The following is a 55233-nucleotide window of genomic DNA, read 5'->3' on the forward strand; positions in this document are numbered from 1 at the left end:
TTTCCGAGCGTATCGACTATTGGAGCAACTGTTGCTTCTATGATTGGTGCTGGATTATCAGTGCTTTTCGTATTTACGTTAGCTGCTACTTCAAAAGGTAGAACGACACCTGTTAAATTAGCACTTGCTGGTATAGCGGTAGGAATGTTTTTGAGCTCATTGACCTCAACTGTGGCGCTGCATTTTGATGTGTCAAAAGAGATGAGCTTTTGGTATGCTGGTGGGTTAGCTAACACAAACTGGAATGATCTTAAAATACTTAGTTTTGTTGGATTAATGGGGATTCCAATCGTCTTTGTAATTGCTCATACTTTAACGTTACTCAATCTTAGTGAGGAAGTAACGCAAGGACTAGGAATTAATGTAAGTCTAGTCAAAGCCCTTAGTGTTACCGCAGTTTTGCTATTAACTGGAAGTTCAGTTTCTGTAGCTGGATCAATTGGTTTCGTTGGACTAGTTGTACCTCATATTAGCCGAATGTTAGTTGGACCAGATTATCGCTTTTTGCTCCCAGTTTCAGCAGTATTGGGTAGCTTACTGCTTGTTTTAGCGGATGTCGGAGCAAGAATGATTAATCCTCCTTTTGAAACACCTATTGGAGTAGTCACAGCAGCAATTGGAGTGCCCTTTTTCTTATATTTAGTTCGAAATGAAGGGAGTAGATTAGTATGAACAGCATCTCTATTAAGTTTAAATGGACGATGTTGGTATTACTAGTACTCCTTTTCTTAGCTTGTTTAATAAGTTTGAATCTTGGTGTCGTACCCATTTCACCAGATGAAGTGCTCAAAACATTTATTGGTAATGGGACGAAACAACAACAGTTGATCTTGTTTGAGATTCGTCTACCCGCAATTGTATTAGCTCTCCTCGTTGGTGCAGGTATGGCTGTTTCCGGTACAATTTTACAAAGCATAACACGCAATGAATTGGCTGACCCTGGTATTTTGGGCATTAATGCGGGTGCGGGGGTAGCTGTCGTCATTTATATTACTTTTTTCAAAACAGTAACAGGAAGCCTTAGTACGTTCAGTACTTTTGCTTTACCTCTCTTTTCTTTTTTGGGAGCTTTATTGACAGCAGGTTTGATTATTAGTCTTGCTTGGAAACGCGGATTTCATTCTATTCGCCTAATCTTAGTTGGAATCGGAATCAATGCAGGTTTTAGTGCTATATTGATTGCACTTCAATTAAGAATGACACCAAACGATTTTATGCAAGCAATGGTTTGGTTATCTGGAGATTTATGGGCAACGCAGTGGAAGTTTGTATGGGCTTTATTGCCTTGGTTTATCGTACTAATTCCATACTCATTGTATAAAACACATATACTTAATATCTTGAATTTAGGGAGTCGAGTGGCAACGGGTCTTGGAATACATACAGATCGTGAACGTCTGCTTCTCCTTATATTAGCGGTGGGTTTAGCTGGTCTTGGAGTAGCTGCGGGCGGTGGAATTGCTTTTTTAGGTTTGATTGCACCACATATTGCTCGACGTCTTATTGGACCAAATCATCATTTGTTACTTCCAATAGCTGCAATTCTAGGATCGCTCATTTTAATGTTAGCTGATACGATCGGAACAAATTTAATGCCACCTACAGAGATTCCGGCTGGGCTTGTCGTGTCAATTGTTAGTGCTCCATATTTTATTTATTTATTAATGAAAAAGTAATAAGAAGGGATAGCTATGACAACTCTATCAGCAGAAAAATTAACCATTGGTTACGAGGAACGAATAATTGTTCAAGACCTAAACTTAGAAATTCAACCGAATCAAATCACTGCAATTATTGGTCCAAACGGTTGTGGCAAATCGACTATTTTAAAGACAATGGCACGACTGCATCCATCATTATCTGGTGTTATTTATTTAGATGGAAAAATCATTCATAAGACACCGACAAAAGAAGTTGCTAAAAAGCTGGCAATTCTACCTCAGTCACCAGAAGCACCAAGTGGATTGACAGTGTATGAATTAATTTCATATGGACGGACACCTTATCAAACAGGATTTTCACGACTAAGTAAACATGATCGCCAAATGATTGATTGGGCGCTTGACGTTACTGGATTAACCAATCTCCGAGACCAGTCCGTTGATACTTTATCAGGTGGACAAAGACAACGAGCTTGGATTGCGATGGCTATTGCTCAAGAAACCGATTTATTACTTTTAGACGAACCAACAACGTATCTAGATTTGGCTCATCAATTAGAAGTTTTACAACTCCTAGAGAAATTAAATCAAGAAGATGGACGGACAATTGTTATGGTGATTCATGATTTGAACCATGCTGCTCGTTTTGCTCATCACATGATTGCGCTCAAGAATGGAAAGATTGTTAAACAGGGAACTCCAGAAAAAGTAATGACTACAGATGTACTTAAGCAAGTGTTTAATATCGATACAGTGATTGTTACTGATCCTAGAACAGCTAAACCAGCAATGATTTCTTATGATTTAGTGACATCCTCTCTCCACTAAAGTGAAGAGCTTCCCTGTAGAAGTTCGGGGGCGAGTTGCTCCAGCAGAGATAGTGTCTCTCGACAAGGCCCGTTGTTTTATTTCCGACCTACTTTTTACGCAGATGTGCCACGGCGATCCTCCTGCCACGATTCTACCTGACAGGTACAAAGTGACAGATAGAGCACTAAAAATAGAAACAACTAAGAGAAAGTCCTAATTACTAGGGCTTTCTCTTTCACTGAAAAGACCATTCTATATACGTATATAAATCTTACTTAAGAAATCAACATCTGCTCGTGGAATTTGCGTCATTTGTGATATTGTCAAGGCCGGCTATAACTTCCCCAAAATCGCCGTTTTAAAATTCCCCAGAAGGGCTCCTCACGAACCCTTCTGTTTTCGTGATGCAGCCTTCTTTTCCCGTAATCTGTAGCTTTCACCTTTCATGTTAAAGATACGAGAATGATGCAGAAGTCGATCCAACATCGCTGTCGCAATAACTGGATCTCCCAATACTTCTCCCCATTCACCAAATGACTTGTTGGAGGTCATGATGATAGAACCACGTTCATAGCGGCGAGAGATGACTTGAAAAAGATAGTGGGCACTTCCGTGCTCTAGATGCATATAACCCATCTCATCCACAATGAGTAAACTTGGCTTTACGAATGTGCGAAGCTTTTTCTCCAACTTTCCTTCTTGGTCCGCTTTTCGTAACTGGGAGATTAGCTCCTGTGCTGTAATGAAATATACCTTATGCCCTTGTCCAATTGCCTCAAGAGCGATGGAAACGGCAAGATGTGTTTTCCCAATGCCGGGAGGACCAAGAAAGATGAGGTTCTCTTTGTGTTTCAAGAATGAAAGGGTCATCAATTCTCGAATACGCCGTTCATCTACAGAAGTCTGCACAGAGAAGTCAAACTCGTCCAACGTTTTGCGAAACGGTAGTTTCGCCAACTTGAGTAACGTTTCCGTTGTACGTTGATGCTTCTGCGCAATTTCTGCTTCTAGAAGGCTGAATAAAAACGCAGAGTATGGTACATTATTCTTGGCAGCTTGTTCTGCTGCTTCCGACCACATATCGCATATGGTCGGTAAATTTAATCTTTGACAGTACTCTTCGATTTTCTCCATCATGACATCTCACCTCCGGTGAGCTCGTCATATTCAGAAAGCGAACGAGTATGTACCTCAAAATGAGAAGCGGGTTGAGAGCGGCCAACTCCAATGTCCTGTTTCTCATTTTGCTTTTGCGGAAGGAAAATCACGTTCTCGTGAAGCTGTTTGCACGAGATGCGCACTCCTTGATAGTAGGCTGTCACTTGTCCATCTAGGGACTCTTTGACCAGTATCTCTTTTTGTGAGTACTCTGGATCCACAATCCATTTCACGCCACGATAGGAGAACGTCCCGTCGAAATGCGTCTTGCGATAGGAACGATAACTTGTGTCATAGTCCGCTTTCTGGAGAATCGGCTGAAGCTTTTCTTCTGCCCAACGCTCTTGCGGAGAAACCCCTGTCGTATCGTTTTTCTTGCGGTTTCCAACGCGATCCAGCCATCGAAGAAGCTGTTGGTTCAGATCCTCTACCGAATCGTAAGATGTCCCTACATAGAATGAATTCATAATGTACTGAATGGCTCGCTCTACTTTGCCCTTTGTTTGAGCCCTGTAGGGCTTACAAGCCTTCGGAGTGAAGGAGTAGTAAGAGGCAAACTCCGCAAATCGTTCATTCCACTTCACCACACCTTGTTCCCGTCCATCTGTCACAGTCTTCATGTTGTCAAACAAGATATGTTGCGGAACACCGCCAAAATACTTGAAACTATGAATGAGACACTGCATCAAGTGCTCCTGGTCTTGAGACGTTGTCACTTCTGCATACTTCATTCTGGAGTATCCTAATACGGCAACGAACATTGTCAGCTTGACTGGTTCGCCATGTAGGATCACGGTGCCAATTTCTTTCCAGTCTACCTGCATCTGTTCTCCAGGCAACGTTTCATACCGTACGGTATACTTCGCTCTATGCGTATCCCGAAAGGGCTTGATGTAGTCTTTCAGGATCGTTCTTCCCCCTGTATAACCAAGGCTCTGGATTTCTCCATACAGTTTCTCGCTGTTAAACACACCATCTTCTATCATGCGTTTATGCAAGTAGTCTTTATAGCGGTCTAGTTTACTTCCTCGGCTCGTTCGTTTCTTTTTCAAAGGCGGGGAGTTTTCCCCAAGATACTTACGAACTGTTTTTCGATCAATCCCCAACTGCCGGGCAATGTCAGAGATAGACATTCCTTTCCGGTATAACTCCTTGATCATAAAAAATTCCCCTCTCGTAATCATGAACCATAGCTCCTCTCAGATGTCTATGGTTCTTATTGTAGGTTGGGGAATTTTATTCCGGCTATATTGGGGATTTTATCATCGGCTTTAACAATATGGTTCACCGTGGTGATTTAAGAGGCAAAAAATGAGCATTGGGATTTTCTTCCCAATGCTTTACTTAATTAATAACAAGCTACCATATATTAGGTGGTAATTATATTATTACTTAAGTGAAGCTTGAATACCGGTGTCGGGGTTGAATTAACGTCAAAATACTGAATTAATAAGGTTTTATGAAACCCATGTGTAAAATTTGTGTAAATAGATTAACCAAATTAAACCAGAGTTTATTTACCATTCTTTCCAACCAAATTCAATAAGTTCTTCTTTCAATTTTTCTGTTAGCTTATCCTTGTGAATCCCTATCGCAACTAAATGAGTAGGTCTACTAAATGCTACATATGCCAACTTTAAAGCATTTTTAGTTTCTCTTTTTAATTGAAGATCAGAGATGTTTTCTAAATCTATATAATGACCTATTAAATAATTATTTAATAACTCTAATATTTCATAGCTATATGTTCCATGCCAATCAGAAAATACTGTATTTAATACTAATAGTGTTGACCGATGGGTTTCACCTTTAACTGAATGAACTGTTCCAATATAAAACTCTTCTTTTTCCTGTTCTACTATAGCATTTTTCCTTGAAATTTCCATTCCATTCTTGAAACTATTTAATTGCTCTTTAATTTTTTCTTTTTTAGAAGGTTCAATAATATCATTTTTAATTTTTTCTATCTCAAGAATAATACTTGAAATTGTACTTTCAATATTATCTTTTGTAATCAAATCCTTAATAAGCTTAGCTATTATCTTTTTATTCTCTAACAAAGAATTTAATTTTTCTTCCGTCTGTTGCAAATTTAAATCGATTTCTTTAGAAATTATGCGTAAAATTAAAGAATAAATTTGTTTAACTACACTATCTGATTTTTTTACTTTCGAATTAGATATTATATACTCTTCAAATAAAGACATTAAATCATCATGTTTTGCTGAAAGTATAGCGTCCTTTTTATTAGAACTTTTGTATTCTGAAGATTGTTCTTCCAATGCGGATATTAATTCTTTGTATTTTAACTTTAACTCCAGTCCATCATCATATGTAATAAAATAGGGTTGAAATGAATTTACAGAACTAACAGACCTAAAACTATCATATTTTTCTATACAAACATTTCTAACTAAGTTAGCAATATTTTCGTTAAACCTAGATGTTTCAGTAATTTCAATTTTATTTATATAACTGGCTTCTTCAGATGGAATCCAAGCATCTTCTTTTGTATCAAAAATACTATATAATGCTTGATAAGGATCTCCAAAACGTTGAAATTTTATATTATCTAAAAATAATCTATTTAATAGTTCATATTGAAATTTATTTGTATCTTGAGCCTCGTCTAATAATACATATTCAAATCTGTTAGAAAGCGCTTCTCTGATCTTTGATAAATGTTTTTCAATATACCAAGCTGACAACTCTAAGCACTGTTTATTTGTAAAAATCCCAGATTTTAACAATTTTTTTATACTACCATTAAAAGCTTCTCTATACGTACTATTGGCATCACTAATAACATCATAAGTTAAATCTTGATTAATAATTAATTGAGGGTTTTTACTTTTTACATTTGGATTATTATAAGTATACCCATTTGGTTTTAATCTATCAAAAAAATGATCAAATTTTTCTCTATATTCTTCATCATCCATTATTCTAATGTTTTTATCTCCAAAAATAATATGAAAAGCTTTCCTTCCAAAGAAATAATAAAAAAACTCTTGTATTGTACCTAAAAAATTGGGATATTCGATATTGTTAAATCCAATTTTACTTAATCCACTCTTTATCTCATCTACAGCTACATTCGTATGTGTAATTAAACATATTCCCTTGGAATTACCGATATTTTCTTTTAATAACATAGCACATTTAGCTATTAAAACTGTAGTTTTTCCAGATCCAGGACCCGCTACTATATTTGCAGTATTATTGTGTAATAATACCGACTTTTGCTGTTCTGAAAATGTAGCTCCTTTAGGTAATAATTTTGTTTCTATTTCTTTTAAAAAAAGAACTTCTGTAGAAATCATTGGAATACCCCTACTTTTTCTTCAAATTCTTCTTTAAATTCTTCTTCAGATTTTTCCACAACATTTACTGTTGAAACATGTTGAATTGCTTCAATAAGATATTTCAAGTAATCATCCTGCATTATTTTATTTTGTATTTTTTCTAATTCTTCTTTATTATCTTTTTTTCGTTCAAATAAATCTTTTAAGTATACACTAAGTTCTTGAGCGACTTCAGCTTTGGATACTAATTTTTTATCAATAGGTTTAAATATCTCGTATGCAATTTCATCTGAAAAATCATTGTCTTCTTTTATGATCTGTTTGAATTCTTCAAATTGTTTTAAGCGTTTACCTTCAAAAGCATTTTTATATCTAAATGTATGAATAACTTTATATAACATTTCTCTAAGGCAACTTTTTGATAAACTGTATTCTAAAGTCCATTCTGGTGCTGTAAATATTTTAAAATTACAGTTATAACTTCTATATTTCTCTTCAATATCTTGTAGCTTTTTATCCTTAGATTCTTCAATATATTTTTCACTTATGTCTAGTTTAAGAGCATGAACTAACTCGTTTTCATTCTCATTATTAACTTCAAATTTAAAATCCTTAGCAAGTTTCTTTAATGTTGAATATTCCTTTCCAATAAACTCAGTATTTAAATCTTCCTCTTTTTTATTTATTATCTTTAATATACCTTGTAAATGTGTATTATTTTGAATGCTATATATTGACTTAAAACCTTCTTTTTCATAATAAATATACGGTTTTATATCAATGTCAGTAATTATAGAAATAGGAATATTCAATTTTGGGTAATTTAATTCTTCAATCCAATGCTCAGACCTGGAAAATAATTTTAGATAACGTTCAAATGAAGTTCCATGAACATTTATTACTGAAACACCACTCTTATGCAAAGGTAACCCAATTAATTCTGCTAATGCAGGAATTAAAAACATTTCTGATTCTCCTTCGACAAGGATGATTCCCTTTGCAAAAAACAAATTACATTTAGTAGCATCTAAAAATCGTTCTAAAAATTTATAGTCATTCTCGTTTAATAATGTATAGTCCTTATTCATTGGATAACAAAAATCATTATGAATCATAATTATATTACAAGGATTAATAGATGAAACTAAATTCGAGCTATGTGTTGTTAAAATAAATTGACTTGAATAGTTACTTTTCTCAAGTTCAGATTCTAAAAACTTAATTAATCTTATCTGAGCTTGTGTATGTAAATGCGCTTCTATTTCTTCTATAAGAGTTATATTAGGACCTATAGATTCGGATTCATTCAAAAAATTATTTAATAACAACATTTCAGTTGCTATAAAAAGCAAATTTTGATTTCCTAACCCTAAATTTATCTCTTCTGTATTTAAGCTTAACCTTCTCAAAATCGAAGTTAGATCGTTCTTTGAAACGTTAAACTTTGCTTTAGACTTTTTTAAATCAGTATTGTCATAAAAATCACTCAAAACATTTTCTATATCTTTTATCAATGAGTGACCCTTAGTATATTCTTTTTGGAAAAATTTTTCTATTTTTGTATTTGCTTCTTTCATAACTTGCACTAATTCATTTGATTCACCACTTTGAAATATTGGATGAGCTTTCAAAATATTTACTAACCTTGATCTAAATCCAGGCTTCAATTCTGAATTAGCATCTCTTAGTGGTTTTAGATAAGTTGTTTTTAATAAATCTCGTGCTTGGCTATTTAATCTTAGTTCACAATTTACTTCACCAGCCAATATTTTTTTATCTATATACTCTTTGCCGTTTTCATTTGTTTTTCTTTCCGCTTTTAATATAACTCTTAACTGATATTCATTATCTGCATCAAATGAAAGCCACTCTAAAAAAATACCTGCTTCCTTTTCATTTAAATCGGTAAAAATCCCTTCTATAATAAATGATTTTGCGAATTCATCTTTATTTATACAGTAAAAGTCCTCCATAGTAATCTTCTCATAATCATCACTTAAACTTCCCAATAAATATCTTATTGCATCAATAATAGCTGTTTTGCCTGAATCATTCTCACCAACTATTAAGTTTAGATTTTTATTAAAATGTACTGTTAAACCAGGACTAGAATCTTCCCGCTCTGCAAATTTCCTAAAATTATATAAGCTTAGTGTTTTTAAATACATAATTCTCTCTCCTAAATAAGTAAGTAACTAGACTTGCCCAAAATTTGATACAAAATTTACCATGTAGAAAGAACCGAAGGTTCTCCTAGGCAGCTTGTAACTGATTTTTTATCAAATCCAGCTGCGTTCCTGCCTTTGCTTCATAGTAAACAAATTCGATCTAACTCTCTGTCTTTTTGTTTTGCCAACTTCGTAGTCCTGTTAAGATATCACCGTGTCCTGTTACACTGCAGAACATGGCTGTAAAAGAAAGCAATGTCCAAAACCGCTTAATTGCAACGGTACTACGTATTTGATAACCGTTAAAGGAAAAGTTGCTTTTCATGGTACGAAAATAAGTCTCAATCGCCCAACGTTTACTGTAGTACGTTAGAATTTGCTCACTAGATAAGGAAACGTCTGTACTTAAGAATGCCCGCATAGTTTGGAGAGTCATTGGCTGGGTCGCATCCCAACACAGTAGTACCACAGCATTTTCAATGAAATTTAGCTTGCCTTCATAACGATAGACGTGATAAGAAGCGTGACCGACGGTCACAAGGTCGGTATCTTCTTTATGGATGTGCGAGGCAAATTCCTTTATTGACTGCCGAATACCATATGGATAAATAATACGATTGGTTTTTATACCGCTAATGACGTGAAATCCAGATAAAGCGCAGGTTTCGAGTACAGATTGAGCAGGATACCATGTATCCATAAGAACATAAGTAGAAAAAGAACTTTTTGGCACCATAGAAAGCAGTTCACATGCAATATCAATTTTGCTGTTTTGCTCTGATTCGTATCGGCTAAACGCATAAGGGAATGCTTTTTCACCACATCGAATGAATTCCTGAACTACTGCATGCCCCCATACTGACTTACCTTCGGTATGGGAATAGTGAAAATCTGTTCCTTGCATAGGGGACAATGCCTGTGACGAGGGCTTTGTCTTTCTACAGACCGTATCATCGATAATAACGAAAATCGGCTCTTGTGTATGTTTCGCTTCCCTCTTGATGCTCTCCCATGATTGTTGCTGAATTATACGCATCAAATGCTGCTCATTCCACTTCCCATGAGTAAGAAAATGGCTCAGTGTCCGTCGGTCTTGTGAATGGCAGCTTTCACGATGGATATCGGTTAACGTTCCAGAAAAACCTCTGGTCATCACACCATCGAGAAAATGAACCATATGGTTCATTACCGGCTTAGAAAAATAAAGTGGGAAACGCCAGGTACGTAAAATATTGTTGATTTCCTGTTGATGTGCTACCCTATACGTAAGAGGCATATAGTCTTCTCCTTTGCGTAAAAGTGGTTGGTGGTACTTCTATTTTTACACAGGGTGAAGAGATATGTCTCTTTTCTATTCAATTGTAAATTTGTGTAAGTGTTTTTGGGCAACTACAGTAAGTAATTTATTATTACCATATAAAGAAGTTCCTTAGTTATAGGGTTTCCGTTGTTATTTAAGAAGAAATCATATTTCTCAGTACTTTTAAATTATTCGTACATAATTAAAAAATCATTATGAGTATCATGAAACTAATTACAGAAATTACTCTAATAACTTTTTAAAATTTTCTTTCAGAAATACATATGTACATCAAATTAAAAGTTATACACTAATCTCCAAAACATTATTAATTCTTTCCCCCTAATATATAAGTCTGCAAACTTCTACACTTCATCTTCGATGATATCTTTAAGTATTCCTATTAAAAAATCAAAGTCTATAAAATCTAATTCTGTTTCACTATCTTTCCACATTTGTTTTCCCTCCTATGTTTTGAGCCTTTATTACCTTCAAGGCTCACTACTCTACTTCACTGTCTAGCATCCAAACTCTTTTAATAGGAATCTCTTTTTTAATTTCATCACTTAATTTTTCATAGTTCTCAAAAATTTGTTGTATAATTGTTTTGGAGTCCCAAAGACGAACTTTGAAAAATTGCTTAGGAATTTCCTTAGTGACAGAAGATTTAAAGCCGCTCCACGATACTAATAAGCCAAAATCTGCACTATAATTGCTCATTGTACCTATCAACTGATCTAATGTCGGTCTATCAAGAGGAGTATCAGAAGTCTTGACTTGGACACAAATTTTTGGATTTCCAAAACCTAACGTATCTGAAGCTGCTAATATATCCACACCGTGATCTGCACCTTCTGGACTTCTGTAAGTAGTAAAGCCTTTTGCTTTCAAAATTTCTTCAATTAAAATTTCCATCTTATGTCCTTTAAAACGCTGTATAATTCTTTCAGAAATTTGATCGTATATATATTCTTCTAAATCTATTGAAACTGTTTCTTCATTTTCCTCTACTAGTTCCTTTACATTTTTATTTTTTGGTACATGCCAATTATTTTTACGCATTTCTCTAATACGCTCTTCAGCATTATTTCTGTGTATTTTACAGACCGTCATAAAGGCTCCTAACGAATACAATATATCCTGATCAAATCGATCCCTTGGTATATCTTTAGCAATCCAATTTACATTCCGGTAATGATAATACGGACTGCCAAGTGACTCATCATATACATAGTCACCGATAACTTCCCCTATATGTATGGTGCGATTAAATTTTGAAGGCAAGACTACTAAATCTCCTTGCTCCATTGCATGTGCAATTGGCCAAATTTGAGAAGCCCAGTTGATCGCTGTTTTTTCTTTATCTAAATCATAGTGTTCGATTAGTCGTTTATATAAATCCTCTTTGGAAGTAATCTCTTTTAGATTAATATTTAAATCATCCCAAGTAAGATATACCCTTCCATCTTCTAAAAATTTGTTTTCGAACTCCCCTTGTTTTCCTGCACGAAATAACCAAACAGTCATTATGTAACTCCTTTCTTTGACGTAGCATAATAATTTTCTTGATAATAAAAGAAAACGTCAGTCACCTCTAAAAAAATTTCTAGAAATGACTGACACTTGATGTTTTATAACCTATATTCACTTTTAGACTCCGCAGCCTGCAGCGTATTCCAATCTCTTACTTCAGTATGCTCCGCCATTAACTCTGCTTGTCGCATAACTGTGTCCAATGCTTTTTTCGCTTGTTCTGGTGGGTAATCGTACTTCTTCAATAGTCGCTTAATAATTCTCCTCATTCCTGCACGGGCGCTTTTTCGGACATGCCAGTCAATGGTCATGTTCCGTCTAATTGATTGAGTCAGTTCATTGGCGATTTTGCGTAAGACTTCATCTTCCATTAACTCTTTAACTATAGACTCAGATGTTAAAGCATCGTAAAAGGCAATTTCATCTTCATTTAAACCGAGATCTTTTTCTTCTTCTCGTTCTTTTTTCATGTCCTTTGCCATTTGAATTAGTTCTTCCATTACTTCGGCATTCGTAATGAATTGGTTTTTATATTTGTTTAGGGATTGTTTTAGCTTCTCTGAGTATTTTTGTGATTTAACAAGATTACGTCTTTCCATTGTTTTGATGTTGCCTTCAAGTAATTTTTTTAGCATTTCAAAGGCTAAATTTTTATATTCATATGAACGTACTTCTTCGAGAAATTCTTCTGATAATATGGATACATCCGGATGTTTCAATCCCATTACTTCAAATACATCAACTACTTCTTCTGAAATAATGGAACGTTCGAGTAATTGATTAACGCGTGCTTCGATTTCTTTTTTCGTCTTCCGCTTCGGCTGTTTTTCTTGAAGTTTATTAAGGCTTGCCTTAACTGCTTTAAAATAACTGACTTCAAGAGCTGCTGCTTTTCCTTCATCCGTCGCTGCACAAAGTGAATGCGCCTTCGCTAGCTCGGTTGCCGTCTTTTTGAATTCTTTTTGTTCTTTTTCACTCTTACCAAAAATGACATTCATTCCGCCAGTGATGGCTCGAATACGAGCTGCTTGGGATGAACCCATATAAGCAGAGTAATCAAACCCATGCATCATATCTTGCAGGATTTCAAGTTTCTCTTTCATCACAGCAATTGCAGCCGATGTATCGATACCCGTTGTTTTCTTATCACTTTCGGTATATTGATTTAAAGCTTTCTTTAAGCTTTCTAAAATCCCAATATAATCTACAACTACTCCACCTGATTTATCTTTAAATACACGGTTTACCCGTGCGATTGCCTGCATGAGGTTATGACCCTTCATCGGTTTATCGATGTACATCGTATGCATCGAAGGTACGTCAAATCCAGTCAGCCACATATCACGTACAATGACGATTTTTAGTTCATCATTATTATCTTTCATTCTTTTTGCCAATAAATCCCGCCGTTTTTTTCCACCAATATGTGGCTGTAAGAAATCATCATCCCCAGCACTGCCTGTCATGACGACTTTAATTTTACCTTTATCGTCATTATCGGAATGCCAATCTGGACGTAATTTGACAATTTCGTTATAAAGTGCGACACAAATACGGCGACTCATACAAACAATCATTGCTTTTCCGTCAATTGCTTTTGCCTTTTCTTCGTAATGATTAACAATATCTTTGGCTAATTGTTTGATCCGGTTAGGTGAACCGACGATGGCTTCGAGCCTAGACCATTTGGATTTGTATTTTTCACGTACTGATTCTTCCTGATCTTCGGTAATCTCTTCAAATTCTTCATCGATCTTAGCTAATTCTTCTTCATTGGCTTCCAAGCGGATAATACGGTTTTCATAATAAATTTTAACCGTTGCTTTATCTTCAACTGCTCGCGTCATATCATAAATGTCAATATAATTACCGAAAACAGCGGGCGTTGACTTATCTTCCAGCTCAATCGGTGTTCCTGTAAAACCGATAAAGGAAGCATTCGGAAGTGCATCACGAAGATATTTTGCATATCCATATTTCACTTCGCCTGTTTTCGTATCTGTCTTTGCAGAAAAACCATATTGACTGCGATGAGCTTCATCCGCAATAACAATCACATTTTTACGATCGGTTAAAACCGGCATTTCGCCTTCTTCCGGTTTAAATTTTTGAATCGTTGTAAAAATAATACCGCCCGATTCTCGATCATTGAGAAGATCATATAATCCGTTTATCTCTTTGGATTTTTCATTTGCCTGTTGTTTTTTCTGTTCTTCATTCAATTTGCGGACATCTGCTTGTTTCGGTGTTTGTCTTAAGATATCCTTTGATTTTAAAAACGTCGAAAATAGCTGGTCATCTAAATCGTTGCGGTCGGTAATCACCACAATGGTTGGATTATTTAGCTGCTTGACAAGCTGTGCTGTATAAAAAACCATCGAAAAACTTTTACCCGAACCTTGTGTATGCCATATAACACCGATTTTACGGTCTCCATTCTCACTGGTCGCTATTTTTGTCTTTTCCACCGCTTTTTTTACTGCAAAATATTGGTGATAGGCTGCGAGAATTTTCGCAATCGTTTTTCTTTCGCCGATTTTCTTCCCATTTTCATCTCGTTCTTCTTCTTTCGATTCCTGAAAAAGAATAAAGTTTTGAATAATATCGATCAGCCGGTCTTTTGCCAGCATCCCTCTTAACAACACTTCATATTGCGGCACTTCAAGTGGTTCAATGTTTTCCCCATCCACCGTCCGCCAATTCATAAAACGTTCTTGACTTGCGGTAATCGTTCCCACTTTCGCATTAATCCCATCGGATAAAATACAAAACGCATTATAATAAAATAAAGATGGAATATCACGTTTATACGTTTGAATTTGTGCATAGGCATTATCGATACTCACATTTTCATCAGATGCTGATTTTAATTCGATAACGACGAATGGGATGCCATTTATAAAAATAACTAAATCCGGGCGGCGTTCTTCTTTTTCAACGACCGTAAACTGATTTACTACCAAAAAATCATTATTAGCTGGTTCTTCAAAATCAATTAAGAATGCCTTCATCGAACGGCTATGACCATCTTGATGAAACGACACATCAATGCCTTCAGTGATTAATTTGTGAAAATGACGGTTGTTTTCTTCTAAGCTTGGACTATTAAAAGCTATAATTTGCCGAAATGCTTCTTCTATTGCTTCCTGTGGCAAATGGCGATTATGTTTAAACAAAGCATCTTTTACACGGTCTTCTAAAATAACTGTACGATAATCTTTTCGTTCCGGTCTTTCCCCATCACAACTAATATCCGGACCAAAGACATAGTCATACCCAAGCTCCTGAAGAATTTCTATAGCTGCTTCTTCCAGCTTATCTTCCGTAAAATTTTCTAACAAATTCATCCCTCTCTCCCCTTTCACAATCGGGATTTTATTCTATTCTTTAACTTTGTCCTGACAAAACTTCATCATCCAACGGTACACGAATTTCTCCGGACATTAATTTTGGTAAAAGGGTGTCACGAATAGCTTTTAACCTTTTATTTTCCTTCTCCAAATACTTGTTCTTTCTGATTAAAGGCCTAATTAACTCAGTAAATTTTTCTATTAAACAATTACTAGGTATCGCTAACTTATAGGCTTTCAAATCCCTCATTCGTACTCCTTTTTGTACACTTCCACTTGCTAGTTGCTGTGCATACCCTTGTAATTGTTCACTCAAAAGTAGCAGGTATAGTATCTCAGAAGTAATTAATTTTGATGACCTTAATGTAAAAATCGATTCACTTATATTCCAATTTTCGGGTGTTTCATCTATTAAATATACTCTTCCAATAGTACCAATTCCTGAAAATAATAAATCACCTTTTTTCAAATCTGATCTTTTATTAATTTTTTTAATTGCATCATTATCAATCTTGTCACACTTGTCGTCTAAATAAATTTGATTATTCCCCATATTTTTTATTGTGACATAATAATTTTCACCTTTACCTAAAACAAAATTTTTCCTAGGATTTAACCCTGTAGTGAATTTACTTGTCAAATCTTCTAAAGTAACAATTTTCCACCCCTTAGGTATCATCCCCAGCTCACTGTCAACCATTTCGCCGCCACTTGATTTATATGGCTCGCCATTTTCATTCGGAAACTTAAAGTCAACAAACCAATGTTTAAACAATGCTTGTGCCATTTCTTCAAGCTTTTCATTGATTTGATTGTTCGTTTCAATTTTTTCGTCTAAGGTTGAAAGAATGTTGGCTATGGCTTTTTGTTCTCTTAATGGTGGAATCAATAATTTCGTCTGTTCTAAGACATCCATTTGCACTCGTTGGCGACCAGATGTACCAGTCATTGATTTTATTGCAATATTTCTAAAATCATCTGAAATTGCTAAATAATAAATAAAGTCATTATCTGAAATACCACTAATTTCACGCATTACAATGAATTCAGTTGAACCAAATCCTATTTCATTATCATCTAATATATCAACTTGTGCTGTTTTCCCATTTTCAAGACATGGAGTTATTCTAGCTAATAAAGTGTCACCATTTTTAAACTTTGTACCACTTTTAAATTCAGCATATTCAAATCCAGTTATTTTTTTTTGGTAAGGAGCTAACTTATCCATGCTGATTTTTTTAGCCATGGTACCTTTTTTTATGCTTTCTCGTGGATTAAATAAAATAACATCTTTGAGCTGAACTTCTTTCCAATCGTTAGATGTCATACCCAATCCCCCCTAGATTCTTTTTAATCTCTTCTTCCAATCGGTGGGATTTTTCAAATAGTTCTCTTAATTCACTGGTGAGGGTTTCCATTTTTTCTTCAAATGGTATACCATCATCCTCGACATCACTTATTCCAACATAGCGTCCGGGAGTTAATACATAGTCATTTTGACGGACATCTTCTAAAGTCGCTGATTTACAGAATCCCTTGATGTCTTCATATTTCCCATCTGGTTTACGCCAGTTTCGGTATGTTCCTGCAATTTTTTGAATATCTTCTTCCGTTAATTCACGCAGGCGACGGTCAACCATTTGACCCATGTTTCGTGCATCGATAAATAGAATTTCATGTTCACGGCTTCGGTATTTAGGATGATTTTTCTTATTACGGTTTAAAATCCATAAACAAACTGGAATACCTGTTGAATAGAATAATTTGTCAGGCAAAGCAACAATGGCATCGACTAAATCCGCTTCGAGTATGTTTTTACGAATTTCCCCTTCATTCGATGTATTGGAACTTAGCGAACCATTGGCTAATACAATACCAGCAGCGCCATTTGGTGCTAGGTGATAGATTATATGCTGTAACCATGCATAGTTGGCATTGCTCGCTGGTGGTGTACCGAATTTCCAACGAACATCATCAACTAATTCATTTCCGCCCCAGTCACTCACATTGAATGGAGGATTGGCAAGGATGAAATCTGCTTTCAGCGTTTTATGTAAATCATTATGGAACGTATCCGCATGATGATCGCCGATATTCCCCTCAATTCCACGGATAGCAAGATTCATTTTACAAAGCTTCCAAGTAGTTGAATTGAGTTCCTGACCATAAATAGAGAGATTATCAATTTTTCCTTGATGGCGTTCAACAAACTTTTCACTTTGAACAAACATGCCACCGCTGCCACAACAAGGGTCATAAATTCGCCCTTCGTACGGTTCAATCATTTCAACCAATGTTTTGACAACACTTTGTGGCGTATAGAACTCGCCACCGCCTTTTCCTTCTGCACTGGCAAACTTACCTAAAAAATATTCATAAACACGACCAAGTAAGTCTTTTTCTTGTTTGCTGTGCAATTTAATGGTTGAAATGAGGTCTATCAGTTCTCCTAAACGGCGTTTATCAATCTCAGGGCGGGCATAACGTTTATCTAACACACCTCTAAGTGACGGGTTTTCTTTTTCAATTTCAATCATCGCTTCATCAATATATTGACCGATTTTCGGGTCTTTCGCATGATCCTTAATAAATTCCCATCGTGACTTCTTCGGAACCCAGAAAATGTTTTCTGCAATATATTCATCGCGGTCTTCTTCAAAGCCTTCTCCTTCTTCAACTAATTCGTTATACTTCATTTCAAACTTATCAGAAATGTATTTTAAGAAAATCAATCCTAAGACTACGTGTTTATATTCGGATGCATCCATGCTTCCACGTAATTTGTCAGCGGCTTTCCAAAGTGTTTCCTCAAAACCAATCTTTGCTGTTTCCATCATCGCATCTCCTTTTAAATCTAGTAATTATAATCATCGAATACTTCGAATAATTCACTTTCAAATTCATCTTGTTCAGGACCTGTTGACACCCAATCTGGTAACACTTCTAAATAATGGGCTAAAGCTTCTATTGTTTTATGGAAGACCGGTTCATGCTGTGCTTTATCTAAAAGTTCAAGAACCAATTTAAATGTGTCTAAATAAGGTTGATGTTCAGCACGATTAAGCATGTTCCGAAATTTTTCAATTAGCTTGGCTTTTTCAATATCGTGTTCTATTTGATTCAATTCCTCTTTGTCATAAACCGGCACTTCAACAAGATCATTTTCTTCCCCAATGAGGAACTGTTCTTCATATTTCGTGATAATAGGCTGTAAATCCCGCTTTAATTTTTCTTTTTGAATCTCCAGTTTATCTAAATCAGTTAATTCTTTTGAAAAGTATTTAGCGTCTATGCCAAAAATTTGTTCCAACGTAGGTAAATGTTTTTTAGAGATCTTTTGCTTTCTTTTAATCCAAAGATTAATATTTTGCTTTTTAATTCCAAGCTTTTCGGCCAGTTCAATTTGCTGCATACCATAAAGTTCAAGGATGTATTCTAAACCTATCAATTGATCACCTACCAAAATATTGTCCGAGTCAATATAGTTATATTGTAATAGGTAAATAGTTTCCAGTCAATCAAACATTTACTATTATTGTGTTTTATGGGGCAAAACTGAGATGACAATACGATTTGTTAAAAACGGCCGCATAAATAGATGTGTTATAAGAAAAAATAAATTAGAAACATAAAAGGAACGCATAAAAAATAAACATATACTTCCAATTAGGATATAATATAATTACTTTATTTATAACCTGTGGTGCTAGTTGAATGTCACAATCCTGTTACTTTCAAGTGTTTTCCGTATTTGCCGTGCAATCACAACATATAGAAAATACATGATCAATTATCGTCCATCGTCATCTAGCACCATGAGTTTTATTTATAATAATTAATCGATTAATCTAAGCATTAAATTCCCAAGGTCTAATGTTTAATAAATTAAGAAAGGAGCATTCCTGTAATGAATGAAAATGCGCTTGGATAAAAAAGTACCTCCTGTTAACATACAGAGTGTCACCGGCCGTGACCTCGAAATAGCAGAGGAGGTACTCAATTATAGCCAAAACCAACGCATTTCTCAAATTACAGAATCGACCTTGATTGTAGGCGTAGATATCGCGAAGCACAAACACGTAGCACGCGCACAAAATGACCGTGGGCTTATGTACGGGAAAGCTTTTTCCTTTTTAAGCACGCGCCAGGGATTTGAAGCATTTTGTCACTGGATGAAAAGCTTGATGACAGAACACGAAAAAACAGAGGTCATTGTGGGAATGGAGCCAACGGGACATTATTGGATGACCTTAGCGGCTTTCTTACGAAGCCGCAGGATTCCGGTTGTGGTCGTCAATCCGATGCATGTGAAAAAGTCAAAAGAGCTGGATGATAATTCACCGACCAAGAACGATCCAAAAGATGCACGCGTGATTGCACAGCTCGTCAAAGATGGACGGTACTCTGCACCTTATTTCCCGACCGGTGTCTATGCCGAGCTACGGGAAGCTGTCAAAATACGAGACCACCTCTCAAACGAGCTTCAACGTATTCAAGCCAAGGTGCATAACTGGCTGGATCGCTATTTTCCAGAATTCTTAACGGTGTTTACAAGCTGGGAAGGCAAAGCGGCATTGGAGACGCTCAAACGTTTTCCACTGCCTCAAGATATCATCCAGATAGGCACATCCGGCATTTTGACCACATGGCAGGAAAGCATCGCAAGAGGCTTACGCCCGAGACGAGCCCACGAGCTTGTAGAACAGGCGAGACATTCTGTTGGCCTGCGTGAAGGCACAAAGATGGCAAGGCTCGAACTGCGAACATTGCTTACAACCTACGAAGTAACGCAACAACAGCTTGAACAAGTGATGAAGGAAATCGAAGATTTACTAAACGACATTCCCGGTGTACAGCACATTCTTACGATTCCGGGTATGGGAATCGCCACGGTTGCCGGCTTTTTCGCAGAGGTTGGCGACTTGTCCAGATACCAGCACCCTCGTCAACTTCAAAAGCTGGCTGGTCTGAACCTTAAAGAAAACCGCTCAGGAAAGCACCGAGGGAAAACCCGAATTACCAAACGAGGACGACCACAGCTTCGCGCACTTCTCTACAAAGTGATCCGACCCTTGGTCGCCAAAAACCAGGCATTCAAGGCGCTGCATGTGTATGATACGACCCGACAGCAGAATCCGCTCCGCAAGCAGCAGTCGTTGATTGCCCTGTGCTGTCGTCTGCTTCGGATTATGTTTGTGCTGGCACGTAAAGAAGTCGATTTTGACATGAACAAGATGATGAAAGCTACGCCTTTATGTAGTCAGATCTTGCCTCTCACTGCATAAATCTTTTAGTTGTTTCTTTTTGGCATACGTTCTTATTCAATACCTTGATTAAAAACGAAGCACGGAGAAGCCGGAATGATTTTTACCATGCGGGCACTGACCCTGAAAAGGAGCATCTCTGGCCTCCACCTCATGGACAGGTTGAACGAAGGAAAGTAGGGACAGCAGATCCTGAGAGACATGGGAGGGTACACCACCATGAGTCTTGTGGAGATCCAATGTGCAACCATATTTTTCAAAAAGGCGATAGATCTCTGATAGGCTACGTCCTCCACTTCCAACATTTTTAAAAGTTTCAAATGTCTAACTGAGACTTCGTTTATAAAAATCAAGATATCATGAGAATACGTGAGTATTCGTAAGAAAAACTTTAATTCATAGAGGGAGGTTAAGAGATGGAAATTAAAAAAGTAGCCATATATGCCCGTGTTAGTACAGAAGAGCAGGCTAAAGAAGGGTACAGTATAACCGCTCAACTTCAAACACTTCGACAATATGCTCAACTTTACAACTGGGAAGTTGTTGAAGAATATGTAGACGAGGGGATTAGTGGAAAATCGATAAAAGGCAGGCCAGCAATGAAAAGGCTTATTGATGATGTGGAAATCAACAAATTTGATGCCGTTCTAGTATGGAAAATATCCCGGCTTTCAAGAAATATGTTGGATACTCTAGTCATTTTGGATAAGTTTGAAAAATACGATGTAAAATTTATATCCTACTCGGAAAACTTTGATACCGGAAGCCCTATTGGCCGTTTAGTTCTACAGATAATGGCTTCTATTGCGGAAATGGAAAGAAATACGTTATCGGAAAATGTAAAACTTGGTATGAAACAAAGGGCATTAGAGGGACAATGGAATGGTGGTTCTGTATTTGGTTACGATACTGTTGAAAAACAACTTGTCATCAATCATAAAGAAGCAGAGATCGTAAAAATGATCTTTGAAATGTATGCAAGCGGAAAGGGGTTAAAGGCAATTGCAAACTACTTAAATAAATTAGGATATCGAACGAAAAAAGGCCGTTATTTTTCTATAAATGGGATTGCAACAATCTTAGACAATGTCATCTATAATGGTAAAATCAGCTGGTTAAAGGTTGAAAATTGGGACACTAAGAGAAGAAAAGGAAAGAATCCTGACCCTATCATTGTTGAGGGGCAGCATGAAGCCATCATTTCAGATGATTTATGGAGTTTAGTTCAAGCAAGAAGAAAAAGCAAATCATTTAAACAGCGCCAATCGAATGAACCTTTTTTACTTAGCAGTCTTTTGCGTTGCCCTGATTGCGGTCAAGGAATGGTCCCTTCCATTACAACATCTACACGAAAGGATGGGACGAAACGAAAACATCGATATTATGTGTGTAGTAATTTCCATAATAAAGGATCTGCAGCATGTAAAGCGAATTCCATAAAAGCAGATGAAGCAGAGGACGAGGTTATTAATAGAATTGAAAAACTCGTTACCAATAAGCAAAAGCTATATAAAACATTAAAAGAAATAAATTCAAGTTCTGCTAGTTCTCTAAACAAACTGAATAAAGAACTAGAACAGATTGAAAACCGCTTGTTGGAAATCCAGCAATTGCAAGACAAATATATGGAAGCTTTTGAAAAGAATACACTCCCGATAGATATCCTACAAGAAGGATTACAAAAGGTTTCCAATGAAAAAAGAGAATTAGAACAGAAGAAAAATGAGATTACATTACATTTGAGTTCTTCTGACTCAAAAGTTATTCAACCGGAACTTATTGAATTGTTACTTGAAAAATTTCTATTCGTTTATAAGAAGACATCAAGAGAAAATCAAAAACAATTACTTCAATTATTGATCGATAAAATTACAATTAAACAAACAGGAAAATCAAGAACCATTAAAAACATTGAACTTGAATTCGATTTTACAGAAGTCAACATATCTAAAACCTTTATACTTATCCACATGTTGTATCGTGAAGCGGATAATGAAACTGATTATCCACAGCCAATACCCGCTTCCGACAATAAAATTCCACCTTATCTTCAACAATTTTTGCCTCTATTTATGGTACGGTTCGCCGCGATTAATCTTAAACCCGCGGTACACTTGCTCAAGCAAAATCAGCCGCATCAACTGATGTGGAAATGTCATCCTTGAAAATGACAACGACTCGTTCGCACGCTTCATCACCGCAGCCGACAGCCCCAGCGAACCGCCAATCACAAATGCCACTGAACTCTGACCATACGTCGCCCAGTAATCTAGTTTCTGTGCCAACTTCTCTGATGACCACATCTCGCCTTCGATCGCAAGCGCGATCACATGCTGATCCGGCTTCAACACGGCCAGAATCCGTTCTCCTTCCTTCTCCTTCACCCGCAGCATCTCAGCCTCACTCAAATTCTCCGGTGCCTTCTCATCCGTCACTTCTACGATTTCCACTTTCGCGTACGCCGACAAACGTTTCGAATATTCCTCAATCCCCAACTTCAAATATTTCTCTTTCAATTTGCCAACTGCGACAACTGTTATGTGCATAACTTTTTCCGCCTCTCTCTTTTTTCACACTTTTTGCACAGTTATCCCCTGTATAAACAGAGTTATCCACATTATGTTGATAACATGACTGTGAATATATACTACGAAATAACATTCAAAAAACCCAGTAAAATCAATAATTGTGCCATCTAAAACCTTGTTTTTTCAAATGTGAATAACTACATACACACAAGATTACCCACAAGTTATTCACAGCTATTGGATAACCTTCCCTCTCTTTGTTCACCTGTGGAATTTTATTTATAGTAAAATATATGCAGGCTTTTCGGCGCTATACCGACACGTCTTCGGCGCTTTCCAGCCCACGACTTCTTTCTCCACTTCCGACAATACATACACGTCTGGTGCCTCTCCGTACTCATCTACAAATTCATCAAGCGCCAGCTCAAGCTGATCAGCCGCACACACGATAAAGCGCTCACCACCGTTCTCCAAATATTCCTTTTTAACCGGATCGAGCATTCTTTTTTCCTCCGTTACATATTTTATTTGCTACCCTATGATACCGTATTTACTTGACAGACATACAGAAAAACTCCCACTCGCATTTTTACACACGGATGTTGATGATTCAATACTTACCAGAAAGAAGAAGAGACATATTTTTATCTAAACTCCCGATAAACAACAACCATATTTCTTACACATAAGAAAACCGGGGAAAATTCCCCGGCCTCTGTTTCATTATTTATTGCATGAGCTGCTTCACAAGCGTCACATTTACACTTTTCTTAATCGATCCGCGGTAGAACGTTATTTGAACCGTATCGCCAACCCGCTTCTGGAATAAATACTTACGCAGCTGCGCCAGGCTTTCAATCTTCTGATCATCAAGCTGCACAATTACATCGTACCGCTTCAGTCCAGCTTTGTCGGCCGGGCTCATCGGCGTTACACTCGTAATCACAACGCCACTTTCCACATCACCCGGCAACTGCAGCGGGTCTCGGCGAGCGTCTTCCGGAACCTGTCCCAAGTCTACCGGTCTCTCAAGACCAAGCATCGGGCGCTGCACAGACTTGTAGCGAATTAAATCGTCAATAATCTTGTTTGCATCATCGATCGGAATCGCAAAACCAAGGCCTTCTACGCCTGTTTTCGCGATTTTCATGCTGTTGATTCCAATAACCTGTCCGGCAATATTCACAAGCGGTCCGCCACTGTTTCCTGGATTAATCGCCGCATCTGTCTGTAAAACGTTTACTTCTAAATCCGTCTCATTGTCCCCGTCGATATCCACCGGCATCGTCCGTTCCGTAGAACTGATGATGCCCTGCGTTACAGTGCGGGAAAATGCAAGACCAAGCGGATTGCCGATCGCGATCGCCGGCTCTCCAACTTTGACTTTGGAAGAATCGCCAAATTCCGCGACTTGCTCTACTTTTGAACCATCAATTTCTAGTACTGCCAGGTCGGTATACTCGTCTGCACCTACTACTTTCGCCTCTACATTCTTTTCACCATTGGCCAATGCAACTTGTACTTGTTCAGCTCTTTCAATCACATGATAGTTCGTTACGATATATGCTTTTCCCCCGGCTTTGCGAAACACAATACCAGAACCTGTCCCTGCTGTTCCCTCTTCCACAAATCCGAAGAAATCGCGTCTCTGCTGAATATTGACGACACCAACCACCGCATTTTCTACTTTTTCCACCGCATCTACAATAGCAGTATTAACATTGACCGAATAGTTGGCCGTATTGCCCCCGATTACAGGTTCCCGCTGTCCCGGCTGCTCGGGCAGAGCCGTCCATCCGGGAAAATAACCTGATTTCAGCAATGTCGGCACCATCATCAGTACCACAAGGCCGCCGATGATCGCTGACACAAGCGCAATAAAGAACGTAGAGGCGCCGCCCCGCTTTCCTTTCTTGTGGCCGTTATAAAGTTCATCATCGTAATAACCCATGGCGTTGCTCCTTTCTTTCCCTGATCACTTCCTACTTTCCATTGTTACCTGTCATGCCGCTTCCCTTACGAACGATTTCCTGAACAGCTGTAGGATGAACAGGCGAAGTATCCATCAAATGTATATCTTCTCCTTCATAAAATCCGTATTCCTCAAGAATATTCTTCACCGTTAGCCGTGCCAATTCAGTCATGTTGTTCTCTTTGCTTAAATGGGCCAAATACACGGTCTCTCCCTTACCTGCAAGAATATCTCCCAGCGCTTCACCGGCCGCATCATTGGAGAGGTGACCAACGTCGCTTAGAATACGCCGTTTTGTATTCCATGGGTAGCTACCCATGCGAAGCATTTCCACATCATGATTGGATTCAAAGATATATGCATCTGAATCGCGAACTGTATCCTTAATTCGTTGACTTACATATCCTAAGTCGGTTGTCAAGCTCACCTTGGCTTCACCCTCATAAAAACAAAAGCCCATCGGTTCAGCGGCATCATGTGATAAGCCATACGATTCTACTTTTATGTTCCCAAATTCTACTGTTTCGCCTACTTCCATAATAAGACGCTGATCTTCGGCGATTTGCCCAAGTTGGCGCTCCAGCTGTTCCCATGTTTTTGAATTGGCGTAAATGGGAAGCTGATAACGGCGGGCCAGCACTCCCACCCCCTTAATATGATCGGAGTGCTCATGGGTAATAAGGATAGCGTCCAAATCAGCAGCATTCACGCCTACCTCTTCCAATAACTTCTCTATTTGCTTACCACTTAATCCGGCATCTACTAATAATTTACTATTTTTTGATTCGATAAAAAAAGAATTGCCAGTACTTCCACTGGCGAGCACGCTAAATTTCATAACACGTTCTTCGCTCCTTGCTAAGCCCTTCTTTGCAAATTTAAGGAAAACTCGCATGCTACCCGCATTTATCCTTGTGTTGCTTATGTAAAAACAGCCTCCTAGCATCGCTTTAGAGCGGAGCGCAATTCGTAAGTTTTTCCTATTCATACTCTAGAAGGAACCCCGTCATTTTTATGACGGGGGAATACCACTAGTATTATTATTGGAGATTGCCTGATTTTTTTCAAGAGGAGGGGCCTGTTCGATCGCCCCGGTGATACCGTTCACATACTGTATGCCTCCGGTATGAACCACCCGCCAGACAGGAGCCAGCACTTGAATGTCCGCATCATACATATGACCGAAATAACCGACCGTTACATCAGAGATAGCTTCACCGTAACGGATGTACCCATTATCCAACAACGTGCGGATGGCAGTGAAAGCCGGGATGATTTTACGTCCCGTCCCCTGATTAACAATTTGAACATGTATCTGTCGATACCCCAGCATCCGGTTGCGATCATTCATAATTTCCAGCGGGGCACTGAATATCGGATACTTGCCGTATTGCTGGACATAACATTGCAGCGTCTTGGAACTTCTCTTCTTGTCATATGTGTAATCCTGGCTATACGCGATATACCGTTCCACCTTTTTCAACAATTCCTCCTTATTTATAAGGTTCGTCAGTAGCAATGGCTTATTAAACTTTACCGTCACCCCTACACCTTGCTGTCCGACAATCTGTCCGGTTAACTTCTGCAGGTGACTGGCAAAACTGGTAAACCGAACATTCACATAGTTCATCTCTGGCGGCATTTCGGTTGGAATCTCCGTTTCCAGTTTGATATTGCGAGTTTTTAAAAGCTCCTCAAGACTTGATGGAATCAGCTCTCCTTGAGGCGCAATTTCCATGTCCCGGTTCTGGCTCATCATCACCTGATAGCCAAGAAACAAATCCAGCAATAAAAATGTAATAATTAAAATGGTTTTCGCTTTGCTCCAGTCCATTTTACTTTCCCTCCGCCCGCTTATCAAACGCGGTGGCATCGGCTTCGATATAGATTGGTGGACGCTCCGTCATTCTTACTGTCCAGCAAGGTTTCATCTCAATAAAATCATAAACCGGACGGGTACACAATCCCAGTTCAATGGAGACGACCTGTTGTCTAGAAATTCCAAGCTCTTCAAGGCGCTTTATCAATTCTTCACCTGATACAACTGTAACTGGTACACGCTCGAAGTATACATCAAGTTGCCGCATTGGATAATACAGTTCAGAAACCGTACCGCCCGATACCCGGACAGAAATCGTGTTCTCATCCGGCCCATCGCTAAACAAAGGATAAGCTCCAATATACTGGCGAAAACGATAGGTTACTGTTCTTTCGCGCTCCGGCTCTACCATATCAACACTCTCCAAGTAATAACGTCCGGTCCATCCACCATGACGATTGACAAAAGAAAGTGCGGAATTCAACGCTTCATAGTTCGCCTGCTTTGTTTCCGCCTGTTCCCACTCATGCACAGGATATCGATACAATAAATAATTTCGTGCAGCCGGAATGGAAACGGATTGACTGCCATTTGTATAGATCGTAGTGCCATCGCGCTCCGTCACCTGCCGGGTCAAACTTACGTCGACAAACATCGCCTCCAGTACTTGCCTAACAGTCAAAGGCTGGTAGAAATATCGGTAGCGCGACATCTTCTCCCGTTCTTTCGGCAGATAAATCGGTTGATAGAATGCATACCGATTAGAGTGAATAGCCTCTTCACGATGATGGACAAATGCTCGGTACATCATTTGCTCAGGTAGATGAGTCAGATAATTAGGTGAAAGAATGCTGTCCATTTGTCCAACTGTCACCGAAGTGTGAGCCCGAACAACCTGTTGATCACGATCTGAAATAAATAAAGCGTTGACGATATTTTTTTCCCGACTCTCATACAGCAAAATCCGGCTCGCCGAGCGAAACTCTTCCGCTCCCCTTCCACGAACTGTAAAAAGTTCGGGCATAATATCGGCTGGGATTTCGTGGCTATACACAATTTCCACAGCCTTTTTCTTGTTGATAATATTTTCCCATTCTTCTTTCGTAAGCCGAGTACGTGCAAAATCATAAAAGTACCACGTATCCATTTCGTATTGGATTTTTTTGTATGTCCCTGATTCAACGGCGGCTTTCATATGTCTTCCATTTCCTGTATGGAGGATAAAGGCCTTGGGACGGATTACATCAGTTACTTCATATTTATGGCCTGCCGGCGGCGGCGCAACATAATCGGAAGGAGCAAGGTTTTCCAACTGAGGGGTGCTATTCCAAAGCAACCCGGAAAGCACAAGGCTTATGATAATCAAAAAAGTTAGGAGTATTGTTTTGATTTTTTCAAGATTCATTCTTCATCTCCTCGTATACCGGCAGCGTGAAGCTGACCCTCGTTCCTTTCTGCCACTCGCTGTCAATCTCAATCGTTCCGCCGTGCGCCAGCACAATCTGCCGGGCAATAGACAGACCCAAGCCCGTGCCTCCCATACTGCGGCTACGCGCTTTGTCTACCCGGTAAAAGCGTTCAAAAATTCTTGTCAGATCGCGTTTCCGTATTCCCATCCCTTCATCCATAATATCAATCCGTACATATTTTTCTCCCACTTCACACGCTTGAATCATCACCTTTGTATTCTCATTGGAATACTTCATAGCGTTTGAAATCAAATTGTCCAGCACCTGAATGATATTATCCCGATCTGCTTTTACAGGCGGAAGATCATGCGCCGGAAAATCCAATTGAAGCTCAATGTTTTCCTGCCGGCTCTGTAACGCAAATCTTTCTACTACGTCTTGCAACAATTCCGGGACATTCACTGGCTGAAAATCAAAGTTGTATTGCCCGGCATCGTACCGGGAAAGCTGCAATAAGTCAGTTACCAGCCGCGTCATCCGATCCGTTTCGTTCAACAATACGCGAAGAAACCTCCGGGAAAGCTCCGGATCATCGACTACGCCTTCTTCCAGCGCTTCAAGATAGCTTTTCAGCGTCGTCAGCGGCGTACGCAATTCATGCGACACGTTGGCTACGAATTCCTGTCGTTCGCGCTCAAGCGCTTTCTGCTCAGTCACATCCTGCAAAACGGCGATAATACCAGCATGTTTTTGCTCTGCCCGGTTTTTTAGCACCGTAAACGAAAAGCGGATCAGCCTCTCTTCCCCTTCTACATTCATATCCATTAACAACGATCCGTTTTCTTCAAATAAAGAGTCCCGTTCATCACTATCGCCAGGAATAGAGAGCACCTCATACAAATTCTTACCAAGCACGGTTTTATAACTTACACCCAAAATACGCTGTGCAGGTTTATTGACAAGGATGATGTTACGATCGCCATCAGCGGCAATGACACCGTCGCTCATATTTGCCAGAATCGAGGAAAGTTTTTCTTTTTCTGCCTCAGTCTGAGAAAGGGCTTGCTTTAGTCTTCGGGTAAGCAAGTTAAACGTTTCCCCCAATTGTCCGATTTCGTCTTCGGAATAAATGCGAACTTGCCTGTTAAAATCCCCGTTTGCCATTGCTGTCGCTTGCCGGGTAATTTCCTTGACCGGCGTCGTAATCGTGCGCGCCAGTACAATCCCCAGCGCGGCTGTAAGCAGGAGGGCAATCCCCGTACCGGTAGCGAAAATTCCATTAATCTGGCGCATTGTGTGATAAACTTCTTCCATTGAAGCCACCATGTAAAGCACGCCAAGAATTTTTGTTCCCTTCTTAATCGGCAGGGCCAGTACCTTAACCCGCTGCCGGGTTTCCGGGTTGTACTGGATCGATTCGTTCCTTGTGCCAAGCAACGCCATATTTACTTCGGCTCGTGTATTTTTCTGGCCGATAAAAGCTTTGTTTTCTTCGGTCGTGGTAAGTACAATCCCGTTCTGATCTAACAATTGGACATCCGCATTTCGCAGGGCAAACAAGTTATGGATTAGATTATCTATATCCTCCCGCGGAACCATCTCTTCTTCTAGGTATTTCTCCACATTAACAGCTAGCAAATTCGCCTGTGTATTCAACGTTTCATTGAAATTATTTAAATAATACGATTCTGCGGAGCGGATAAAATACGCCCCGATCACCTGCATTGCAATCAGAATTAACAATAAATAAAGAATAACGATCTTCCATTGAACCGTTTGAAAAAAACGGATACGTTTCATTCGTTATTCCTCCACGCCGTTGCGCATCATATATCCGAGTCCACGCCGGGTAATAATGTACTGCGGAGAACTCGGATCGTCTTCAATTTTCTCCCGCAGGCGTCGAATGGTTACATCAACAGTGCGTGCATCGCCAAAGTAATCAAAGCCCCATACCGCCTGCAACAAGTGATCGCGCGTCATCACCTGGCCACAGTGTTTCGCCATGTATTGTAAAAGCACAAACTCGCGGTGCGTAATATCAATGTTTTGCCCGTTCTTTTCAACTGTATAAGACTTCATGTCAATTGTCAGTTGACCTACCGTAATCCTGGAAGGAGACTCGCTTTCTTTCTTGTTTTCTTCCACCACACGCTCCTTTACGTGACGACGCAAATTGGCTTTAATCCGTGCAAGCAATTCACGGCTGCTGAACGGCTTCGTAACATAATCATCAGCGCCGAGTTCTAGGCCGAGCACCTTATCTAGTTCGCTATCTTTAGCCGTTAGCATAATAATCGGCACATCAGATGTGCGACGGATAATACGGCACACTTCCATACCGTCCTTTCCCGGAAGCATGATATCAAGCAAAATTAAATCCGGATTTTCTTTTTCCGCAAGTGTGACCGCTTCGTTTCCGTCATAAGCACATACAACCTCATAGCCCTCTTTCTCTAACGTAAACTGCAAAATGTCCGCGATCGGACGTTCATCGTCTACTACCATTACTTTATGTCTCACGGTTTTCACCTCTCTAACTACTTTCCACTTTCCTGGCTAAAATCCTGCCCCGGATATCCCCATTAAAAAACCGGTGAAAGAAGCCTCTTACACCGGTTTTTTCTCTATTCTATATTAACGAAGATAGGGGAGCGGGTCGACAGCTTCCCCGTTTTTGCGAATCTCAAAGTGCAAGTGGGGCCCTGTGGAACGCCCTGTATTGCCGGATTTGGCGATCACTTCTCCCTTTACCACAATATCGCCCGGCTTAGCTATAAAGCTGCTTAAATGGCCATATAACGTTCTGTATCCATTTCCATGATCGACAATCATACATTTTCCGTAGCCGCTTTTTTCTCCGGCAAAAACAACGCGGCCATGATCGGCTGTATGTACTGGCGTGCCAACCGGATTTGCGATATCAATTCCTTCATGCATCCGGCCCCAGCGCATACCAAAACGCGAACTCAAAAGTCCGACCGCAGGCATGCGAAAATGTCCATCTCCGCGGGAAGGCTTGATTTTTGTTCCGCGGATCACAACTTGGGCGACCGGTTTCTGCAATATTTTCTGGTGTACAGGATTTTTCCTCACAAGTTTGCCGTTCTCTTTTACCAGTTCGTACACAATCTGCTTGCTTCCATTTTTGCCCTGGATGACAACTTTGTCATCACCACGGTACTTTTTCGGATCATTCTGCTGCTTTACCGGGTAAGGAATAGCAACCGTTTCGACCATTTCCTTTCGGGACACTACCGTAACCTGAGGTGAGAACGCCTGCACATTTATCGTGTCACCGATTTGCAATACACTATCTTCTTTAAGATGAGGATTTAAAGCAAGCAATTCTTTTTCTTTAAGCCCATATTGCGATGCGATATTCCAGAGCGTCTCCCCGGACTTGATCACATGATTTTTTTGCTCCGGTACACCTTTCAGCAGCACATTCATCAGTTGTTCGTCATTTAATACACGGGTGGGAGAAATGGTTTTATATGTAATGTCAATATGTTCCTTAATGCTGACATCCGATAAATCAGGTTGCGCCTTCGCGTGTACCTTCGGTGCGAAGGCAGGAGTAACGGCTACCATCAGCGCGTGCGTAGACTTCTTCTCGCTATACATCGCTTTTAACCGTGTTAACGCCTGCTCAATACTTTTCTTATCCCGCGCATAAGCAATCGCTTTTCCGTTCACTACAAGTTGTGCGGCATTCGCTTCTACTTTGATTTCGGAAGCCAGACGATCCAGTACGGCTTTATTCTCTAACTTTTTCTCGGCGTAATGTTTTTCTTCGGTTATTGTAATCTTTTTGTTAAATCCGAAGGCAAGATGAGGATACTTTTTCTTTTCAGCTACCAGCATATCCGCGAGCCATTTTTGAATCATTTGCGGATTATCAACCACACCAATATCTTTTCCGTCTATCGCGACACGATACAACGTACTAAGATTGGACTGATATATATAACCACCTACAATTGTTCCACTTACCAACAAAAAGACTGCAAAAATACCAAGTGCCAGCTTCCCTGTATTTTTTTTATTTTGAACGAATCTTACGCCATGAGACCATGTTCCTTTCGTCCATGACGACATTCTTTCAATAAACATCGTAACCTCCCGTTTTTCTCCGTCGAATCGCAAAGATTCTTCTATAAATAACAAAAAAGGGGATCCTTAGAAAAGTATCCCTTTGTCCTTGCTTATTTTTTAGTTAACGGGGAAATTTTATACATATCGCAAGGCAGAGCACGACAATGCCTTCATGTTCCTTCTTCCAAACACCCCTTCATGGTAGCACCGGAAGAGTATAATAGCAAGAAAAAAACGACACATTTCGACAGAAAATAACAGGAATAAGAGGAATAAATATCTAAACTCCCTGAAAAAGCAATGCTCCCGGCTTTTTTAAATAAAGCCGGAAGCGATTAACCTCGTTATATATAGCATTACGCTGACACATTACAAAGAATATACGCTACGAACAACATTGGTTTGATCACGATCAGGACCTACGGAAAACGTCGCAAGCGGAATGCCGGTCAGTTGCGTGATACGCTCCACATAGTGGCGCGCATTTTCCGGAAGTTCATCAAGCGAACGAACGCCTGTAATGTCTTCTTTCCAGCCTGATAGTTCTTCGTATACCGGCTCGCATTCCGCCAACATATTAAGGTTTGCCGGGTAATGTTCGATAATTTGGCCCTTATAGCGGTAAGCGGCGCAAATTTTTACCGTATCGAGCCCAGTCAATACATCCAGAGAGTTCAGAGCAAGAGCTGTGATCCCACTTACGCGACGCGCATGGCGGACAACTACGCTATCAAACCAGCCTACACGGCGCGGACGACCTGTTGTCGTACCATATTCACGGCCTACTTCACGAATACGGTTACCGATCTCATCATGCAGTTCAGTTGGGAATGGCCCGTCACCCACACGGCTAGTGTACGCCTTTGCCACGCCTACCACATGATGAATTTTTGTCGGTCCTACGCCGGAACCGATGCACACGCCGCCAGCTACCGGATTGGAAGACGTTACAAATGGGTATGTTCCTTGATCAATATCCAGCATTACGCCCTGCGCACCTTCGAACAATACACGCTTCCCAGCATCAATAGCATCATTCAGCACAACAGACGTATCCGTTACATATGGGCGAATGCGCTCCGCATATGCCAAGTATTCATCGAGAATTTCCTCCGCTGTAAAACCATCTGTTTCATAGTACTTTTCGAACAGTCGGTTTTTTTCCTCCAGATTGCGGCGAAGTTTTGTTTCGAATACTTCCTTATCCATCAAATCGGCGATGCGAATACCGATACGGGCAGATTTATCCATATATGCCGGTCCGATACCTTTTAAGGTTGTGCCGATTTTATTGTCGCCTTTCTTTGCTTCCTCTGCCGCGTCGAGTTTCATATGATACGGCATGATAACATGAGCACGGTCGCTAATGCGCAGATTATCCGTGTTTACACCATTGTTATGTAAATAATCTAGTTCTTCTACTAACGCCTTCGGATTGACAACCATTCCATTTCCAATGACGCAGATTTTTTCTTTGTAAAAAATTCCTGAAGGAATTAAGTGCAATTTATATTTTGTCCCGCCAAAAACAATGGTATGACCCGCATTGTTTCCACCTTGATAACGCGCGACGACTTCCGCTTTTTCCGCTAAGAAGTCAGTGATTTTTCCTTTTCCTTCGTCTCCCCATTGGGTTCCTACAACTACTACGGTTGACATTGGCTGGGCACCTCCTACTTTTCTAACATACTAAGTTTAGCAATCGCTCTCTTGTATGTCAATCAAAACCGAACGATCGGGTTCTATTGAAGCAATTTGTTCGAGAATTAGAATAAATATAAGAAAAATTCGCGGGCATTGCTATTTGTCCTTTTTCCTTAAAAAAGGAAAATGGCCGCTTTGCGTCCTGTCGATCGGATCTGCAAAATATCAAAAAAATCCCTATCAAGTAGAATAGGGATTTTTTTGAAAATATATGCATGGATGGTACTTCCTACTTCTGCACCGGCTCCTCATGCTGACTTAGACTTACAAACTTATTGTATTCTTTAAGAAAGGCAAGTTCCACCGTCCCAGTCGGCCCGCTCCGTTGCTTACCGATAATGACTTCAATGATGTTTTTCCGCTCCGTCTCTTTGTTGTAATAGTCATCGCGGTAAAGGAAGGCAACCATATCAGCATCCTGTTCAATGCTTCCACTCTCGCGAATATCGGACAACATTGGCCGCTTGTCCTGACGCTGTTCCACAGCACGGCTTAGCTGCGATAAGGCAATGACCGGGCATTCAAGCTCACGGGCGAGCAACTTAAGCGTTCGGGAAATCTCGGAAATTTCCTGCTGGCGATTATCGCTGCCGCCCTTTCTCCCGGTAATCAACTGTAAATAATCGATCAAAATCAAACCCAGACCCACCTCCGCCTTCAGGCGGCGGCACTTGGAACGGATTTCGCTTATAGTAATTCCTGGCGTATCATCTATATAAATAGGAGCGTTCGCCAGCGTACCAATTGCCATCGTCAACTTGTGCCAGTCTTCCTCCGTGAAATACCCTGTACGCATTCGCTGTGCATCAATATTGCCTTCCGCACAAATCATCCGCTGCACAAGCTGGGTCGCTGACATCTCCAGACTGAATATCGCCACGGAAGCCCCGGCGCGAGCAGCCACATTCTGTGCCACATTTAACGCGAACGCAGTTTTTCCCACTGCTGGCCGGGCAGCCAAGATGATAAGCTCGGACGGTTTCAGCCCAGCTGTCATCTTATCAAGATCCGGATACCCGGTAGGCAACCCGGTAATCTCGCCCTTATTATTCGATAGTGTCTCAATGTACTCATACGTATCCATCAGCACATCTTTAATGTGCTGAAAGCTGGATGTACGCTGACGCTGCGCAATCTGCATAATGCTACGCTCAGCTTCGCTCAAGAGCGCCTGCACATTTTCACCCATCGTATAGCTGTCTGTCACAATCTTGGTCGCAGCCCGAATTAAGCGGCGCAGAGTTGATTTTTCCTCTACGATCCGGGCGTAGTATTCCACATTGGAGGCTGTTGGAACAGATGTGGCCAGATCAGTCAAGTACGAAACCCCGCCTACTTCATCCAACTGTTTGCGGTTCTCCAGCTCCGCCGTAACGGTTACAAGATCGACTGGCTCATTCCGTTCCCCTAAATCCACCATCACCTGAAAAATGCGTTGATGAGATGTTCGGTAGAAATCTTCTGCCGTCAAAATATCCGTCGCCGTGATTAATGCTTCCTGCTCCAAAAAAATAGCCCCCAAAACGGCCTGTTCGGCCTCGATGTTTTGGGGTGGAATACGATCGAGGAAAATATCACTCATAGCCTATCCCTCAATTCTATTCTTCAACAACATGTACCTTTACGGTCGCTGTTACTTCTGGATGCAGCTTTATCGGCACATTTGTATAACCAAGGGTACGAATCGGTTCAGAAAGCTCTATCTTACGCTTATCTACCTTGTAATTCGCTTTCTTCAATTCCTCGGCGATTTGCTTTGTACTCACGCCGCCAAACAGACGACCACCTTCACCGGCTTTCGCTTTAACAGTAAGCGTGAAATTCTCAAGCTCTTTTGCCAGTGCTTTCGCGTCTTCACGCTCCTGTTCTTTGCGTTTGGCCTCGCTTTTCTTATGTGCTTCAAGCATTTTCAAATTGCCGGGAGTCGCTTCCTGCGCCAATCCTTTTTTAAACAAAAAGTTACGCGCGTAACCTTCGGAAACCTCCTTAATTTCCCCTTTTTTTCCTTGCCCTTTCACATCTTGCAAAAAGATTACTTTCATTTTAGTTTCCCCCCTTGATAATTCTTAAGTATTTCTTTTAGTTGAGCAACCGCTTCGGAAACGGTCACGTCTTTCAACTGGGTAGCTGCATTATTTAAATGTCCGCCGCCGCCCATCTGTTCCATGACAAGCTGAACATTGAAATCACCCAGCGAGCGAGCGCTGATAGACACCAAACCATCCGGTCTGCGGCAGACAACGAACGAAGCTTCAATACCAGCCATCGTGAGCAACGTATCCGCCGCCTGCGCGATCAACAATTGACCGTATGTTTCGTCCTCTTTCCCTCTCGCGATGGCGATAGAGCCGCAAAACACTTCCGTATGTTGGACAATTTCCGCACGGCGAATGTATTGATGTAAGTCTTCTTTCAGAAGCACTTGTACAAGAGCGGTATCCGCCCCTTTACGCCGCAAGAACGAAGCGGCTTCAAAAGTCCGTGAACCGGTGCGAAACGCAAAGCTCTTCGTGTCAACCACAATTCCAGCGAGCAACGCGGTCGCTTCCAACACATCAAGCGCCAGGTTATCTCCTTGATACTGAAGCAATTCGGTAACAAGCTCGCTAGTCGATGAAGCATAAGGCTCAAGGTAAATAAGAACCGGGTCGGAAATAAACTCCTGCGAACGCCGATGATGGTCGATAAGAACAACCTTGTGGGTCACGTTCAACAAACGCGGTTCGATAACCATAGACGGACGATGCGTATCGACCACGACCAGAAGCGTCCTCTTCGTCGCCATTTGCAACGCCTGATCGCTGGAAACAAAATAGTCACCCAAGTATTCATGTTCTTCTACTTCCTGCATCAAGCGCTCAATCGCAGGATTGCTTTCATCCAGTACAATATACCCCTGTTTTTCAGCCGCATGCACTGCTTTCAGCACGCCGATTGCGGCGCCAATCGCGTCCATATCCGGCATTTTATGTCCCATAATAAGCACAAGATCACTTTCCAGCATTAAATCGCGCAGCGCGTGCGAAATAACGCGTGCGCGTACCCGGTTCCGCTTTTCAACAGCATTAGACTTACCACCATAGAACGTAATTTTATCCCTGAATTTCACAGCCGCCTGGTCACCGCCGCGGCCAAGTGCCACGTCAAGACTGGATTGTGCCATTTCACCCAGTTCAATAACCGTGTCGCTTCCGGCTCCTACTCCGATACTCAGCGTAATCGGGATTTTATTCTTGTTCGTCATCTCACGCACCACATCAAGAATATCAAAGCGAGTGGCCTCCAACTGATGCAAAGTTCCTTGATCAAATACCGCCAAGAACTTGTCAGAAGAAAAACGCCGTAGATAAATACCATATTGATGCGCCCATTTTGTGATCGCTCCCGTAACATTAGTAAGAAGAAGGCTTCGGCTTTGTTCATCCATGCCCTGTGCTACCTCATCCAAGTTATCCAGATGAACAATCGCAAGTACAAGCTTTTCCTCCTCATAATGCATCTGCAATTCCTTATAATCGGTAATGTCCGTAAAATAAAGCAGACGCTCCTCCGGGCGATGCAATATTTCGTAAATTCGCTTGCGGTATGTTATCTCCGCTTTTTGCTGATCTTCCTTTATTTCAGTAAGCGGTGGAAATACATCAAGCAGCGATTCGCCAATTAAGCTGTCTTTTTCGGTCATATGCTGCAAATATGGATTGTGCCATTCGATCACCTTATCTTCATTATAGAGCACAATGCCGATCGGCAGTTCATTGACCACTCCATCCCCCGCTTTTTTGATGCGATGGCTTAATGTAGAAATATATGTCTCCATCTCATCACGAATAAGCAGCTGATTATGAAACGCAAGATATCCACTGCTCGCCACCACCACAAAACCAATGATCGCAAACACCCAATTTACATAAACAGCCAATAATCCAGCCGCTAATGCACAAAAGCCGAGAGCGAGGATAATATGCGAGCCAAACCAGCGCTTTGCCAGGAACTTCAGCATATACTCAGCTCCTATTATCGAAAAAATCGGTTCCGCAGATTAAAACCTACATCCAGAACCCCTATTAACAGTAGTATATAAGTAAACGGCGGAATAAGGAACAAGATCACCGCAATAAATAACAGCCCTTTGCTTGCGTTACGCTGATGAATCCAGTACGCAATAAATCCTAATCCCTGCACGAAAAAGAGCAGCTGCAACACCAGCATAATATTAAGAACCGCCATGTACAAAAAATGGTAATCCTGTAGCCCTTTTATCATGAACAGAAAGAGTACAATAAAATAATAATACAAAATCGAGCGCGGAAAGCGCAAATTATGTAAAGCTGGCAATGATTGAATCTGTACGCCCATTCGCTGCGAAATTCGCCGGAAAAACGCATGGTTGATTAAAGCGGACAAAAGTGATGATGAAATTAAAAGCCCTGGAATGATAGCCGTGATTAAAGATGTAACCTGCGCTTTCATCATCCCTAAAGATTCTTTAAGCTGTGCGAGTTGCTTTGTCTGTGCCTCATTTCTTTGGTCTTCGGGCAATTGGCTAACCGAATTCTCAATCTGTTTCTGCATATCAGTCAAAACTTGCTCCGAAATTTCCCGCATAGCTTTTATCATATCATCCAAAGGATTTATTTTCATAACGGCTAGCGCCAGACCGATACTGACAAACATAAAAGTCAGTTCCACTAATGTTCCGATCATTAGAACCTGCCCAGCCGACTTTTTCTTCCGATAGGCAACACCCATGACCAGTCCCATAACAGCGGCCGGAAAAGATAGTAGCAATCCTGGAAAGCCTGCGAATATAAACGACAAAAATACAGTCACAAAAGCAGCCAGTCCTCCTACTTTTGCCTCATGACGGTACCCATATACGGTAAGCGGAAGCGGCAACGCAAACACGGCAACAATGCTGAGCGGCGTATAAAACGCGATAAAAAAAAGCACAAGAAAAATTGCGCTGACGAATGCTCCTTCCAAGATCGCCCTTACGTTATTTTGCACAGGTGTTCCCTCCTTTTTATCATTTTTTGCAAAAAAAATAAGCCTCACTAAATTTATCATAAAGAACGGTCAAGTGGCAAATAAGGAGGTGAAAAAAGAGGCAGGAGTATTCCTCTCTGCCTCTTTCTATCCATGTATATTACTCTGTTACGTATGGCAACAAAGCAACTTGACGAGCGCGCTTAATCGCAACCGTCAGCATACGTTGGTATTTCGCGGAAGTTCCAGTTACGCGGCGAGGTAAAATTTTACCGCGTTCGCTGATGAACTTCTTCAGCAAATCAACATCTTTGTAGTCGATATGAGTAATTTTGTTCGCAGTAAAGTAACAAACTTTACGGCGCTTACCGCGTCCACGACGTTGTGCCATGAAAATTCCCTCCTTTTGTTTAAATCATACCGTAGCGTTATTAAAATGGTAAATCGTCGTCCGAAATATCGATCGGTCTCTGATCGTTAGCAAAGGGATTATCGTCAAACGAATCGCGAGAATGTCCGCCATCAAAACCCGCCGACCTCTCAAATCCGCTGGAGTATGATTCGTCGCTGCTTTGGCCTTGTCTACCGCCTAAGAATTGCACATTATCTGCAATGATTTCCGTAACATATACGCGACGTCCTTCCTTATTTTCGTAGTTACGCACCTGAATGCGTCCTTCCACAGCGGCTTGCTGCCCTTTTTTCAGGTATTGGGCGCATAATTCAGCCAACTTGCTCCATACAACAATAGGAAGAAAGTCGGTTTCTCTTTCGCCCTGTTGATTTGTCATTCGACGATCAACCGCAAGCGTAAAGGTAACTACAGCAGTTCCGTTCGGCGTATAGCGGAGTTCGGGATCTTTGGTTAAACGCCCTAACAATACCACACGATTCAACACGATAATCCCTCCAAATCATAAGACTTATTTTTCGTCTTCACGAACAACCAGGTAACGAATGATATCATCATTGATTTTCATCAGACGTTCCATCTCAGCAACCGCTTGCGGCTCGGCTTGGAAATTCATGAGCACATAGAAACCCTCGCGGTAATCCTTGATTTCGTATGCCAGACGTTTCTTACCCATTTCAGTAATCTTCTCCATCTGACCGCCTTTCTCCGTAATAATTCCGGAGAAGCGCTCAATGTTAGCCTTAATGGCTTCCTCTTGAAGATCCGGGCGCAGAATGTACATCACTTCGTATTTACGCATATTCTTCACCTCCTTTTGGACTAAACGGCCCCATATATATGGGACAAGGAGCGAGCACGTTCTAGACGTGACTATTTCTAAACTCGCATTTAAAAATTATAATAAATTATTCAAAATGCTGCAAGTATTTTTTCTTCCAATTTGCTAGAGCACGTTCCAGTCAAAAAAAATGGATACCTTTTTGTATTTATATTTTACCAATATTTTACATAATTTTCTACTGTTTTATCTTTATTTTTTTGTATTTTTTATACATTAAAACGAAAATGCATAATATCTCCATCATTCACGATATAGTCTTTTCCTTCCAGACGGAATTTTCCATTTTCTTTCGCCTTTGTCATCGAACCGGCTTCAATTAAATCATCGTAAGCTACTACTTCCGCGCGAATAAAGCCGCGTTCAAAGTCGTTATGAATAACGCCAGCCGCCTGAGGTGCCTTCGTGCCACGGCGAATCGTCCAAGCGCGAACTTCCTGCACACCGGCCGTAAAATACGTAATCAAGCCAAGCAGCGCGTATGCTTCGCGAATTAAACGATCCAGTCCAGATTCCTTCAGGCCAAGCTCTTCCAAAAACATCTGCTTATCTTGTTCATCCATCTCCGCAATTTCAGACTCTACTTTCGCGGAAATGACAACAACGCGTGAACCTTCTGCTACAGCGAATTCTTTCACCTTCTCTACATGCTCATTTTGTCCGTTTTCCGCTTCTTGGATACCGTCTTCGCTTACGTTGGCCACGTATAATACTGGCTTCATCGTTAACAAATGGAAATGGCGTACAAGTTTTTTCTCGTCATCCGTAAGCTCCACACTGCGAGCCGGTTTCTCATTCTCCAGCGCTTCTTTAATTTTTAAAAGCACTTCATATTCCATTTTTGCATCTTTATCTCCAGCTTTTACTTTCCTTCCTAAACGATCGATACGACGCTCAACCGATTCAAGATCCGCCAGTATCAACTCAAGATTAATCGTCGTGATATCGCTAACCGGGTCTACCCGTCCCTCAACATGAGTAATATTCTCGTCTTCGAAGCAGCGAACTACGTGCGCAATCGCGTCTACTTCACGAATATGGGACAGAAACTGGTTACCAAGCCCTTCTCCCTTGCTTGCGCCACGCACAAGACCAGCGATGTCAACAAACTGGAACGTCGTTGGAACCGTACGATTTGGCACTACAATTTCTGTCAGCTTTTTCAGACGCGGGTCTGGCACCTCCACGATTCCTACGTTTGGTTCAATCGTACAAAACGGATAATTCGCCGATTCGGCGCCTGCCTGTGTAATCGCATTGAATAAAGTGGACTTTCCTACGTTAGGAAGGCCGACAATACCGCAAGAGTTTCCCATATATGTAAACACTCCTCAATCTTAATTTCCAAAAATACTTTTACCATTATAGCACGAGTATATCGCAGGAAAAAACAATTAGCCCGTCTCTCCCCCTTTAATCAGGGCATACTACGTTGAGGAGGTGAAATCATGGCTAACGAGTATCTTAACACATATCCCCCGGCCAATCTGTCAGAAAGAGAAGTAGCAAAAATTCAACAGCTAGAAAAACAATTAAGCCAAGAAACCAACTCTCGCATTCTACTTATGGCTTTTTTAAATGAAAAGAGCGAAAAATAAATAAGAAAAGCTCGCAGGTGTGCCCCGCGAGCTTTTCTTAATTTATTTTTCTTCTCCGGCACGGACAAGTACTTTCTTTAACCGTTTCTCGAATTTTTGACGCGGAATGAGAACACTGTGATCACACCCCTGACATTTTAAACGAATATCCATTCCCATGCGAATAATTTTCCAACGATTTGTGCCACACGGATGTGGCTTTTTCATTTCTACGATGTCTCCTAGTCCAAATTCTTTCCGCTCCATCTTTACGTCTCCCCTCTTTTTGTTATTAGGATGAAGCTTTCTGCTTGGACACTTCTTCAGCAGCCATCTGATTATTATCACCACGCTGAGGAATCATAACCATATGTGGGTAAGGGATTTCAATGCCCCGTTCATCAAACATTTTTTTGATATCTGCCCGTAATCTACGCATAACCGGATAATGTTGCATCGGCTGGCATTCCGCAATGAGACGGATAACTACATCAGAAGCGCCAAAACGCTCCACACCAAGAACGGTCGGGGTTTTAACGATTTCTTCATATTCTTGTTCCCATCTGGGCGCCGCTTCCTCAAGTATTCTTACGACTTCATTAATATCTTCTTTATACGAAACGCTCACATCAACCACAGCCATAGAATTTGCGATGGACAAGTTTGTTACTTCCGTAATACTCCCATTTGGAATAATATGAATTTCCCCTGTCCAAATTTTGATTCGGGTAACGCGCAGACCAATTTCTTGAACCGTTCCGGTTATGTTGTTAATTGTGACTACATCTCCAACCGCAAATTGGTCTTCAAAAATAATAAAAAAGCCAGTAATCACGTCACGCACTAGATTCTGAGCGCCAAAGCCAATCGCCAATCCCAGTACACCAGCACTTGCCAAAAGCGGTTTTGGATCATATCCAAGAAACGTAAAAACGTTTAAAAACGCAATAAAATAAATCGTATATTTAATAACATTATTTATCAAGGTTCGCATCGTCTGGCTACGGCGTGGGTCCATGCGAAGGCGATCAAACTTATTTGCAGATGCTTCGCGTTCTTTGAATAAACGGTTTACCGCAGCGTTTCCCACAACGACAAGAATTTTCGCTACGATGAGAATAAGAACAATCTTAAGGGTTATTTTACCAAAAGCGACCCACTTTTCCACATCGGTTATATAAGTTATAAAATCATCATAATACTTATGTAAATCCATGCATTCAATTCCTCCTATTCTCCATCTAGTTCTAACTATTCATGTTCCATTTCTTCCCGATGAATATAAGGTACATAAATACCCTTCACCATATGATAATACCCTTTTATTTCGACATTTTCATCTTTAATAATGCGATCGACTTCTAAAAAATCAGCGGCGGGAATATCGATCGATAGGGCGCATCCGGCCGTAATTTCTTTCGGTGTCGGCCTTGTGTCAATCTCGATGTCCGCATATTCAAGCAACACTTCTGCTCGCAGCGCTTGCTGGGTCGAATCAAATGCAATTAAAATGCGGCTGTTCATATCATTCTCCTTATTGTAACATAACATCCTTTGCGTTTTTTCTTCCTTATTAATCGTATAAGCAGTCAACGCTCCCCTCCTATACTTCGCTTAAGGGTAGAGGATTTACGATTTTAGATGAAAAAAACAAAAGATGTGAACGATGCTTTGCCAGTCTACACATAATATGATGATTCTTCTTTAATACGTGAAAAAAGAACGAACGAGTATAAGCATAAAAACTTTCTTAATATAATGCTCTGTACAAAAATATAGCAAAATTCCAAAACTAAGTCATATTCCAAATGTATCCCTTCACATGTCATATTGTAAAGCAAGTCGTGTAAACATTAATAAAATGTTCTTTGGTGTCGCCCATCATTGTCCCTTATTCCCCAATCTCTGAATACGTTATTACAGTAGTATATTTTTAACAACTCCGGCGTATACTGATAATATTATTTTCATACGGGAGGTACAAATGATAAACGACAGCAATACGGTACACATGTACCCGCCCAATCCCTTTCGCATTGACCATTCAGAGGAACAAGCCGTTGAATTGTTAACCCAACATCTGCAGCAACGCCTTCGCGTATACCGTGGATATTCGGATATCGTCGTATTCTGCATTGGAACCGACCGTTCCACCGGCGATGCGCTTGGTCCAATTGTCGGTTCCCATCTTGAACGTATGTACCCAAGCAATGTTTCGATTTACGGAACACTTGATTCTCCCGTCCATGCCGTGAATCTTCAAGAAACCATCGACTATGTAAAGAAAAAACATACCAATCCGCTTATTATCGCAATTGATGCCTGTCTCGGACAACTCAACAGCGTTGGTAAAATCACAGTCGCCCACGGCCCCATTAAACCAGGGGCAGGAGTAAAAAAACAACTGCCCGAGGTAGGAACATTTCACATTACTGGCATTGTGAATATAGGCGGATTTATGGAATATTTTGTCCTACAGAACACTCGTCTAAGCGTCGTGATGAAAATGAGCGAAATTATCGCAACTTCGCTTTATAGCGCAATCGTCCACATAAAAGAATCGCCATATCGCTATATGCCCAACATAGGAAATCGCTCTTCCTTGTATCAAAGCGCTTCCGAATAAGCAAAGAGCATATGATTCATTGCTACTATGAATCATATGCTCTTTTTACTCTTGCGGCTCTCTTGCCGACCATTCGACCATTATTTAATTGAGAAAAACCTTTAGAACGCAAAAGCCTCTCTAATCTCCCGTAAAGCCACAACCAGCGCTTCTACATCTTCTTGTTTATTAAAATAACCAAAACTAGCGCGAACAGCTCCTGTTGTCAACGTCCCTACCGTTTCGTGTGCCAAAGGTGTACAATGAAAACCGGCGCGGACAGCAATATTATACTCCTGATCTAAAATATAGGCGAGTTCAGAAGCATCGACCCCTTCTAGCATAAACGGTACAACCCCGACCCGTTCTGTATCCTTATCAGGTCCAAACACCGTTACCCCTTCCATGTCTTCCAACTTTTCAAGCAGAAGACGCGTAAGCCACCATTCTTTTCTGCGAATAGACTCTATTCCTGTCTGTAGCACAAATTCCACCCCCGCCGCCAACCCGGCGATCCCCGGCGTATTTAGTGTCCCGCTTTCATAACGATCCGGCCGCGTCATTGGTTGGTCAATATCCTCTGAATGACTGCCTGTTCCACCATGCAGCAATGGCGTAAGAGCAATAGAAGAATGAACATATAAACCTCCAGTTCCTTGCGGGCCGTACAACCCTTTATGCCCTGGAAAAGCAAGCATATCGATGTACATGTCTTCTACATCAATCGGTAGAATGCCCGCCGTCTGCGACGCGTCTACCAGATATCTTACTCCCGCTTCCCGGGCAATCCGACCTATTTCTTTCACAGGAGCAATTGTCCCCAATAAATTCGAAGCATGGCTAACAACAATCAATTTCGTATTCTCGCGAATAGCTGCACGAATGGTCTCAAGCGAAAACATATAATTCTCCGGTTTAATATATGTAATCTCCACGCCGACTTCTTTCCGCAAAAACTCCAGCGGACGGCGGACGGAATTATGCTCCAGCGAAGTCGTAACCACATGATCTCCCTGCCGTATAAATCCTTTAATAGCTTGGTTTAATGCTTGCGTCGCATTTAATGTAAAAAAGATATCATTTGGATTTTTAATATTAAAAAGCTTGGCTAGCTTTACTCTTGCCTGATATACCGTTTTACTTGCCTTCATTGAAAGTTTATGGCCGCCGCGCCCCGGGTTTGCAGCATACTCTTCGATACATTCGGCTACTGCTTGGCTAACTTCTTTTGGCTTCGGCCAAGTGGAGGCTGCGTTGTCCAAATATATCATCACGCTCTTCTCTCCCTTCCTTTATTCTTTATATTGTCCGTTTCTAACAGCGAAGGCAACCTATTTTCTGCAGGTTGCCTTGCTTATGCTTTGCTATTTTCAACAAGTTCAAGAATCCGTTCCAAATCTTCCTGAGAAAAATATGAAATTTCAATTTTGCCTCGATTTTTACTTTTTGAAGGCTTAACATGTACCAATGTTCCGAACGCCATGCGCAACCTTTCTTCCCAGTCCTTTACAAAACGTTGAGTTTCTGTGTCTTTTGTTTCGCGTGAAACTTTTTTCTTTTCGCTCATTCTTTTTACTATCTCTTCCAGCTGGCGAACACTGAGCGACTTTTCTTCTACTTCTTTTGCTAGTTCAATTTTTATCTGGTCTTTTTCTACACCGAGCAATGTCCGGGCATGTCCCATTGATAACGTTCCACGTGAAACTCGCTCCTGAATTTCTTTCGGTAATTGAAGAAGACGCAAAAAGTTTGCTACATGTGGCCTGCTTTTTCCTACTTTCTTTGCCAATTCTTCCTGCTTTAATGAAAAAGCTGTCATTAGTTTCTGATAAGCCTGTGCAATTTCAATCGCGTTCAAATCTTCTCGTTGTAAATTCTCGATCAAAGCAATTTGCATGACCTGTTCATCGGTAAACTCACGGACAACTACGGGCACATGTTCGACATTCGCCAATTTAGCGGCTCTAAGCCTCCGCTCGCCTGCTACTAATTCATATCCTTTTATGCTTTTTCTTGCTATTAACGGTTGGATAATACCGTGTTCTTTAATTGAATCAGCAAGCTCATTCAACGCTTCTTCTTCAAAGTATTTGCGGGGTTGATATGGATTGGGCCGGATTTTTTTGATTTCTACTTGTAAAATATGATCTCCTTCATCAATATCAAGCGAAGAAATCAGCGCATCCAGTCCCCGCCCCAGTCGTTTAGTCAATGCCAATCACCTCTCTGGCTAAATCAGTATACACTTCCGCTCCCTTAGAACGGCGATCGTAGGTGATAATCGCTTGGCCGTGGCTGGGTGCTTCACTTAGGCGAACATTGCGCGGGATAATCGTACCATACACTTTTTCTTGAAAATACTTCTTCACTTCATCAATAACCTGAATGCCGAGATTAGTACGGGCGTCCAGCATGGTTAGCAGTACACCTTCGATATATAAATTACGATTTAACTGTTTTTGTACAAGCCGAATTGTGTTCAATAGTTGACTTAACCCTTCCAGCGCGTAATATTCACACTGAATCGGAATCAGGACAGAATCAGCCGCGGTCAGCGCATTAACGGTTAGAATGCCGAGCGAAGGCGGACAATCAATAATAATATAATCATACTTATCCCGTACTGTATCAAGCGCTTTCTTTAGACGTTTTTCTCGCGAATATACAGGCACAAGTTCAATCTCTGCGCCTGCCAGTTGAATGGTAGCCGGCAGCACGAACAATCCCTCAATGTCGGTTGGTAAAATTGCGTCAAGCGTGTTAATGTCGTTAATCAATACATCGTACACACAATAACGAACATTCGCTTTTTCGATTCCAATACCGCTCGTAGCATTTCCCTGGGCATCAATATCAACAAGCAGTACTTTCTTTCCTTCTTTGGCAATACATGCACTAAGATTAACAGAGGTAGTTGTTTTTCCTACGCCGCCTTTTTGATTTGTGACCGCAATAATTTTACCCATACGTTTCACAGAAAAAGGCGCAGGAAGCCCGCTTGTTTAAGAGCGGGAGGAATGCGCCTCATCCTGCTGCCTCCCTTCATTTGGTTTGATAATAATATTCATTAGAATGACGCATGAGTTTGCCATTCTTGAACCTCTCATGGCTAAAGCCACGAGATTCTTGGCTAAATGATAAAATCTTATTTTTTATTCTTCGGAATTTTAATGATGAATTGATAAAATTCTTCGTGGTCTTCTTCTTGTGTTTCAATATATAAGCCGCTTTGCAACACCATATCTACAGATTGTCTTACAGTATTAATGGCCAGACGTGTATCTTTTGAAAAAGAGCGCCGCTTCGGCACAGGTTTTTCGTTCTTCTGCTCCATTATCGACTTGATGCGTTGCTCTGTTTGCTTTACGTTCCACCCTTTTTCTATAATTTCTTTCAAAAGCTTTAACTGGGCCCGCTCATCTTTTAAGACTAATAGAGCCCTAGCGTGCCGTTCAGAAATTTTTCGAGCGAGCAATGCTTCTTGAACCTGTTCTGGCAGATGAAGCAGACGTAATTTATTAGCAATCGTCGACTGGCCTTTCCCCAGCCGGTTCGCCAAGCTTTCCTGTGTTAAGCCATGAATATCAATAAGCTTCTGGTAAGCTATAGCCTCCTCGATTGGAGTAAGCCCTTCTCGCTGCAAGTTTTCAATCAAAGCAATAGAAGCCGCCTGCTCATCATTAAAATCCTTTACAATAGCCGGGATTGTTTCCATACCTAACCTTGTAACTGCGCGCCACCGTCGCTCACCAGCAATAATTTCAAACACGCCTCTTCTTTCCCGTACAACAATTGGTTGAATAATGCCGTGGACTTTTATTGTCTCGCATAGTTCATCAATTTTATCATCATCAAACACAGTTCGAGGTTGATAAGGATTAGGGACAATTTGAGCTACGGGTATCTGTCGAATCTCTTCCTGATCGGTACGTTCTGTTAGACCAAATAATCGAGAAAACTGATCCTTCATAAGACATCACCCACTTCTCCTTCTTTCCAATTTCAATATTCGCCATCATCCCACCTATTTCCTGCACAATGTTTCACGTGAAACATTATGAAAGCGCGCAATCTTATAGAACACGATAAAAAACTTAGCTGCTGTCAAACGCAAGCGCAGGCAACAGCCTTTGTTGCTCCCATACAAATTTGCCGCAAAAAAGGAAAGACGGACAGGCCCCATAAGTTTTTCGCATTTGTCAATGAGAAAAGGCAGCCTTTTGGCTACCTTCTTGTCCTTGTTATACAATTGGTTTCTTGGCGGGAGTACCGGCTTTTCGAGGATAAACAGATGGGGTCTTCTGCTGTTTACGAATAATGATGATGTTGCGTTCCGCTTTTTCTTCCGGAAGTTCAAACGTCTCGACTCTTTCGGTTTTTCCACCAAGAACTTTAATCGCTTTTTTGCCTTCGTTCAACTCCGCTTCAATATCCGCACCTTTCATGACAAGGAACGCGCCGCCCGGTTTAACAAACGGTAAACACAATTCCGCAAGTACGCTCATCCTCGCTACCGCCCGGGCAGTCACAAGATCAAAGCGATCACGGTATTTCTTGTCTTTTCCGGCATCTTCTGCCCGGCTATGGACAAATGAGATATCCACCAGGCCAAGCTGCCTTGCCACTTCTTGCAAAAAGACAAGCCGCTTATTCAACGAATCAAGTATCGTCAATTTTAATGACGGGAAACAAATTTTGAGCGGAATCCCCGGAAAGCCCGCACCTGAACCAACGTCAATTAAACTTTCCGCACCAGTAAACGTATAATAAAACGCCGGTGTAATTGAATCATAAAAATGTTTTTCATATACCTGCTGCTTTTCCGTAATCCCTGTCAAATTCATTTTTTCGTTCCATTCTACAAGTAGCTCATAATACTTCTCAAACTGCTGAAGCTGCTCTTCTGAAAGTTCAATTCCTTTTTCAGCAGTTAATTGTCTCAATGTCACTGCGTCCATGGATCTCTCCTAATTTGCGACTTTTCGATTATAAGATTCGAGATATACAAGTAAAACGGAGATATCCGCTGGCGTTACCCCGGAAATGCGCGATGCCTGGCCAATAGAAAGAGGTTTGACTTTGTTAAGTTTCTGGCGCGCCTCCATTGCAAGACCTTGGATATTCATGTAATCCAGATTTTCTGGTAAACGTTTTTTCTCCATTTTCTTGAGACGGTCCACATCCTGTAATTGCTTGCGGATATATCCTTCGTACTTAATCTGGATTTCAACCTGCTCCGCTACGTCCGCCGGGATCTCCATTTCCGCCGGCGCAATCTGTGCAATATGCTTATAAGTTACTTCCGGACGTTTCAACAAGGAATACAGATCAATCGCATTGTCAAGCTCTTTAGAACCAACCTCGCGCAGCATTTGCTGCACTTCCGGTTGCGGCCCTATTTTCGTTGTCCTCAAGCGTTCCTTCTCCGCTTCGATCGCTTCTTTTTTCTTCAAAAAACGCTGATAACGCTCTTCGCTAATCAAGCCAATTTTATATCCGATTTCCGTAAGACGCATGTCCGCGTTGTCATGACGTAGAAGTAACCGGTATTCCGCCCGGGATGTAAGCAAACGATACGGTTCACTCGTTCCTTTCGTGACAAGATCATCGATCATCACACCAATATATGCTTGCGAACGATCAAGAATGAGCGGCTCTTTACCTTGTACTTTCAACGCGGCGTTAATGCCAGCCATAATTCCCTGGCCCGCCGCTTCTTCGTAGCCGGATGTGCCATTTAATTGTCCCGCTGTGTACAAGTTTTTAAGCCGCTTTGTTTCAAGGGTTGGCCACAGCTGACTCGGTACAATCGCATCATATTCAATGGCATATCCAGGACGCATCATTTTTACGTTTTCCAGACCAGAGATTGTTTTCAGAATTTCTAATTGCACTTCTTCAGGCATGCTTGTGGATAATCCTTGTACATATACTTCTTCTGTATTGCGTCCTTCCGGTTCTAAGAAAATTTGATGACGCGGCTTATCGCTGAAGCGAACAATTTTATCCTCGATAGAAGGACAATAACGAGGACCCGTTCCCTCGATCGCTCCGGAAAACATCGGCGCACGATACAAATTATTGTTGATAATTTCGTGTGTTCTCTCATTCGTATACGTAAGCCAGCATGGTAGCTGATCCTCTACACGAAATTCCGTTGTTTCATAAGAAAATGCCCGCGAAACATCATCTCCCGGCTGAATTTCTGTTTTACTATAGTCAATTGAACTGTTGTGAACGCGCGGCGGCGTACCAGTTTTAAAACGAACCAATTCAAAACCAAGCTCTCTCAAATGATCGGACAATCCGATGGACGGCTGCATATTGTTTGGACCACTTTCATATTGCAACTCACCGATAATAATTTTTCCACGTAAATACGTACCGGTTGTCAATACAACTGCCTTAGCTGCATATTCGGCACCAGTTTTCGTAATCACACCTTTACATACGCCATCCTCAACAATCAAACGCTCAACCATCCCTTGGCGCAACGTCAGATTTTCTGTATTTTCCACCGTTTGCTTCATTGTATGCTGGTATAGAAATTTATCCGCCTGCGCGCGCAACGCATGCACAGCCGGGCCTTTCCCCGTATTTAGCATCCGCATCTGAATATACGTTTTGTCAATATTTTTGCCCATCTCGCCACCGAGCGCGTCGATTTCACGAACCACGTGACCTTTGGCCGGCCCGCCAATCGAAGGGTTACATGGCATATACGCTATCATATCCAGATTAATTGTTAACAGAAGCGTCGAACATCCCATGCGGGCCGCGGCAAGCGCCGCTTCCACTCCCGCATGTCCGGCGCCGACAACAATTACATCAAATGTACCTGCCTGGTATCCCATTTTCGTATTTCCTCCTCCGCGCAATTCTCCGCGCTTTCTTACTACTTTCCAAGACAGAACTGAGAAAAAATCTGATCAATCAAATCATCGCTCACTGCGTCCCCGACCACCTCGCCAAGCAGTTCCCATGTGCGGCGAATATCAAACGCCACCATATCGACAGGCAATCCGTTTTCCACTGCTTCAATCGCTTCTCCAATCGTTCTATACGCTTCCTGTAAAAGCTGAATATGTCGAGAATTGCTTACATATGTTAAATCATCGCTCTGTACCGAGCCGGAGAAGAATAAAGAAGCAATCACTTCTTCAAGTTGTTCGATCCCCTCTTCTTCTTTCACCGAGATGGTAACGAGCGGCAAATCTCCAGCCAGTCTGCGTACTTCTTCCATGTCGATTTTCTGCGGCAAATCAGTCTTATTAACAATAACAATTGCGTTCATCGGTTTAACGACCGCAAGCAAATTACGATCCTCATCCTCTAACTCTTCCCCAAAGTTCAGCACCAAGAGAACCAAATCAGCCTTTCCCAGCATCTCACGCGATTTCTCGACCCCAATACGCTCGACAATATCTTCGGTCTCCCGAATCCCTGCAGTGTCAACAAGGCGTAACGGAACACCCCGGACATTGACATATTCCTCGATAATATCACGCGTCGTGCCAGGAACATCTGTAACGATGGCTTTCACCTCCTGTAGCAAGCTGTTTAAAAGCGACGATTTTCCCACGTTTGGCCGACCAACAATAACGGTAGCCAAACCTTCGCGCAGAATTTTTCCCTGCTTTGCTGTGCTTAGAAGCTTTTCGATCTCTCCCTGTACCCAGCGGCTTTTCTCGGACAACAAAGTTCGTGTCACTTCGTCCACATCATGCTCAGGATAATCAATTGTTACTTCAATATGTGCCATTAATTCGAGCAGCTGCTGACGCAGTTTACCAATAAGTTTTGACAACTTACCTTGCACCTGATTAAGCGCCACTTTCATCGCACGATCCGTCTTAGCGCGAATCAAATCGATAACCGCTTCCGCCTGCGACAAATCGATTCGACCATTAAGAAATGCCCGCTTCGTAAACTCGCCCGGTTCGGCCATGCGTACCCCCTGCGCAAGTACAAGATCTAGTACGCGCTTTACGGACACAATCCCTCCATGGCAATTCACTTCGACAACATCTTCCCTCGTAAACGTACGCGGTGCCCGCATAACAGAAACCATCACTTCTTCTAAAGTTTCACCGTTTTCATCTATTAGATGCCCGTAATTGATGGTATGACTATCCACAGTGGATAATTTTTGACGTCCTTTAAATATTTTATCCACAGCTGCAATCGCATCCGATCCGCTCACGCGAATAATGGCGATACCACCCTCACCCAGAGGCGTTGCAACGGCTGCTATTGTATCAAAATCCATTTTATGTCACCACGCAAAAGGCATGTTTTTTAAAGCTTTCCCTAAATTTATAGGATAACATACTTCATCAATATTTGAGAACAAAACAAAAGTTCATTAGTAAAGTATCATCTTTACTTTATCCACAAAAAAACTCCCTACAATAAAAAGCAGGGAGGTTTCTATATTTATTATTACTTTTTCAAAGTGATAACCACACGTCGGTACGGCTCCGTCCCTTCGCTAAACGTCTCTACCTGTGGGTGATTTTGCAGTCGGCTATGAATCATCTTCCGTTCCGCTGGATTCATCGGTTCCAGACGTACTGGTTTTCGGGTTTTAGCTACTTGGCGCGCCATCCGATCTGCTAGCTGCTCCAGTGCCCCTTTCCGTTTTTCACGGTAATCCCCCGCATCCAGCACAATTCGCACTCGCTTATCCATATGCCGGTTTGTCACCACATTTACTAAATATTGAAGTGAATCAAGCGTTTGGCCGCGGCGACCGATGACGAGACCAAGCCCTTGGCCTTTTAGGTTAAAGATTACTTTCCCATCTTCTTCGATCTGTTCCACTTGGACATGAAGCCCCATTGTAGCGAGTACTTCTTCCAAAAACGCTTTCCCTCGGCGGATCGCATCTACTCTCACTGCCTCCCTGGGCATTTCCGGTGTTTCTTCCGCCTCTTCAACATTTTCTTCTAGGGAAGAAATGGCTATTTTTTCAGGTTCAGGCACAGGTTCATTTACAGACGACTCTTCCAGAACACCAGAAACTTCATTTTTTTCTAGTTTTTCCTGTAGAATTACTTCCACTTTTGCGTCACGAGCACCAATTAACCCAAAAAAGCCTTTACTTGGCTCCTCCAGCACACGGTATGTAACCATGTCGCGCGTGGTCTGAAGCTCCCGCAACGCTGATTGAATCGCGTCTTCTACTGTTTTTCCCGTTGCCGTCACCTTTTTCACTTGGCCGTTCCTCCTTTAGGAGCAGTATCGCGATAAAGGAAATATGTTTGAACAATAGTAAAGATGTTTCCGTATACCCAGTACAAAGATAAGGCAGACGGAAGGGTCATAGAGATGACAAGAATCATAACCGGCATCAAATATAGCATCATTTTCATTTGCGGATTTTCAGCAGCAGCCGCATTGTTTCGCATCATCATCCATTGTTGCAAATACGTGGTTATAGCTGCAATAATCGGTAAGATGAAATACGGGTCTTTTGCGCCAAGCTGCAGCCATAGAAAACTATGGGAGCGAATTTCTCCTGTCCGAATAATCGCATGATAAAAAGCAAGCAAAATCGGCATCTGGATTAAAATCGGCAAACATCCAGAAAGCGGGTTGATTTGATGCGTTTGGTACAGCTTCATCATTTCTTGCTGATAACGTTGCGGATCGTTTTTGAACCTATCGCGCAGCTTCATCATCTCAGGCTGCAATTCCTGCATCTTCTTGCTGCTTTTCATCTGTTTTATCATGAGCGGCAAAATCGCTACGCGAACAATAATAGTTACGATTAAAATCGCAATTCCGTAGTTTCCACTGGCCAAAGCCGCCGATTCTTGTAACAACCAAGAAAGCGGATATACAAAAAACTTGTCCCAAATTCCTCTGTTCGGGTCGATCGGCAAAGGATGATTCGGGTTGGCGGCGGTACATCCTGCGGAAAATACAGCGATTAGCGCAAAAAGCAGTGCCAGTTTTAATCGCTTGGGAAGCAAGAAAATTCCCCCTTGCAACTTATGTATTTTCAATTATTATACTTGCCGAAAGAAAAAAATGAAAACTTTCTGACACAAATATTATTATCAAATATTATTATCAAGATGTATTTTTTCCTCTTTTCGTTCCTTTGAATAAACGGGCTTTCCTCATGCAATGGTAGAGGCTTTCTTTAAATTGATGAAATCCCAGCTCCACAGCAGGCAGACGGCAAATCACAATGAAGTCAACGTTCGGTTTAATCTCATCCGCGCGCAGGCGAATCGCCTCTTTGATGATTCGCCGCAGCCGATTGCGCGTAACCGCCTTTCCCATCTTTTTGCTGACAGAAACCCCTACCCGAAAAGCGTCCTGTCCCTCTTTTTCCAGATAATAAATAACGAATTGGCGGTTCGCAACAGAAGTGCCCTGTTTAAAAACAATCTGGAATTCCTCATTTTTTCGCAACCTGTTCTTGCGATACAAAGGACACACTCCTTATCTGCTGCTGTCTTCCCCGCTTTATCCTCCAATAAAACGGTAGAAAAGGCCACTATGGGAGTGGCCTTATGCTGACAATACTTTTCTTCCTTTTCTGCGACGGCGTGCAAGAACTTTACGACCGTTCTTTGTGCTCATACGAGCGCGGAAGCCGTGAACTTTTTTACGCTTACGATTGTTTGGGTTAAAAGTCGGTTTCATTATATCCACCTCCTTGGGAAGGTTCCATCCAAAATAACAATATTATAGACAGTCTAAGTTATTATATCTATCCC

49 protein-coding genes (1 of these 49 only partly in view) are annotated in these 55233 nt (G+C 41.1%); 7 read left to right on the top strand and 42 right to left on the bottom strand.

What is annotated here, in order from left to right; all coding sequences use genetic code 11:
* The 3 genes in view from K3F53_RS18485 to K3F53_RS18495 are tightly spaced (at most 15 nt apart) and all read left to right on the top strand, a layout consistent with a single transcriptional unit that may run on beyond the window.
* Positions 1-672 carry the 3' portion of a FecCD family ABC transporter permease gene (locus tag K3F53_RS18485; RefSeq protein WP_057897255.1) on the top strand. The gene continues 363 nt to the left of window position 1, outside the view, so only the last 672 of its 1035 coding nucleotides appear in the window; its start codon lies off the left edge, out of view; it ends in the stop codon at positions 670-672.
* Positions 669-1676, top strand: a complete 1008-nt coding sequence (locus K3F53_RS18490; protein ID WP_057897254.1) for a FecCD family ABC transporter permease — start codon at positions 669-671, stop codon at positions 1674-1676. The genes K3F53_RS18485 and K3F53_RS18490 overlap by 4 nt, the downstream gene beginning before the upstream one ends.
* A 15-nt stretch (positions 1677-1691) precedes the next feature.
* Positions 1692-2489: an ABC transporter ATP-binding protein gene (locus tag K3F53_RS18495; protein ID WP_057897253.1), complete on the top strand. Its 798-nt coding sequence runs from the start codon at positions 1692-1694 to the stop codon at positions 2487-2489.
* A gap of 363 nt (positions 2490-2852) precedes the next feature.
* On the opposite strand, the gene istB is transcribed toward K3F53_RS18495, so the two are convergent.
* The 10 genes from istB to K3F53_RS18545 form a co-directional block, all read right to left on the bottom strand.
* A complete protein-coding gene (gene istB, locus K3F53_RS18500) occupies positions 2853-3608 on the bottom strand; it encodes an IS21-like element helper ATPase IstB (RefSeq protein WP_057897355.1) in 756 nt (251 codons plus the stop codon).
* Positions 3605-4813 carry an IS21 family transposase gene (gene istA, locus K3F53_RS18505; RefSeq protein ID WP_327851392.1) on the bottom strand — a complete coding sequence of 403 codons (1209 nt, stop codon included), beginning with the start codon at positions 4811-4813 and terminating at the stop codon, positions 3605-3607. Before istA ends, istB begins: the two co-directional genes overlap by 4 nt.
* Before the next feature lie 333 nt (positions 4814-5146).
* On the bottom strand, positions 5147-6952 hold the full coding sequence (locus tag K3F53_RS18510; protein WP_220559227.1) for a UvrD-helicase domain-containing protein: 1806 nt from the start codon (positions 6950-6952) through the stop codon (positions 5147-5149).
* A complete protein-coding gene (locus K3F53_RS18515) occupies positions 6949-9102 on the bottom strand; it encodes an ATP-dependent nuclease (protein WP_220559228.1) in 2154 nt (717 codons plus the stop codon). The genes K3F53_RS18510 and K3F53_RS18515 overlap by 4 nt, the downstream gene beginning before the upstream one ends.
* 160 nt (positions 9103-9262) lie before the next feature.
* The gene (locus K3F53_RS18520) at positions 9263-10378 is read right to left on the bottom strand and encodes an IS701 family transposase (RefSeq protein ID WP_220559229.1); all 1116 of its coding nucleotides are present in this window, start codon (positions 10376-10378) and stop codon (positions 9263-9265) included.
* A 525-nt stretch (positions 10379-10903) separates the two neighbouring features.
* Positions 10904-11929, bottom strand: coding sequence for a restriction endonuclease (locus K3F53_RS18525; protein ID WP_041903714.1), 1026 nt, complete (start codon positions 11927-11929; stop codon positions 10904-10906).
* A 104-nt stretch (positions 11930-12033) separates the two neighbouring features.
* On the bottom strand, positions 12034-15282 hold the full coding sequence (locus K3F53_RS18530; protein WP_220559230.1) for a type I restriction endonuclease subunit R: 3249 nt from the start codon (positions 15280-15282) through the stop codon (positions 12034-12036).
* A 40-nt stretch (positions 15283-15322) separates the two neighbouring features.
* Positions 15323-16612: a restriction endonuclease subunit S gene (locus tag K3F53_RS18535; protein WP_220559231.1), complete on the bottom strand. Its 1290-nt coding sequence runs from the start codon at positions 16610-16612 to the stop codon at positions 15323-15325.
* The gene (locus K3F53_RS18540) at positions 16602-18119 is read right to left on the bottom strand and encodes a class I SAM-dependent DNA methyltransferase (protein WP_408863356.1); all 1518 of its coding nucleotides are present in this window, start codon (positions 18117-18119) and stop codon (positions 16602-16604) included. Before K3F53_RS18540 ends, K3F53_RS18535 begins: the two co-directional genes overlap by 11 nt.
* A gap of 20 nt (positions 18120-18139) precedes the next feature.
* Complete coding sequence (locus K3F53_RS18545) at positions 18140-18733, bottom strand: helix-turn-helix domain-containing protein (RefSeq protein WP_061566052.1); 594 nt, start codon at positions 18731-18733, stop codon at positions 18140-18142.
* Between the two features lie 463 nt (positions 18734-19196).
* Between K3F53_RS18545 and K3F53_RS18550 the strand changes: the two genes are divergently transcribed.
* Together K3F53_RS18550 and K3F53_RS18555 are read left to right on the top strand one after the other, a co-directional pair.
* Positions 19197-20570, top strand: coding sequence for an IS110 family RNA-guided transposase (locus K3F53_RS18550; protein ID WP_246615666.1), 1374 nt, complete (start codon positions 19197-19199; stop codon positions 20568-20570).
* Positions 20571-20965: 395 nt separating this feature from the next.
* Positions 20966-22714 carry a recombinase family protein gene (locus K3F53_RS18555; protein ID WP_220559233.1) on the top strand — a complete coding sequence of 583 codons (1749 nt, stop codon included), beginning with the start codon at positions 20966-20968 and terminating at the stop codon, positions 22712-22714.
* Here the strand turns inward: K3F53_RS18555 and rlmH are convergent.
* The 18 genes from rlmH to ychF form a co-directional block, all read right to left on the bottom strand.
* Positions 22616-23095: a 23S rRNA (pseudouridine(1915)-N(3))-methyltransferase RlmH gene (gene rlmH / locus K3F53_RS18560; protein WP_057897252.1), complete on the bottom strand. Its 480-nt coding sequence runs from the start codon at positions 23093-23095 to the stop codon at positions 22616-22618. The two genes, K3F53_RS18555 and rlmH, sit on opposite strands and share 99 nt — an antisense overlap.
* A gap of 261 nt (positions 23096-23356) precedes the next feature.
* Positions 23357-23578 (bottom strand): CxxH/CxxC protein, encoded by a 222-nt coding sequence (locus K3F53_RS18565; RefSeq protein WP_057897251.1) that lies wholly within the window; start codon positions 23576-23578, stop codon positions 23357-23359.
* Positions 23579-23804: 226 nt separating this feature from the next.
* Positions 23805-25028 (bottom strand): S1C family serine protease, encoded by a 1224-nt coding sequence (locus K3F53_RS18570; protein ID WP_057897250.1) that lies wholly within the window; start codon positions 25026-25028, stop codon positions 23805-23807.
* A gap of 31 nt (positions 25029-25059) precedes the next feature.
* Positions 25060-25887, bottom strand: a complete 828-nt coding sequence (locus K3F53_RS18575) for an MBL fold metallo-hydrolase (RefSeq protein ID WP_220559234.1) — start codon at positions 25885-25887, stop codon at positions 25060-25062.
* Positions 25888-26061: 174 nt separating this feature from the next.
* Positions 26062-26883 carry a two-component system regulatory protein YycI gene (locus K3F53_RS18580; RefSeq protein WP_220559235.1) on the bottom strand — a complete coding sequence of 274 codons (822 nt, stop codon included), beginning with the start codon at positions 26881-26883 and terminating at the stop codon, positions 26062-26064.
* Position 26884: 1 nt separating this feature from the next.
* Positions 26885-28273 (bottom strand): YycH family regulatory protein, encoded by a 1389-nt coding sequence (locus K3F53_RS18585; RefSeq protein WP_057897248.1) that lies wholly within the window; start codon positions 28271-28273, stop codon positions 26885-26887.
* Complete coding sequence (gene walK, locus K3F53_RS18590; RefSeq protein WP_057897247.1) at positions 28263-30077, bottom strand: cell wall metabolism sensor histidine kinase WalK; 1815 nt, start codon at positions 30075-30077, stop codon at positions 28263-28265. The genes K3F53_RS18585 and walK overlap by 11 nt, the downstream gene beginning before the upstream one ends.
* Positions 30078-30080: 3 nt before the next feature.
* A complete protein-coding gene (gene yycF, locus K3F53_RS18595; RefSeq protein ID WP_175493633.1) occupies positions 30081-30800 on the bottom strand; it encodes a response regulator YycF in 720 nt (239 codons plus the stop codon).
* A 114-nt stretch (positions 30801-30914) separates the two neighbouring features.
* Positions 30915-32393, bottom strand: coding sequence for a M23 family metallopeptidase (locus K3F53_RS18600; RefSeq protein ID WP_220559236.1), 1479 nt, complete (start codon positions 32391-32393; stop codon positions 30915-30917).
* A 351-nt stretch (positions 32394-32744) separates the two neighbouring features.
* Complete coding sequence (locus tag K3F53_RS18605; RefSeq protein ID WP_057897245.1) at positions 32745-34034, bottom strand: adenylosuccinate synthase; 1290 nt, start codon at positions 34032-34034, stop codon at positions 32745-32747.
* Positions 34035-34308: 274 nt separating this feature from the next.
* On the bottom strand, positions 34309-35661 hold the full coding sequence (gene dnaB / locus K3F53_RS18610; protein WP_057897244.1) for a replicative DNA helicase: 1353 nt from the start codon (positions 35659-35661) through the stop codon (positions 34309-34311).
* A gap of 16 nt (positions 35662-35677) precedes the next feature.
* Positions 35678-36121, bottom strand: coding sequence for a 50S ribosomal protein L9 (rplI, locus tag K3F53_RS18615; RefSeq protein WP_057897243.1), 444 nt, complete (start codon positions 36119-36121; stop codon positions 35678-35680).
* Positions 36118-38079, bottom strand: coding sequence for a DHH family phosphoesterase (locus tag K3F53_RS18620; RefSeq protein ID WP_091260966.1), 1962 nt, complete (start codon positions 38077-38079; stop codon positions 36118-36120). The genes rplI and K3F53_RS18620 overlap by 4 nt, the downstream gene beginning before the upstream one ends.
* 14 nt (positions 38080-38093) lie before the next feature.
* Positions 38094-39086 carry a YybS family protein gene (locus K3F53_RS18625; protein ID WP_220559237.1) on the bottom strand — a complete coding sequence of 331 codons (993 nt, stop codon included), beginning with the start codon at positions 39084-39086 and terminating at the stop codon, positions 38094-38096.
* Positions 39087-39225: 139 nt separating this feature from the next.
* On the bottom strand, positions 39226-39456 hold the full coding sequence (gene rpsR, locus K3F53_RS18630) for a 30S ribosomal protein S18 (protein WP_057897240.1): 231 nt from the start codon (positions 39454-39456) through the stop codon (positions 39226-39228).
* A gap of 40 nt (positions 39457-39496) precedes the next feature.
* Complete coding sequence (gene ssb / locus K3F53_RS18635) at positions 39497-39964, bottom strand: single-stranded DNA-binding protein (protein WP_217639395.1); 468 nt, start codon at positions 39962-39964, stop codon at positions 39497-39499.
* Positions 39965-39988: 24 nt separating this feature from the next.
* The gene (gene rpsF, locus K3F53_RS18640; RefSeq protein WP_057897239.1) at positions 39989-40279 is read right to left on the bottom strand and encodes a 30S ribosomal protein S6; all 291 of its coding nucleotides are present in this window, start codon (positions 40277-40279) and stop codon (positions 39989-39991) included.
* Positions 40280-40527: 248 nt separating this feature from the next.
* Positions 40528-41634, bottom strand: coding sequence for a redox-regulated ATPase YchF (gene ychF / locus K3F53_RS18645; protein WP_057897238.1), 1107 nt, complete (start codon positions 41632-41634; stop codon positions 40528-40530).
* 132 nt (positions 41635-41766) lie between these two features.
* Between ychF and K3F53_RS18650 the strand changes: the two genes are divergently transcribed.
* Positions 41767-41916, top strand: coding sequence for a hypothetical protein (locus K3F53_RS18650; protein WP_220559238.1), 150 nt, complete (start codon positions 41767-41769; stop codon positions 41914-41916).
* Between the two features lie 42 nt (positions 41917-41958).
* On the opposite strand, the gene K3F53_RS18655 is transcribed toward K3F53_RS18650, so the two are convergent.
* The 3 genes from K3F53_RS18655 to K3F53_RS18665 are packed head-to-tail and all read right to left on the bottom strand — an operon-like array spanning position 41959 to position 43419.
* Complete coding sequence (locus tag K3F53_RS18655) at positions 41959-42162, bottom strand: DUF951 domain-containing protein (protein WP_057897237.1); 204 nt, start codon at positions 42160-42162, stop codon at positions 41959-41961.
* A 25-nt stretch (positions 42163-42187) separates the two neighbouring features.
* Positions 42188-43111, bottom strand: coding sequence for a mechanosensitive ion channel family protein (locus K3F53_RS18660; protein ID WP_057897236.1), 924 nt, complete (start codon positions 43109-43111; stop codon positions 42188-42190).
* A gap of 35 nt (positions 43112-43146) precedes the next feature.
* Complete coding sequence (locus K3F53_RS18665; protein ID WP_057900187.1) at positions 43147-43419, bottom strand: putative Se/S carrier protein; 273 nt, start codon at positions 43417-43419, stop codon at positions 43147-43149.
* Between the two features lie 460 nt (positions 43420-43879).
* Here K3F53_RS18665 and yyaC point away from each other — a divergent pair, with 460 nt between their 5' ends.
* Positions 43880-44521: a spore protease YyaC gene (gene yyaC, locus K3F53_RS18670; protein ID WP_057897235.1), complete on the top strand. Its 642-nt coding sequence runs from the start codon at positions 43880-43882 to the stop codon at positions 44519-44521.
* Between the two features lie 101 nt (positions 44522-44622).
* Here yyaC and K3F53_RS18675 read toward each other — a convergent pair whose 3' ends face one another.
* From K3F53_RS18675 to rpmH, 11 genes are all read right to left on the bottom strand, one after another.
* Positions 44623-45771 carry an aminotransferase class V-fold PLP-dependent enzyme gene (locus K3F53_RS18675; RefSeq protein WP_057897234.1) on the bottom strand — a complete coding sequence of 383 codons (1149 nt, stop codon included), beginning with the start codon at positions 45769-45771 and terminating at the stop codon, positions 44623-44625.
* Between the two features lie 83 nt (positions 45772-45854).
* Positions 45855-46712: a ParB/RepB/Spo0J family partition protein gene (locus K3F53_RS18680; RefSeq protein WP_057897233.1), complete on the bottom strand. Its 858-nt coding sequence runs from the start codon at positions 46710-46712 to the stop codon at positions 45855-45857.
* Positions 46705-47466, bottom strand: coding sequence for a ParA family protein (locus K3F53_RS18685; RefSeq protein ID WP_057897232.1), 762 nt, complete (start codon positions 47464-47466; stop codon positions 46705-46707). Before K3F53_RS18685 ends, K3F53_RS18680 begins: the two co-directional genes overlap by 8 nt.
* 179 nt (positions 47467-47645) lie before the next feature.
* Entirely contained in the window at positions 47646-48470 is an 825-nt protein-coding gene (gene noc, locus K3F53_RS18690; protein ID WP_057897231.1) for a nucleoid occlusion protein, read from the bottom strand.
* Positions 48471-48741: 271 nt separating this feature from the next.
* Positions 48742-49458 (bottom strand): 16S rRNA (guanine(527)-N(7))-methyltransferase RsmG, encoded by a 717-nt coding sequence (rsmG, locus tag K3F53_RS18695; RefSeq protein ID WP_057897229.1) that lies wholly within the window; start codon positions 49456-49458, stop codon positions 48742-48744.
* A 9-nt stretch (positions 49459-49467) separates the two neighbouring features.
* Positions 49468-51354, bottom strand: a complete 1887-nt coding sequence (gene mnmG, locus K3F53_RS18700; protein WP_057897228.1) for a tRNA uridine-5-carboxymethylaminomethyl(34) synthesis enzyme MnmG — start codon at positions 51352-51354, stop codon at positions 49468-49470.
* Positions 51355-51395: 41 nt separating this feature from the next.
* Complete coding sequence (mnmE, locus tag K3F53_RS18705) at positions 51396-52769, bottom strand: tRNA uridine-5-carboxymethylaminomethyl(34) synthesis GTPase MnmE (protein WP_057897227.1); 1374 nt, start codon at positions 52767-52769, stop codon at positions 51396-51398.
* Positions 52770-52942: 173 nt separating this feature from the next.
* Entirely contained in the window at positions 52943-53716 is a 774-nt protein-coding gene (gene jag, locus K3F53_RS18710; RefSeq protein WP_057897226.1) for an RNA-binding cell elongation regulator Jag/EloR, read from the bottom strand.
* Positions 53713-54477 carry a membrane protein insertase YidC gene (yidC, locus tag K3F53_RS18715; RefSeq protein WP_057897225.1) on the bottom strand — a complete coding sequence of 255 codons (765 nt, stop codon included), beginning with the start codon at positions 54475-54477 and terminating at the stop codon, positions 53713-53715. The genes jag and yidC overlap by 4 nt, the downstream gene beginning before the upstream one ends.
* A 100-nt stretch (positions 54478-54577) precedes the next feature.
* Positions 54578-54943: a ribonuclease P protein component gene (gene rnpA / locus K3F53_RS18720; protein WP_057897224.1), complete on the bottom strand. Its 366-nt coding sequence runs from the start codon at positions 54941-54943 to the stop codon at positions 54578-54580.
* Positions 54944-55024: 81 nt separating this feature from the next.
* Positions 55025-55159 carry a 50S ribosomal protein L34 gene (gene rpmH, locus K3F53_RS18725; protein ID WP_057897223.1) on the bottom strand — a complete coding sequence of 45 codons (135 nt, stop codon included), beginning with the start codon at positions 55157-55159 and terminating at the stop codon, positions 55025-55027.
* Positions 55160-55233: the final 74 nt, after the last annotated feature.

It is taken from the genome of Aneurinibacillus thermoaerophilus (genome assembly GCF_019603355.1).
In the GTDB taxonomy this organism is placed as follows: Bacteria; Bacillota; Bacilli; order Aneurinibacillales; family Aneurinibacillaceae; genus Aneurinibacillus; species Aneurinibacillus thermoaerophilus.

Bases quoted from the DNA above. Each gene is read 5' to 3' on its own strand.
- K3F53_RS18490 (WP_057897254.1), top strand. From the start codon at position 669: ATGAACAGCATCTCTATTAAGTTTAAATGGACGATGTTGGTATTACTA.
- K3F53_RS18495 (WP_057897253.1), top strand. From the start codon at position 1,692: ATGACAACTCTATCAGCAGAAAAATTAACCATTGGTTACGAGGAACGA.
- istB (WP_057897355.1), bottom strand. From the start codon at position 3,608: ATGATGGAGAAAATCGAAGAGTACTGTCAAAGATTAAATTTACCGACC.
- istA (WP_327851392.1), bottom strand. From the start codon at position 4,813: ATGATTACGAGAGGGGAATTTTTTATGATCAAGGAGTTATACCGGAAA.
- K3F53_RS18510 (WP_220559227.1), bottom strand. From the start codon at position 6,952: ATGATTTCTACAGAAGTTCTTTTTTTAAAAGAAATAGAAACAAAATTA.
- K3F53_RS18515 (WP_220559228.1), bottom strand. From the start codon at position 9,102: ATGTATTTAAAAACACTAAGCTTATATAATTTTAGGAAATTTGCAGAG.
- K3F53_RS18520 (WP_220559229.1), bottom strand. From the start codon at position 10,378: ATGCCTCTTACGTATAGGGTAGCACATCAACAGGAAATCAACAATATT.
- K3F53_RS18525 (WP_041903714.1), bottom strand. From the start codon at position 11,929: ATGACTGTTTGGTTATTTCGTGCAGGAAAACAAGGGGAGTTCGAAAAC.
- K3F53_RS18530 (WP_220559230.1), bottom strand. From the start codon at position 15,282: ATGAATTTGTTAGAAAATTTTACGGAAGATAAGCTGGAAGAAGCAGCT.
- K3F53_RS18535 (WP_220559231.1), bottom strand. From the start codon at position 16,612: ATGACATCTAACGATTGGAAAGAAGTTCAGCTCAAAGATGTTATTTTA.
- K3F53_RS18540 (WP_408863356.1), bottom strand. From the start codon at position 18,119: ATGGAAACAGCAAAGATTGGTTTTGAGGAAACACTTTGGAAAGCCGCT.
- K3F53_RS18550 (WP_246615666.1), top strand. From the start codon at position 19,197: ATGAAAATGCGCTTGGATAAAAAAGTACCTCCTGTTAACATACAGAGT.
- K3F53_RS18555 (WP_220559233.1), top strand. From the start codon at position 20,966: ATGGAAATTAAAAAAGTAGCCATATATGCCCGTGTTAGTACAGAAGAG.
- rlmH (WP_057897252.1), bottom strand. From the start codon at position 23,095: ATGCACATAACAGTTGTCGCAGTTGGCAAATTGAAAGAGAAATATTTG.
- K3F53_RS18565 (WP_057897251.1), bottom strand. From the start codon at position 23,578: ATGCTCGATCCGGTTAAAAAGGAATATTTGGAGAACGGTGGTGAGCGC.
- K3F53_RS18570 (WP_057897250.1), bottom strand. From the start codon at position 25,028: ATGGGTTATTACGATGATGAACTTTATAACGGCCACAAGAAAGGAAAG.
- K3F53_RS18575 (WP_220559234.1), bottom strand. From the start codon at position 25,887: ATGAAATTTAGCGTGCTCGCCAGTGGAAGTACTGGCAATTCTTTTTTT.
- K3F53_RS18580 (WP_220559235.1), bottom strand. From the start codon at position 26,883: ATGGACTGGAGCAAAGCGAAAACCATTTTAATTATTACATTTTTATTG.
- K3F53_RS18585 (WP_057897248.1), bottom strand. From the start codon at position 28,273: ATGAATCTTGAAAAAATCAAAACAATACTCCTAACTTTTTTGATTATC.
- walK (WP_057897247.1), bottom strand. From the start codon at position 30,077: ATGAAACGTATCCGTTTTTTTCAAACGGTTCAATGGAAGATCGTTATT.
- K3F53_RS18600 (WP_220559236.1), bottom strand. From the start codon at position 32,393: ATGTTTATTGAAAGAATGTCGTCATGGACGAAAGGAACATGGTCTCAT.
- K3F53_RS18605 (WP_057897245.1), bottom strand. From the start codon at position 34,034: ATGTCAACCGTAGTAGTTGTAGGAACCCAATGGGGAGACGAAGGAAAA.
- dnaB (WP_057897244.1), bottom strand. From the start codon at position 35,661: ATGAGTGATATTTTCCTCGATCGTATTCCACCCCAAAACATCGAGGCC.
- rplI (WP_057897243.1), bottom strand. From the start codon at position 36,121: ATGAAAGTAATCTTTTTGCAAGATGTGAAAGGGCAAGGAAAAAAAGGG.
- K3F53_RS18620 (WP_091260966.1), bottom strand. From the start codon at position 38,079: ATGCTGAAGTTCCTGGCAAAGCGCTGGTTTGGCTCGCATATTATCCTC.
- rpsR (WP_057897240.1), bottom strand. From the start codon at position 39,456: ATGGCACAACGTCGTGGACGCGGTAAGCGCCGTAAAGTTTGTTACTTT.
- rpsF (WP_057897239.1), bottom strand. From the start codon at position 40,279: ATGCGTAAATACGAAGTGATGTACATTCTGCGCCCGGATCTTCAAGAG.
- ychF (WP_057897238.1), bottom strand. From the start codon at position 41,634: ATGGGAAACTCTTGCGGTATTGTCGGCCTTCCTAACGTAGGAAAGTCC.
- K3F53_RS18650 (WP_220559238.1), top strand. From the start codon at position 41,767: ATGGCTAACGAGTATCTTAACACATATCCCCCGGCCAATCTGTCAGAA.
- K3F53_RS18655 (WP_057897237.1), bottom strand. From the start codon at position 42,162: ATGGAGCGGAAAGAATTTGGACTAGGAGACATCGTAGAAATGAAAAAG.
- K3F53_RS18660 (WP_057897236.1), bottom strand. From the start codon at position 43,111: ATGGATTTACATAAGTATTATGATGATTTTATAACTTATATAACCGAT.
- K3F53_RS18665 (WP_057900187.1), bottom strand. From the start codon at position 43,419: ATGAACAGCCGCATTTTAATTGCATTTGATTCGACCCAGCAAGCGCTG.
- yyaC (WP_057897235.1), top strand. From the start codon at position 43,880: ATGATAAACGACAGCAATACGGTACACATGTACCCGCCCAATCCCTTT.
- K3F53_RS18675 (WP_057897234.1), bottom strand. From the start codon at position 45,771: ATGATATATTTGGACAACGCAGCCTCCACTTGGCCGAAGCCAAAAGAA.
- K3F53_RS18685 (WP_057897232.1), bottom strand. From the start codon at position 47,466: ATGGGTAAAATTATTGCGGTCACAAATCAAAAAGGCGGCGTAGGAAAA.
- noc (WP_057897231.1), bottom strand. From the start codon at position 48,470: ATGAAGGATCAGTTTTCTCGATTATTTGGTCTAACAGAACGTACCGAT.
- rsmG (WP_057897229.1), bottom strand. From the start codon at position 49,458: ATGGACGCAGTGACATTGAGACAATTAACTGCTGAAAAAGGAATTGAA.
- mnmG (WP_057897228.1), bottom strand. From the start codon at position 51,354: ATGGGATACCAGGCAGGTACATTTGATGTAATTGTTGTCGGCGCCGGA.
- mnmE (WP_057897227.1), bottom strand. From the start codon at position 52,769: ATGGATTTTGATACAATAGCAGCCGTTGCAACGCCTCTGGGTGAGGGT.
- rpmH (WP_057897223.1), bottom strand. From the start codon at position 55,159: ATGAAACCGACTTTTAACCCAAACAATCGTAAGCGTAAAAAAGTTCAC.